The 57,254-nt window shown below is 72.4% G+C and carries 45 protein-coding genes and 1 pseudogene (2 of these 46 only partly in view); 17 read left to right on the forward strand and 29 right to left on the reverse strand.

Annotated elements, in window-relative coordinates:
* Nucleotides 1-629, forward strand: partial view of an MFS transporter gene (locus tag ACFVHI_RS01255; RefSeq protein ID WP_079136471.1) — the 3' end only. The gene continues 907 nt to the left of window position 1, outside the view; only the last 629 of its 1,536 coding nucleotides appear in the window; its start codon lies beyond the left edge, outside the window; it ends in the stop codon at nt 627-629.
* Nucleotides 630-783: 154 nt separating this feature from the next.
* Here ACFVHI_RS01255 and ACFVHI_RS01260 read toward each other — a convergent pair whose 3' ends face one another.
* Both ACFVHI_RS01260 and ACFVHI_RS01265 read right to left on the reverse strand, forming a co-directional pair.
* Nucleotides 784-8,403, reverse strand: a complete 7,620-nt coding sequence (locus ACFVHI_RS01260; protein WP_063351999.1) for a LamG-like jellyroll fold domain-containing protein — start codon at nt 8,401-8,403, stop codon at nt 784-786.
* A gap of 350 nt (nt 8,404-8,753) precedes the next feature.
* The gene (locus ACFVHI_RS01265) at nt 8,754-9,908 is read right to left on the reverse strand and encodes an ATP-binding protein (protein ID WP_380334484.1); all 1,155 of its coding nucleotides are present in this window, start codon (nt 9,906-9,908) and stop codon (nt 8,754-8,756) included.
* A gap of 312 nt (nt 9,909-10,220) precedes the next feature.
* Between ACFVHI_RS01265 and ACFVHI_RS01270 the strand changes: the two genes are divergently transcribed.
* The 3 genes from ACFVHI_RS01270 (at nt 10,221) to ACFVHI_RS01280 (ending at nt 12,628) form a co-directional block, all read left to right on the forward strand.
* Complete coding sequence (locus ACFVHI_RS01270) at nt 10,221-10,472, forward strand: hypothetical protein (RefSeq protein WP_380334486.1); 252 nt, start codon at nt 10,221-10,223, stop codon at nt 10,470-10,472.
* On the forward strand, nt 10,466-11,038 hold the full coding sequence (locus tag ACFVHI_RS01275; RefSeq protein WP_380334489.1) for an SMI1/KNR4 family protein: 573 nt from the start codon (nt 10,466-10,468) through the stop codon (nt 11,036-11,038). Before ACFVHI_RS01270 ends, ACFVHI_RS01275 begins: the two co-directional genes overlap by 7 nt.
* A gap of 192 nt (nt 11,039-11,230) precedes the next feature.
* Entirely contained in the window at nt 11,231-12,628 is a 1,398-nt protein-coding gene (locus ACFVHI_RS01280; RefSeq protein ID WP_380334492.1) for a restriction endonuclease, read from the forward strand.
* A 200-nt stretch (nt 12,629-12,828) separates the two neighbouring features.
* Here ACFVHI_RS01280 and ACFVHI_RS01285 read toward each other — a convergent pair whose 3' ends face one another.
* Nucleotides 12,829-13,038 carry a DUF6243 family protein gene (locus ACFVHI_RS01285; protein WP_063352004.1) on the reverse strand — a complete coding sequence of 70 codons (210 nt, stop codon included), beginning with the start codon at nt 13,036-13,038 and terminating at the stop codon, nt 12,829-12,831.
* Nucleotides 13,039-13,485: 447 nt separating this feature from the next.
* On the opposite strand from ACFVHI_RS01285, the gene ACFVHI_RS01290 reads away from it, so the two are divergent.
* Nucleotides 13,486-14,004 carry a tyrosine-type recombinase/integrase gene (locus tag ACFVHI_RS01290; RefSeq protein WP_063352005.1) on the forward strand — a complete coding sequence of 173 codons (519 nt, stop codon included), beginning with the start codon at nt 13,486-13,488 and terminating at the stop codon, nt 14,002-14,004.
* An 88-nt stretch (nt 14,005-14,092) separates the two neighbouring features.
* Nucleotides 14,093-14,419, forward strand: a pseudogene (locus tag ACFVHI_RS01295) (phospholipase domain-containing protein); the annotation flags it as partial.
* A gap of 219 nt (nt 14,420-14,638) precedes the next feature.
* On the opposite strand, the gene ACFVHI_RS01300 reads toward ACFVHI_RS01295, so the two are convergent.
* Genes ACFVHI_RS01300 through ACFVHI_RS01310 form a run of 3 tightly spaced genes read right to left on the reverse strand, consistent with a single transcriptional unit; the run spans nt 14,639 to nt 18,024 of the window.
* A complete protein-coding gene (locus ACFVHI_RS01300; protein ID WP_380334495.1) occupies nt 14,639-15,382 on the reverse strand; it encodes a pyridoxamine 5'-phosphate oxidase family protein in 744 nt (247 codons plus the stop codon).
* Nucleotides 15,379-16,791: a hypothetical protein gene (locus tag ACFVHI_RS01305; RefSeq protein WP_380334497.1), complete on the reverse strand. Its 1,413-nt coding sequence runs from the start codon at nt 16,789-16,791 to the stop codon at nt 15,379-15,381. The genes ACFVHI_RS01300 and ACFVHI_RS01305 overlap by 4 nt, the downstream gene beginning before the upstream one ends.
* Before the next feature lie 27 nt (nt 16,792-16,818).
* The gene (locus tag ACFVHI_RS01310; RefSeq protein WP_380334499.1) at nt 16,819-18,024 is read right to left on the reverse strand and encodes a phosphatidylserine decarboxylase; all 1,206 of its coding nucleotides are present in this window, start codon (nt 18,022-18,024) and stop codon (nt 16,819-16,821) included.
* Nucleotides 18,025-18,493: 469 nt separating this feature from the next.
* Between ACFVHI_RS01310 and ACFVHI_RS01315 the strand changes: the two genes are divergently transcribed.
* From ACFVHI_RS01315 to ACFVHI_RS01325, 3 genes are all read left to right on the forward strand, one after another.
* Nucleotides 18,494-18,988 carry a hypothetical protein gene (locus ACFVHI_RS01315; RefSeq protein WP_380334501.1) on the forward strand — a complete coding sequence of 165 codons (495 nt, stop codon included), beginning with the start codon at nt 18,494-18,496 and terminating at the stop codon, nt 18,986-18,988.
* Between the two features lie 262 nt (nt 18,989-19,250).
* A complete protein-coding gene (locus tag ACFVHI_RS01320) occupies nt 19,251-19,622 on the forward strand; it encodes a CU044_2847 family protein (RefSeq protein WP_063352011.1) in 372 nt (123 codons plus the stop codon).
* Between the two features lie 5 nt (nt 19,623-19,627).
* Entirely contained in the window at nt 19,628-23,941 is a 4,314-nt protein-coding gene (locus tag ACFVHI_RS01325; RefSeq protein ID WP_380334503.1) for a trypsin-like peptidase domain-containing protein, read from the forward strand.
* Nucleotides 23,942-24,076: 135 nt separating this feature from the next.
* Here ACFVHI_RS01325 and ACFVHI_RS01330 read toward each other — a convergent pair whose 3' ends face one another.
* The 12 genes from ACFVHI_RS01330 to ACFVHI_RS01385 all read right to left on the reverse strand — a co-directional run bounded on the left by ACFVHI_RS01330 (nt 24,077) and on the right by ACFVHI_RS01385 (nt 35,757).
* On the reverse strand, nt 24,077-25,183 hold the full coding sequence (locus tag ACFVHI_RS01330) for a hypothetical protein (RefSeq protein ID WP_380334505.1): 1,107 nt from the start codon (nt 25,181-25,183) through the stop codon (nt 24,077-24,079).
* 201 nt (nt 25,184-25,384) lie between these two features.
* A complete protein-coding gene (locus ACFVHI_RS01335) occupies nt 25,385-25,759 on the reverse strand; it encodes a hypothetical protein (RefSeq protein ID WP_380334507.1) in 375 nt (124 codons plus the stop codon).
* 221 nt (nt 25,760-25,980) lie between these two features.
* Nucleotides 25,981-26,547, reverse strand: coding sequence for a Uma2 family endonuclease (locus ACFVHI_RS01340; protein WP_380334509.1), 567 nt, complete (start codon nt 26,545-26,547; stop codon nt 25,981-25,983).
* Between the two features lie 141 nt (nt 26,548-26,688).
* A complete protein-coding gene (locus ACFVHI_RS01345; RefSeq protein WP_380334512.1) occupies nt 26,689-27,507 on the reverse strand; it encodes a maleylpyruvate isomerase family mycothiol-dependent enzyme in 819 nt (272 codons plus the stop codon).
* Between the two features lie 139 nt (nt 27,508-27,646).
* Complete coding sequence (locus ACFVHI_RS01350) at nt 27,647-28,000, reverse strand: antibiotic biosynthesis monooxygenase family protein (protein WP_380334514.1); 354 nt, start codon at nt 27,998-28,000, stop codon at nt 27,647-27,649.
* Nucleotides 28,001-28,081: 81 nt separating this feature from the next.
* A complete protein-coding gene (locus ACFVHI_RS01355) occupies nt 28,082-29,326 on the reverse strand; it encodes a beta-ketoacyl-[acyl-carrier-protein] synthase family protein (RefSeq protein WP_380334517.1) in 1,245 nt (414 codons plus the stop codon).
* Nucleotides 29,323-29,634 carry an acyl carrier protein gene (locus ACFVHI_RS01360; protein WP_380334520.1) on the reverse strand — a complete coding sequence of 104 codons (312 nt, stop codon included), beginning with the start codon at nt 29,632-29,634 and terminating at the stop codon, nt 29,323-29,325. Before ACFVHI_RS01360 ends, ACFVHI_RS01355 begins: the two co-directional genes overlap by 4 nt.
* Nucleotides 29,631-30,773, reverse strand: a complete 1,143-nt coding sequence (locus tag ACFVHI_RS01365; protein ID WP_380334523.1) for a beta-ketoacyl-ACP synthase 3 — start codon at nt 30,771-30,773, stop codon at nt 29,631-29,633. Before ACFVHI_RS01365 ends, ACFVHI_RS01360 begins: the two co-directional genes overlap by 4 nt.
* Nucleotides 30,770-31,609 (reverse strand): SDR family NAD(P)-dependent oxidoreductase, encoded by an 840-nt coding sequence (locus ACFVHI_RS01370; RefSeq protein ID WP_363367558.1) that lies wholly within the window; start codon nt 31,607-31,609, stop codon nt 30,770-30,772. Before ACFVHI_RS01370 ends, ACFVHI_RS01365 begins: the two co-directional genes overlap by 4 nt.
* Before the next feature lie 28 nt (nt 31,610-31,637).
* Nucleotides 31,638-32,735: a 3-oxoacyl-ACP synthase III family protein gene (locus tag ACFVHI_RS01375; protein ID WP_380334527.1), complete on the reverse strand. Its 1,098-nt coding sequence runs from the start codon at nt 32,733-32,735 to the stop codon at nt 31,638-31,640.
* 17 nt (nt 32,736-32,752) lie between these two features.
* Nucleotides 32,753-34,720 (reverse strand): hypothetical protein, encoded by a 1,968-nt coding sequence (locus ACFVHI_RS01380; RefSeq protein ID WP_380334530.1) that lies wholly within the window; start codon nt 34,718-34,720, stop codon nt 32,753-32,755.
* Nucleotides 34,717-35,757 carry an acyltransferase domain-containing protein gene (locus tag ACFVHI_RS01385; protein WP_380334532.1) on the reverse strand — a complete coding sequence of 347 codons (1,041 nt, stop codon included), beginning with the start codon at nt 35,755-35,757 and terminating at the stop codon, nt 34,717-34,719. Before ACFVHI_RS01385 ends, ACFVHI_RS01380 begins: the two co-directional genes overlap by 4 nt.
* A gap of 375 nt (nt 35,758-36,132) precedes the next feature.
* On the opposite strand from ACFVHI_RS01385, the gene ACFVHI_RS01390 reads away from it, so the two are divergent.
* Complete coding sequence (locus ACFVHI_RS01390) at nt 36,133-37,497, forward strand: tol-pal system YbgF family protein (RefSeq protein WP_380334535.1); 1,365 nt, start codon at nt 36,133-36,135, stop codon at nt 37,495-37,497.
* Nucleotides 37,498-37,535: 38 nt separating this feature from the next.
* Here ACFVHI_RS01390 and ACFVHI_RS01395 read toward each other — a convergent pair whose 3' ends face one another.
* Nucleotides 37,536-38,594, reverse strand: coding sequence for a hypothetical protein (locus tag ACFVHI_RS01395; protein WP_380334538.1), 1,059 nt, complete (start codon nt 38,592-38,594; stop codon nt 37,536-37,538).
* A 632-nt stretch (nt 38,595-39,226) separates the two neighbouring features.
* On the opposite strand from ACFVHI_RS01395, the gene ACFVHI_RS01400 reads away from it, so the two are divergent.
* Complete coding sequence (locus ACFVHI_RS01400; RefSeq protein ID WP_380334541.1) at nt 39,227-40,537, forward strand: MFS transporter; 1,311 nt, start codon at nt 39,227-39,229, stop codon at nt 40,535-40,537.
* Between the two features lie 51 nt (nt 40,538-40,588).
* Nucleotides 40,589-41,326, forward strand: coding sequence for a hypothetical protein (locus ACFVHI_RS01405; RefSeq protein ID WP_380334544.1), 738 nt, complete (start codon nt 40,589-40,591; stop codon nt 41,324-41,326).
* Between the two features lie 171 nt (nt 41,327-41,497).
* Here ACFVHI_RS01405 and ACFVHI_RS01410 read toward each other — a convergent pair whose 3' ends face one another.
* Nucleotides 41,498-42,415, reverse strand: a complete 918-nt coding sequence (locus ACFVHI_RS01410) for a hypothetical protein (RefSeq protein ID WP_380334547.1) — start codon at nt 42,413-42,415, stop codon at nt 41,498-41,500.
* 223 nt (nt 42,416-42,638) lie between these two features.
* Between ACFVHI_RS01410 and ACFVHI_RS01415 the strand changes: the two genes are divergently transcribed.
* Nucleotides 42,639-43,199, forward strand: a complete 561-nt coding sequence (locus tag ACFVHI_RS01415) for a hypothetical protein (protein ID WP_380334550.1) — start codon at nt 42,639-42,641, stop codon at nt 43,197-43,199.
* 230 nt (nt 43,200-43,429) lie between these two features.
* Entirely contained in the window at nt 43,430-44,497 is a 1,068-nt protein-coding gene (locus ACFVHI_RS01420; RefSeq protein WP_380334553.1) for a hypothetical protein, read from the forward strand.
* Nucleotides 44,498-44,563: 66 nt separating this feature from the next.
* Here ACFVHI_RS01420 and ACFVHI_RS01425 read toward each other — a convergent pair whose 3' ends face one another.
* From ACFVHI_RS01425 to ACFVHI_RS01455, 7 genes are read right to left on the reverse strand one after another with little or no spacing between them, the layout of a single operon-like run.
* A complete protein-coding gene (locus tag ACFVHI_RS01425; protein WP_380334555.1) occupies nt 44,564-46,768 on the reverse strand; it encodes an MMPL family transporter in 2,205 nt (734 codons plus the stop codon).
* 13 nt (nt 46,769-46,781) lie between these two features.
* On the reverse strand, nt 46,782-48,005 hold the full coding sequence (locus ACFVHI_RS01430) for a beta-ketoacyl-[acyl-carrier-protein] synthase family protein (RefSeq protein WP_380334558.1): 1,224 nt from the start codon (nt 48,003-48,005) through the stop codon (nt 46,782-46,784).
* On the reverse strand, nt 48,002-48,274 hold the full coding sequence (locus ACFVHI_RS01435) for an acyl carrier protein (RefSeq protein ID WP_079136475.1): 273 nt from the start codon (nt 48,272-48,274) through the stop codon (nt 48,002-48,004). The genes ACFVHI_RS01430 and ACFVHI_RS01435 overlap by 4 nt, the downstream gene beginning before the upstream one ends.
* A 33-nt stretch (nt 48,275-48,307) precedes the next feature.
* Nucleotides 48,308-49,303, reverse strand: coding sequence for an NAD-dependent epimerase/dehydratase family protein (locus ACFVHI_RS01440; protein WP_380334561.1), 996 nt, complete (start codon nt 49,301-49,303; stop codon nt 48,308-48,310).
* A complete protein-coding gene (locus ACFVHI_RS01445) occupies nt 49,300-50,973 on the reverse strand; it encodes an AMP-binding protein (protein ID WP_380334564.1) in 1,674 nt (557 codons plus the stop codon). Before ACFVHI_RS01445 ends, ACFVHI_RS01440 begins: the two co-directional genes overlap by 4 nt.
* Nucleotides 50,970-51,965, reverse strand: coding sequence for a 3-oxoacyl-ACP synthase III family protein (locus ACFVHI_RS01450; protein ID WP_380334567.1), 996 nt, complete (start codon nt 51,963-51,965; stop codon nt 50,970-50,972). The genes ACFVHI_RS01445 and ACFVHI_RS01450 overlap by 4 nt, the downstream gene beginning before the upstream one ends.
* A gap of 23 nt (nt 51,966-51,988) precedes the next feature.
* A complete protein-coding gene (locus ACFVHI_RS01455; RefSeq protein ID WP_380334569.1) occupies nt 51,989-52,885 on the reverse strand; it encodes an alpha/beta fold hydrolase in 897 nt (298 codons plus the stop codon).
* Nucleotides 52,886-53,191: 306 nt separating this feature from the next.
* Between ACFVHI_RS01455 and ACFVHI_RS01460 the strand changes: the two genes are divergently transcribed.
* The gene (locus tag ACFVHI_RS01460) at nt 53,192-53,866 is read left to right on the forward strand and encodes a hypothetical protein (RefSeq protein ID WP_380334572.1); all 675 of its coding nucleotides are present in this window, start codon (nt 53,192-53,194) and stop codon (nt 53,864-53,866) included.
* A 37-nt stretch (nt 53,867-53,903) separates the two neighbouring features.
* Nucleotides 53,904-54,593: a hypothetical protein gene (locus ACFVHI_RS01465; protein WP_380334574.1), complete on the forward strand. Its 690-nt coding sequence runs from the start codon at nt 53,904-53,906 to the stop codon at nt 54,591-54,593.
* Between the two features lie 108 nt (nt 54,594-54,701).
* Here the strand turns inward: ACFVHI_RS01465 and ACFVHI_RS01470 are convergent, their stop codons facing one another.
* Entirely contained in the window at nt 54,702-55,754 is a 1,053-nt protein-coding gene (locus ACFVHI_RS01470; protein WP_380334577.1) for a DUF4190 domain-containing protein, read from the reverse strand.
* Nucleotides 55,755-56,014: 260 nt separating this feature from the next.
* Between ACFVHI_RS01470 and ACFVHI_RS01475 the strand changes: the two genes are divergently transcribed.
* Nucleotides 56,015-56,746, forward strand: coding sequence for an SDR family NAD(P)-dependent oxidoreductase (locus tag ACFVHI_RS01475; RefSeq protein ID WP_380334580.1), 732 nt, complete (start codon nt 56,015-56,017; stop codon nt 56,744-56,746).
* Between the two features lie 261 nt (nt 56,747-57,007).
* On the opposite strand, the gene ACFVHI_RS01480 is transcribed toward ACFVHI_RS01475, so the two are convergent.
* Nucleotides 57,008-57,254, reverse strand: partial view of an FAD-dependent oxidoreductase gene (locus ACFVHI_RS01480; RefSeq protein WP_380334583.1) — the 3' end only. 890 nt of this gene lie beyond the right edge of the window; 247 of the gene's 1,137 nt are visible here — the last part of the coding sequence; its start codon lies off the right edge, out of view — the gene reads right to left on this strand; it ends in the stop codon at nt 57,008-57,010.

Genomic DNA, 57,254 nt, shown 5'->3' on the forward strand with positions numbered 1-57,254 from the left:
CAGAGGCCGCCGCGCTGTACCTGATCCCGATGCCGTTGGCCGCGACGGTGGCGGGGCCGGTGGGCGGACTGCTCCTCTCCCGCCTGGGACAACCGCGCGCGGGCGTGCCCGCCGGCCTGCTGCTCGCGGCGACCGGATACGTCCTGGCCGCCTCCGGCACGGTGGTCCCGCTCGGACTGGCCCTGATCGGGTTCGGCCACGGCCTGGTCCAGATGGTCGCCTCGAACCTGATCATGACCACCGCGCCGTCCTCCCAGGCGGGCGCGGCGGCGGGCATCGAGTCCGTCGCCTACGAGGCCGGCGCCGGCCTGGGCATCGCCGTCTTCGGCACGGTCACCACGGTGGCCTACCGGCTACTCCTCCCCCCGGGCACGTCATCGTCCCCGCTGGACGCGGGCGCCTCCCCGGAAACCGCCCAGGCCTTCACCGACGCCTTCCACTCCACCACCTGGCTGGCCGCCGCCCTCACCCTGGCCACGATCCTCCTGGCCACCCCGACGAGGACGTCGACGCGGTCCGCAACACCCTGCGCATCCGGCGCATCCGCAGACGCCTCGACGTCCCCGGCCCCGCCGGATCCGGGGACGAGCAGCACACCGAGCAGGAGACAGCCGAACGAACGCACCTGACAGGCGTCGTCGACCAGACCGACCGGCCGCCTCACCCATGAGGCTGAACAACCATCAAGTCCCAGCCCCGGGGACGGGCCAGGCCCCGGGGACGGGCGCGTCCCCGGGGCGGCGATCAGCGGGCAGGTCTTGTGCAGGTCCCAGGGCCCGGGGCTCAGGCCTCCACGCCGTAGTACTGGGCGAGGAAGCCGATCACGTCGTCGGCGTGCGGGAGCAGCTCCGGCAGTTCCCGGGCCAGCGTGGTGCGGGTGGCCTCGGCCAGTTCGGGCAGGCCGGTGGCCGCGCCCTTCACGTACGGGTCGAGGCGGCGGACGAGTTCGTAGTTGCTCTCCACGTCCAGTTGCCGCATCGCCTTCTCCAGCGGGGGCGCGTCGGCCGGCGGGATGTCGGGCAGGACCCGGCTGACGAAGGTGACCCGGTGCAGGACCCGCCAGCACGGCGGCTTGCGGTCCGACTGGCGGGCCTGGCGCAGCGCCGCCGCGTTGGGGTCGTGCCCGTTCTCCAGCCAGAGGGGGTCGACGACCTTGTGGAAGAAGCTGTCGAAGTGCTCGCTGTCCTCCCCGAGGTAGAAGCTGAGGAAGCGGTAGGCGTCGACCTTGCCGGGCACCTTGACGGGCTGTCCGTCGCGGTCGAAGACCGGGTTGCGGTCGCCGTCGTAGCTCTGGAGGTTACTGCTGGGCGCGACCTCGACCTCCAGGCCGAAGGAGCGGGTGGCCTCCTTGCCGCGGGCCCGGGTGGTGATCATCCCGCCGCCGACGGAGGCGTCGAGCTGGGCGCCGATGCCGATGCCGGCGATCTGGAAGGAGGTGCCGATCGAGGTGCCCACCGAGCCGGAGAGCGAGTACGAGCCGGCCGTGGTCTCGCTGACCACGTCGGTGGTCTCGGTGGTCTCGGCGAAGAAGCCCCCGGCGGCCGTCCACACGTAGGTGTTGACCAGGTCGCGGCGGGAGAAGCCCTGCCCGGTCGCGCTGTCGGTGGCGTCCCGGCCGCGGGCCGGCGAGGCGTCCGCGCCGATCGCGCCGCCGAGCACCCGGCCGGCCCGCTGGGCGAGCGGGTCGGGGGCGTGGGTCTCGGTGGAGACGCTGTCGTAGTAGCTGTGCAGGCGCTGCTGGTCGCGCTGGATGCGGCGCTTGAGCGCGTACGCCTCGCGGGGCTTGAAGTAGCTGTACTCGCCCCGGTCGCGGGCTCCCTGGTAGTCGGGGTCGGCGACCTTGCCGCGGGCGTCGAATCCGACGGTGCCGTCCAGGGTGCCCTGCTTGGTGTAGCGCGGGTTGATCGGGAAGGGGACGACGTTCCAGTCCTTGGGGATGTCCGGGTTGGGCTGGATGCGGTAGGCGACCAGCGCGCCGCTGTGCGCCAGGCGCAGCGCGAAGACGTCGGCGGTCTGCGACTGGACGACGGCGAAGCCGGTGTTGGCCGGGACGTACCGCCGCCCGGCGGTGGGGTTGAGCACCCGGCCCGGGTCCTCCCAGTGGCCGGTGAGCGAGACCTTGGTGGTCCGGGCGGTGTTCTCGCCCTGGGAGACGGAGGTGTCCTCGGCCCAGCTGTTGGAGAACTCCAGGTTGCCCCGCACGCTCGCCGAGACCCCGCCCTTGGCGATGGACTTGGCGATGCCGAAGCCGAGCGGGGCGGTGATCATCCAGACGTCGACGTCCACCTCGTTGGAGAGCGCGAAGCCGAAGGCGGCGTCCACGCTGCGCTCCTTGGCGGAGGACAGCGAGCGGACGACCTGTTCGGCCTCGGTGAGTTTGACCGTGGAGGCGCCCTCGAAGGTGTCGCTGCCCGGGTCGGTCAGGCCGGCGGTGAGGTTCTCCGAGGGGATCGGCGGGGCGCCCTCGACGTAGCCGATCAGCTGCGGGTCGAACTGGATCTGGCTGACCCACTCGCTGACCAGCTCGCCGACCTTGTAGCCGGTGATCAGGTGCCAGCGGCCGTCCTGGAGGTAGCTGTAGGCGCGCTTGAGGACGCCGAACGCCTCGCCGCGCGAGCCGTACTGCATGTCGGCGTACTCGGCGACCGCCGGGGCGGCCGAGATGCTCTGGTGGAACGGGGTGCGCAGGCCGGCCAGGGCCGATCGGACCTGGGCGGCGTCGTTGGAGACCGGTGCGCTGGACAGCACCGTGCGCGGGCGGCTGGCTTCCGGGCCGAACTCCAGGTGGTTGCCGCGCAGGCCCTCGTCGCGGACCTGGGCGGTGCGGGCCTCGGTGGAGTCCCGATCGAACGGCCAGTAGGCGACCAGCTCCTCCTTCTCGCCCTTGAGCCGGGTGAACAGGTTGTCCAGCAGCTGCTCGTGGGTGCGGGCGGTGCGCCAGATCCGCACTTCCTCCAGCACGCCCTCGAACGCCTGGATGGGCTTGCCGCGCTTGAGTACCGCGCCCAGGGTGAGCTGCGCGTCGCCGTTCTCGGCGAAGGCGGCGGTGTCGGGCAGGCCCGGGGTGTCGGGCAGGCCCGCGGTGTCGGGCAGGCCCGCGGTGTCGGGCAGGTCCGGGGTGCCGGCCGGGTCGCAGGCCACGGCGACGCCGTTGCGGTACAGCCGGAAGACGCTGCCGCGCGGGTCGGGGTTGCGGACCCAGCGGGCGCCGCGCAGCCGTGCCGGGTGCGAGCCGGTGGCGTCGGCCGTGGTGCTGCCCGTGTTCTCCTCGAAGCGCCACTGCGCGACCAGGCCGCGGTCGCGGGCGGTGACGGCGGTGCCGAGCCGGGCGGCGTCCCGGGCGGCGCCCCAGATCCGGACTTCGGCGAGCACCCCGGTCAGCTGCTGGACGGTGGCGCCCTCGCGCGCCCGGCCGAGCTCCAGCGGCGCGTCGTTGCCGCGCGGCCCGGGGCCCTCGTAGCGGCCGGCGCCGATCTCGCGGCCGTCCAGGTGGAAGCGGATGTCCTGCCACTCGCGCACGGCGAGCGACTCGACCAGCTCGACGCTCTGGGTGACGGGCTTGCCGTCGGCGCCGGTGGCGGTGATCTGCCGGGTGCCCTTCTGCTCCTGCATCGAGCGGCCGCCCTTGCGGACCACGGCGATGCGGTGGAACTGCCCGGCCCGCACGCCCTCGGTGGAGGTGAAGCGCACGGCCCGGCCGTCGGGCTCCTCGAAGGCGAACTCCAGCCGCCCGTCCGGGAGGACGGCCAGGCGGTAGGGCACGCTGCCGCCGATGCCGTCGGCGGTGCGGCCCTTGGAGAGCAGGCCCTGGGTCTCGCCGAGGCGGTCGACGCGGGCGAACACCTCCAGGGTCAGGTCGTCGGCGATGTCCAGCGCGTCGTCGTCCGGCACCTCCAGATGGGCGTCACCGGTCAACTCGACCGCCCAGGACTGCTGGTAGGCCAGGGCGAGGTGGCTCCACTCGCGCAGCGGGAAGGTCTCCCGGCTGACCACCCGGCGGTCGCCGACGGCCGCGACGGCCCGGCAGCCGGCGTCGGCGATCGGCGCGCGGGCCGGGACGGGCGTCGGCATGCCGCGCAGTTCGGCGTGCCGGTTGTTCCCGGAGCGGTCGGTCAGGACGGCCGGGGTGCCGGGAGCGGGCGCCGTGTATGTCCAGTAGCCGAGCAGCCCCGCCTCGTTGCCGCTCAGCCGCCGGCCCTGGTCGGCCCGCAGCTCGTCGCCGCCACGCGCCTTGGACCAGAGCCGGACCTCGTCCAGCCGGACGGCGGCGAACTCGCCGGGCCAGCACAGCACGGTGCCCAGCGAGAGCCGGCCCTGCCCGCGGTAGGGGGCGTTGGCGGTGCGCCGGGCGATCTCCTGGCCGTCCAGGTAGATCACCTGCTGGCGGGTCTCCCGCTGGAGGACGCAGGCCCAGTGGTGCCACTTGGTGTCGGAGAACCGCTGGGTGGTGTCCAGGTCGTCGCCGTAGAAGGCGAACGTGAAGAAGCCGTTCTTGCGGAAGCCGATGTGCAGGCTCTCGTTGGCACGCCCCTCGGCACCGCTGTGCCCGAGCACCATGTGCGGCTGACTGTCGATCTTGGTTCGCTGGGCCCAGAACTCCACCGTGAAGTCGCCGTCGCCGAAGCCGAAGGCGCCGGGCACCACGGCGGCGTCGTCCGTGCCGTCGAAGACCAGCCCGGAGGCTGCCTGGGTGCCAAGCAGGCCGAGACCGTACGGGGTGTCCCCGGCGTTGGCGTGCAGCAGCCGCACCGGCCCCTCGACCCGCTCCGGGTTGACCCAGGCCTCCAGGGTGAGGTCACCCGGGGTCGCCGCCCGGGGCAGCTGCCCGGCGGGCAGGGCCAGGAAGCGGCCCTTGCCGTCGAAGGCGTAGGCCCGGCCCGGCATGTCGGCCCGCCAGCGCCCGCCGTGGCCGCGCACCAGGCCGTCCGCGCTGCCCAGCGGCAGTTCGGCCAGGCCCCCGGGATCGACGGTGATCAGCCGGGAGCCCTCCGCGAGAGCGCTGCCGGGCTGCGAGGACTCGGACCAGCGGTGGTCGTAGCGCACCCGCTGCACGCTCATCCCGGGCTTCAGCAGGGTCTGGTCCGCGCCCGCGCCCAGGCGCAGGGACTTCGATCCGGCGGGGTGGCTGCCCTCGAAGCGGAAGCCGTGGCCGCCGACGGTCACGAAGCCGGGGCCGGACAGCGGGGCGAGGGTGCCTTCGGTGAACTGCACGACGTCGCCGTCGATCCGCAGCACGGTGGCGATCGTCACGGGCTGCTCGGCCGCGCCGTTCACCACGGCGGCGAAGTCCTCGGCCCGGCGGGGCAGGTGCGACCACTTCTCGGTCTGGCCGTCGTGCCGGACGGTGAGGGTGACCTGCGTCGGGCCGTCCCCGGCCTCGACGGTGATCGCCGTCCCGGTGAGGTCGGTGTTGGCGTCCCGGGCCGTGAAGGAGACCGTCCGCCCGCCGGCGGCCAACTGCCGGGAGGAGCGCAGCACCTGGCTGTCGTAGTACGCGGCGAAGAACTGGCCGTTGGAGCCCCGGAAGTAGAGCACGACGTTGCCGGTGGCACTGTCCAGCAGGAACGGGCGGTCAGCGGCGCGGGCGAAGCCCAGCAGCGCGCCGGAGCCGCTCAGCCCGGTGCGGTCGACGGCGAGCTGCGGCACCGGCAGGGCGATGTCGTCGGAGCCGCGCACGCCGCCGGTGAGTCGGCCCAGTTCCTCCTGCTTGGCGGCGAGGCCGGCCTGCTGGGCGGTCAGGTCGCGGCGCAGCTGGGTGAGCCGGTCCTGCTTGATGGCGAGGAGCTCCAGGCGCTGGGTGAGTTCGGAGATCTGCTGGTTCAGCCGGTCGGTGGCGGGACTCGACTTCAGCGAGTTGTCGATCCGCTCCAGGACCAGGACGCCCTCGCCGGAGGCGTTCACCGTCGAGTAGTCGTACTGGACGATGCGGTCGCCCTTGCTGTCCCGGGCCGCGACCAGCTTGCCGCTGTGCCGGGCCACCAGGCCGTTGCCGTTCCAGCTGTCGAGCGCGAAGTGGGTGGCGGCGTTGTCGGCCTCCCGGCGGTACTGGATCAGGGGGACGTCGTTGCCGGTCTCACGGCCGTCGACGTTCATGTCGAGTCCGGAGTTGGCGTTCTTGACGAAGTAGCAGGTGATGCCGTTGAGCGTGGTGCCGGTCGGCTCGAAGGTCCAGATCGTGGACGCGGCTTGCTTGTCGGCCGTGCGCACCACCGGGGTGACGCTGTCCTTGCGGTCGCCCTGCACGGCGAGGTACTGGTCCTTGCCGTCCTTCTGCAGCTTGAACCGCAGCCGGTAGCGCCAGAACGTGACGTCGTTCTCCAATGCGGCGCGCGCCTCGGCGCGTTGGCGCTCGACGTCCGGGGTCTCGGCGGTCTCCAGCTGGAGGCGGGTGATCTCGGCCTCGGTGGCGGCGATGTCCCGGGACAGCCGGGCCACCTGGGCGTCCACCTCCCCGGCCGCGTCCACGTTCCCGCTGGACTCCGGCGCGGCCAGCACCGGCAGGGCCAGTTCCTCCGGGACCTGCGCCAGCCGGCCGTCCCGGCCCACGCCGAGGTCCAGAGTGGCGACGTAGGCCTCGTCGGTGGCCTGGCCGGTCACCGGGTCGGGCCCGCCGGTGGTGCAGGCCAGCAGCACCCTGGCCTGGCGCTTGACCGGCTTGGACGTCTGGTCGTAGCCGGCGGGCGCGGCCTCCTGCTGGTGGTGCAGCAGCGCCGACAGGCCGGAGACCACCCGGCGCCCGGCGAAGGCGAAGCTGCTGCGGCTCACCCCGGAGTCCTCGCCGACGGGGGCCTCGGAGGTGACCCAGGCGGGGCCGCCGCTCAACGCGGCGTGCCGGCCGTGGTCGGTCTGGTCGTGCAGCGTGGTGCCGGAGCCCTCGTCGAAGCGGTAGTAGACGGCCAGCCCGGGCTCGTTGCCGATCAGACGGCGGCCGCGGTCGGCGGCGATCTCCGCACCGCTGCGAGGGCGGAGCCAGATCCGCACCTCATCCAGCTCGCCACGCCCGAACGAGCGGGCACCGCGCCCCAGGGTGAGTCCGCCGAGGCCGGCGTACGGCATGTCCGTGGTGCGGCGGCCGACTTCGACGCCGTCGCGGTAGACGATCTGCTCGCGGGTGTCCCGGGCGAAGACGCAGGCCCAGTGGTGCCAGTCGGTGTCCGTGGTGCGCTGCGGGATGTCCAGGTCGTCGTGGAAGAAGGCGAAGGTGAAGGTGTCGTCCGGGCGGAAGCCGATGTGCAGGGTGCGCAGCCGGACGCCCTTGGAGGCGCCGTGGCCGATCAGGAAGTCCTCGCGGCCGCCGGTGGCGGTGCGCCGGGCCCAGAACTCCACCGTGAAGTCGGAGTCGGCCAGGTCGAGGGCGCTGCTCGGCAGCTCGGCCACGTCGTCGACGCCGTCGAAGCGCAGGGCCGTCCCCGCCCGGCCGCCCCCGCCCGCCGCGGGGACCAGCGGACGGCCGGTGAACGGGCAGGTGCCGGGCGCGCTCTCGTAGACGGCGTCCCGGTGGCGCGGGTCGGGGCTGGTCCAGGCCTGGGTGCCCTGGGTGCTGAACAGGCCGTCCCGGCCGCGCTCGACGCTGAAGCCGTCGATCCGGCCCGTGGCGTCGTTGTGCGCGAAGAGCTGCCAGCGCTCCCGGCCGTGCACGGCGGTGGGCACCAGCAGGGCGGTGAACCGGCCCTCGGAGAGGTTGCGGACGAAGGACAGCTCCTGGGTCGGCTCGACGAACGGCCGGCCCTCCATGTCCTGCGTGCCGAGGCTGTCCTTGGCGGAGTCCGGGCGGCCCTTGTGCCGGCTGCGCCGGTAACGGACCTCCAGCACCGGCTTCAACTCGCCGCCGGCCAGCACGAACCGGTCGCACAGCAGGGTGGCGTCGACCGCCGCGACCTTGCCCTCGCCGCCCTTGGCCAGGTAGTCGGTGCGGGCCGGGTCGCCCGAGGAGCCGGTGCCGTCGGCGAGCCGGAACACCGCGTCCGGGTGGTCGGCGCGCACCGACTGGCGCAGCACGTACACGTGGGTGCCGTCGGACAGGACCTGGAAGGGGGCGGCGGCGCCGAGCCGGGCGGTGCTGGACAGGAACCGGTCCAGCTCCTGGTCCTCCAGCCGCTCCGCCGCGTCCGCCTCGACCCGGCCCCCGCGCTTGACGACGGGCATCCGCACCGCGCCCGCCACCGCGTAGCCGACCCTCGCCACCTCCATCGGGAAACGCAACGCCAGCGGGTCCTCCGACCAGTACGCCGCGTCCGCCTCGCCCTTCGCCTCGTCGTGCTGCGACAGGTCCAGGACGCTGTAGACGATCCGCCGTTGGTCGTCCATCGCGAACGCGACCGTACTGCCTTGGTGCCGCACGGTCGTGGTGTGCACGTAGGCGCGGTCGCTGTAGACCTTCGCCAGGTGCTGCGTCTCCGTCAAGCTGCCACCTCATGCCGGGTGGCCGAAGGGCTACCGACGGCCACGCGATCAACACAGAACGTGCCCACGCTTTCACCGGACGTGACTGATCATCAAGATACTTTCGGGCCACGGAACATGGCCGATCACGCCATCCGCCCCGGACACGCACGACGCGCACGCCGTCGTGTTCACCGCCCTGGCCGCGCTGTCCGGGATGGATCGCGAGCACATCCGCGACCGCACCCTCGAAGGTGTTTGAGATCGGCCGCGCCCTGTGGCTGGCGGGGTCGCCGGGATCGTCTGCGCCCACCGAAAAGCCCAGGCCGGGGACCAATCCCGACCTGGGCTTCGGTGTCTTCGGTGTGCTGTCAGCGGCGGGTGGTCATCGAGATCCGGGCGAGGACGGCGGTCGCCTGCGCCGGGTTGACGCGGAGCCAGGCGGCCAGGTGCTCTCGAACGGCCTCGGCGACGCAGGCGCGGACGGGCTCGCTGCCCAGTCGTTCGCGGGTGGCCCCCTCGAACTCGGGGCGATCGAGCTTCACCGACACGACCGCCGTCAGGCCCGCGCCGAGCTGGGCGGAGGTGAGGTCGGGGTCGGACGGGGTGAGCAACTGCTGCTCGCGGGCGTGGGCGTTGAGCGCGGCCGCCAGGCCGTCGCGGAAGCCGAGCTCGTGCGTGCCGCCGTAGGTGGTCGGCCGGCTGTTGGCGTAGCTTGCGACCCGCTCCTCGCGCGAGTCGCACCAACGGAAAGCCACCTCGACACTTCCCTCCATTTCGGAGTACTCGCGCTCGAAGCCGATCACGTCCGGGTGGAGGGGGGCGGCGCCCTGCTCAGCAATGCGGTCCCTCGGTCCGCCCGGGAACCGGAAGCGGACGGCCCGGGGCGCCGCGGGGTCGCGGTCATCGGTCAGAGTGACGTCCAAGTCCCGGTTCAGGAAGGCCAGTTCCCTGAAGCGCTCGGCCAGCGCGTCGAACGAGAACTCCAGCGTCTCGAAGATCTCGGCATCGGGCCGGAAGGTGATCGCGGTCCCGCTGCCGTCGGCCGGTCCAGCGTGGGCGGGCGTCGCGACAGCCACACCTCGCTCGTACTCCAGCACCCAGCGGGCGCCGTCGCGCCGCACCTCGGCCGTCAGACGGTCCGACAGCGCGTTGACGACGGCCAGTCCCACGCCGAAGTAGCCGCCGAGCAGCGAGCGCCGGTTGGCAGGCTGCGCCCCCCAGCAGAGCACGGTCAACCGGGTCTCCAGCGCAGGGCCGTCGCTGTGGCCTGCGTGCTCGACCGGGACGCCCATGCCGTCGTCGGCGACGCGGACGCCACCATCGGCGGTGAGGGTGATCTCCACACGGCTGGCGGTACCGCCGAGGATCTCGTCCAGCGCCCACTCGGCGGCCTCGAACACCAGGTGGTGCAGGCCGCGCTCACCGACCGATCCGATGTACATCCCAGGCCGCTTCCGAACGGCCTCCAGGCCCTCAAGAACCACGATCTTGCTGCCGTCGTACGCCTTTGATTCCTCGCTCATGATGTCCCCTCCGAAGGTGCCCGACAAAGCTCCCCCAGCCTAGGAGATTTCCAAGAAAACACCAGGTCAGAGCCAGTTTGGCGAGGCCACGGACGGGCCCCTGAGGGGCAACCGCGAGCGCCCGGCCGGGACGGGTTCGCACTGCCGCCGCGATCCGGTCACGGCCCCCTGAGGGGCGTCTGAGGCACCGTTCCGGGCGGCTGCGGGGCCACGAGTTTCAAGAATTTTCACGTCGCCCCGGGCGTACAGCGTCTGCCGCTGTCGGACGGGACGCCGAGATGGTGTCAGCGGCCTGTCGTACAGTCGCCACCTGTGACAACGACCCTGATGACGTACGCGGGCACCACGGTGCCCGACGCGCCGCCCACCCGCACCGGCGGCGCGCCGCTGGCCCCGGCCGGGACCACCTGGCCGCAGTGCGCCACCTACGACGGACCGATGCTCGTCGTCCAGCTCAAGGAAGGACGGGACCACGCCACAGCGATGAACTTCGGCGGCCGCGGCGAGGCCTACGCCTTCGCGTGCGAGCCCTGCGCACACGCCGTGTTCCTGCGGCAATGCTGACAGCAGCAACCCTCCACCCCCGCTCGGAGAGCCGAACCGTGCTGGAGCAGCTACGCGCGATGCTCGGGGAACCCTCGTGCTGGGGCCGGGCCAGGCCCGCGATCTGGGACGCCAGCGAGCGGTACCTCGGTTTCCGGCTGCCGGCCGACTTCAAGGCGTTCCTCGACCTGTACGGCCCCGGCTCGGTGGACGGCTACCTGACGATCGACCGGCCGATGGACACCACACCGGCCGAACTGGAGCGCCACTGGGGACCCCCGCCCGAGCGTCCGGCCTGGTACGGCGAGATCGCCGAGGACTGCTGGGAGGTGGACGAGTCCGACGTCCAATCGGGCGTTCTGCTGCTGTGGGGAAGCGACGAGCACGGCAGCCGGTACTTCTTCCGCGCGGTCGAGGACGAGCCCGCCGAGTGGCGGATCATCATCAGCAGCGACGAGGTCGAGTGGTTCGAGACCGCCGGAACGTTCACCGAGTTCCTGGTGCGCTGCTTCCACCGGATCGACCGCCCCGACTTCATGGACTCCAGCTGGCCGAGGCCCGGCGCACGCTACGAAGCCCGCGGGTGAGCCCGCGCTCAACGGCCTGGGCTCCCGACTGACAGCGGCGCGTTGTGCACCAGGCCGCTTGACCCGGTTCTCCTGCCCCGGCCCGAGGCTACGGATTCCCAGCCGTCTCCACCGGGTAGTGCTGCTCGGGTAACGCAGAGGCTGTAGAGGGCCGCCGTGCCGGTGTGCGCGGCAATGGACCAGGGGTGGATTGTGGCACGCCGCAAGACGGTGGCGGAGATCCTCGCGGAGGCGTACCGCCTGAAGCAGCAGGCGAAAGCCGCGGAGGCCCGGCGAGGGACGCAGCAGCAGGCACCCGCCAAGCCCTCCGCGCCGGCTCCACCTCGCCCCCGGAAGCGGACGGTCGACCCTGCGGTCGAACACGCCCGGCTCCTGGCCGCCGGGGAGAAGCACCTCAAGCGCGAGGAAGCCACCCGTGCGAGGGAAGCCGCTCGGGTGGAGGCCGAGTTGGCCAAGCGCCAGGCCGCACGCCGTCGAGCGGAGGAGGCGAAGAAACGCGAGGAGGCCCAGGCCGAGAAGGAAGCCCAACGACAGGCCCGGCAAGCGGAGACGGCCCGCCTCAAAGCCCAGGCCGACGAGGGAACACTCCAATGCCGCTTGCGCCGCGAGGAGTTGGAAGCGGTCCTGCTTCAGCGTCCCGAGGGTCTCGACCTGTGGCATCCGCACGTGGAACAGGCCTTCGCCCACGACGGCCCGCAAGGCGTCGCCAGCGTCGTGGAAGACCTCTTGAGGCACGCTCCGGTCCCCGAGGGCTGCCGAACGGCGGCCCACGCGGTCTACGTCCCCGAGGCGCAGCAACTCCTGGTCGAGGTCGAGCTCCCGAGCCACGAGATCGTTCCCACGGTGGCCTCCTACCGCTACGTGGCGCAGCGGGCCGAGGTCGTCCCCCAGCCGCTCAAGCAGGCCGAGGTCCACGAGGCCTACGCCCGGCTCGTGGCCCGCCTGGCCCTCCGCGCGCTTGACGAGGCGCTCTCCGCCACGCCGGCCGCGTTCGTGGACAGCGTCATCCTCAACGGCCGCGTCAACGCGACGGATCCGGCAACCGGCCAGGCCGTCCGGGCGTGCGTCGTCAGCGTCGTCGCCCAGCGCGAGGACTTTGCCGAACTGGTCCTGGACGAGCCGAGACTGGACCCGCAGCAATGCCTCCACCGGCTCGGCGCCACCGTCTCCAAGCATCCCCACGACCTGGAACCGGTCACACCCATCATCGAGGCGGACCTGTCGCGCTACCGCATCATCACCGACACCGCCGTGGTCGCCACGCTGGACAGTCGGCCGGACCTGCTCCAGATGAACCCCTACGACTTCGAGCGGCTGGTGCGCGAACTCTTCGAAGCCATGGGCTACGAGACCTGGCGCACCCAGGGATCCCGCAACGACGGCGTGGACGCGGTCGCCATCCTGAACGACCCCACGGGCTCCAGCGTCTTCGCCATCCAGGCCATCGGCCTGTCCGCCGGAGTCGTTCTGGCCAGCGGGTTTCGCGGTTGTCCCACCGAGGTGTCCACCAGTGTTGTCCTGCGGCCGCGTCCACTTCCTCTGCCGCCGCCGGCTGCGGTGTTGCCCGGGCTGGGCACGGGGACGTGCTGAGCTGCTGGTGCAGCTCGGGGTGGTGGCACTGACGGGGCTGCCGATCCTGCGGCTGCCCCGGGTGGTCAGCTGAGCTGAGACGCGGGTGGTCGGCCGAGAGCTGAGCGGGACCGGCCGCGCCCGGTACGGCAGCAAGGCTCGGACCGCGCGTCGCGGTCCGAGCCCTGCCCCGTGCGGTGCCGCGCTGCGGCGGCGGTGCGTCAGCCCTGTACGGTGTCGCCGCCCGCCTGCCCGGCGCCCTCAGCCGTTCCTGCCTTCTCGCGCATCTTGCGCACCAGCTCCGCCTTCTGGTCGGCTGCACCCTGGCGGTCGAGGTTGCGGTGCGGACCGTTGTTCTGCCGTTCGGCGCGGGACTGCCTCTTGCGCTGGCCGCCGCCCATGCCCACGGGGTTGTTGATGTTCTTGCTCACGGTCGTGGGTTCTCCCGGTGGTGAAGTGAAGTGAAGTGAAGTGATCTACGGATTCATCGGTGGGGGACGGGCGGCGACGTCGAAGGACGTCAGCAGGGGCCCATCACGCGCTCACTCGTAAATCGGGGTCTGGAAGAACATGGCAAAGACGTTACCTGGTTCCGTCGGCCCTGCACACCAACCTTTTCGCCGCCCCCGCGTCGGCCGGGCCTTCGGCGAGCGCCCGGGGCCGGCCGGTTCCTTCGGAATCCCCACACCGCCAGCACACCCGCCAGCACCCGCCGGTCGTCGCCGCCCGCCGTGTCACAGATGGGCGTTGCTGGGCCACGGGGGCGTTGCCAGTGGTCGCGAGCACACTGATGGCATGAGAGGTCATCTCACTTGCGTCCCGCCGTTGCGGGACAACCCTTGGCTCGGGCAGCGGCGATTCACCTGCCGATTTCCCTCATGGGCCGCAAGCTGTTCGTCCGCTGGACCCTGTCCGCCGTGGACAATGGAGACCTCCACTTCAACCAGCCCAAGACCGAGGCCAGCCGCGCCTGGATCAGCCTCTCCCCCAGAGTCATGACCGCCCTCCACCGCCAGGCCGCGATCCAGATGGCCGCCCATCCAGCGGGCCGGCTGGAGGGCCTGGTCTTCGCCAACTCGGATGGATCGCCCCTGCGGCCCCAGTGGGTCCTCGACCAGCTCCGCAAACGCACCGCCGAACTCGGCTTGCCCCGGATCGGCCTGCACGACCTGCGCCACACCGCGGCCAGCATCATGATCGCCGAGGGCATCCCCATCGCCGTCATCTCCAAGACCCTGCGCCACGCCACCCTGGCGACCACGATCAACCTCTACGGCCACCTCCTCAAGGACTCCGCCGACCAGGCCGTGCTCGCGTTGGCCCAAGCTCTCGACCGGGCCGCCGTCGGGCGGAGTCCGGCCCCCGGGCCTGGCGAAGTCTTCCAGCGGGCGGCGTAGCCACGCGTCGAACGACTTCGGCACTACGGCTTGGAACCGAGCGCGGGGCGTCTCTGGCCGGAGCGCCGGTCAGAGACGCCCAAGCCTCGTGTCAGCGGCAGGGAGCTCGTCTTCCTCAAGGTCCGGGCCCAACGGCTTCCGCCGTGAGTTCTCCGGACCGCGCCACGGGCCGGGTGCCGCCCTCGTCGTCACCACGGCCATCGCCGAGTCCACGCACACCCTCGGCATCATCCTGACCAACCACGCAGACACCCCCGTGACCGCCGACATCGACGACCGACTCGACCCCACCCGCGGGGAAACCCACACCGTGGACGCGGGCAGGACACTCACTCTCCAGCACGACACCGACGCCGCCCACGGCTGGTACGACCTCACCCTCACCGTCGACGGCGTGCCCTCCTACAGTCGCCGCCTCGCCGGGCATCTGGAGGACGGCAAGGAGAGCATCGCCATGGGCCCGCCGCGAAACCTCTGGTCCCGGTGCACCGAGCTGGACCGACCTTCGGGGATCGGTCCCCTCCCGGACAGCCGGAGAGGGGACCGATCGGCCGTGCCGACGGGGTCAGTGCACCGTGTCCGCCTGGTCGGGGATCACCGCCCCCCGGTCGTCCCGGACCGGGGCCGCCGACCTCTAGGTGGTCCTGCCGATGAGCCGCTGGACGGAGCCCGGCGGGGCGGCCTCCTTGTCCTTGACATGGGAGTCGGGGATCGCCGGCCCGTAGACCTGGCGCATTGGGAGCACACCGCCCCAGGCATTGCCGTGGTCCCAGTCCCAGTCCTCCTGGGTCTCGTGCTCCGGCTCGGCGGCGTGGTGCCGCTTGAGGCGCACCACCGTCGTGTTCTCCGTCAGGCTGATGGAGAGGACCCCGACGGTGGGGGTGTGCTGCTTGTCCGAGTCCAGTTCGCTGACCTTGCCGCCCTTGCCGTCCTTGATCGGACGCAGCTCGGGCCACCGGCCCGGGATGACCTGATCGCTGAGTGCCTCGAACGCCTTCGCCCGGTCCGCCGGATCGACCGTCCGTGCGATGCCGTCCACCACCACGGAGCGGTAGTTGAGGGAGGTACTGATCGCCGCCCGTCCGACGAGCAGGCCGTCGAGCACGGTGACGGCCAGGCAGACGTGGACCCCGGCGTCGTTCCACAGCTGCCGAAGTGAGGGCGACAGCCCGGTCTGCGGCGGCCAGTAGACGGAGCCGTGCAGGTAGAGGAGCCGCTCGTCCCCCTCCTCGTGGTAGGCGTAGACCATGGGCACGCACCTCGGCCCGCCCGTTTCGGGGTCGACGTGGGCGAGGGTGCAGACGTAGCCCTGCTTGAGGACGGCTGTGGCCGCCGCCAGGTCGGCCGTCTCCTTCGTCCGCTTGAGGTGACCGCTCATCCGCTCTTCTTCTCGGCGTCCTCCTGGGCCTTGGCCAGGATGGCCTGGGCTGCGCTCTCGGGGTCCTGGCCGTGGAAGGGGCGGTCGAACAGCCAGTTGTAGAGCATCTCCCGGCAGATCCGCGGCTGGTAGGCCGGCACTTCGTGCCCGGAGTCGGGCACCGCGACCTGGGTGACGTTGTTCAGGGTGCGGACGAAGCCCTTCGGGTGGCCCTGCGCCTGCTTCCAGATCAGCCGCGGGGCCTTCTGCCAGCCGTCCTTCATGATCTCGTCGAGGATCTCCTCGGTGCTCTGGTACCCGCAGGCGGTGTCGAAGTCCCCGGTGTAGAGCAGGACCTTGTACTTCTCCTTCGCGTGGATGAGTTCGGTGTACAGCGGCGAGGCGTCCGCCATGTTGTCGGCCTTCAGTGCGACGGCCACCGGACCGGAGTTGTCCTCGGACTTCCACTCGTGGTCGACGTGCAGGGCCTCCTTGACGGCGGCGCTGTTGAGGTAGGAGCCCAGTGCACCCGCGGACAGGTCCTCCCAGCGCCGTACGTCGTAGACGTCGAAGTCGCCTCCGTAGGCCAGGACCGCATCGACCAGGCCGTTTCCGAGATCGGTGGCCTCCTTCATCCTGCCGCTGCTGATGGCCTCTTGGAAGTGCTTGTACGAGGATTCCAGGATGTCTTTCTGGCCCTTGCCGAGGAATCCGGACGCGTAGGCGTAGTCGATCATGACGCGGATCGAGAGTTCCGGGGTGATCCAGCCGTTGCCTACGGAGATCCCCTTCAGATTGACGTGCGTTCCGGTCTTCGCGAGGTTCTTCTGCTGGATCTTCTGGGCGATGTACGGCACGTACTTGCCCGCGTAGCTCTCACCGCAGACGTAGAGGGGGCACTGCTGGTACTCCGGGTACGTTTCGAGGAACTGAACCAGCGCCTGGTGGAACATCTCACTGAGTTCGCCCTCGTCCTGGACGTACGTTCCCGACTTCTTGCAGTAGCTGTATCCCGCGCCGACCGGCTGGTCCCAGTAGATGACGTGGGCTTCCTGGTTCCAGGAGTCGGGACTGATCGAAATGGTCCCGACAGCGTCGTCAGCGATGCGCAGCGTCCCGTTCTCCAGGAACAGCCCCAGGAGCGACGAGGCGCCGGGACCGCCGTTGAGCCAGATCAGCAGAGGGGCCTTCTCGATCAGGTCCTTCTGCTTGTCGGCGTCGACGTGGGGGTCGCAGGTCTGGCTCTCGAAGAACCAGTAGAACAAGCGGCTACTTTCGGTGCCGGGGCCGTCGACGTCCGCGTACCCGGCGTAGGAACGGACCGTCTTCGGGACTCCTTCGTCGTCCTTCTTCTCGGGGTCGGGATAGAAGTGGATCGTCTGGGTGTCGAAGGCGTTCGCCGGGATCGAGTAAACGGGCTGACGAAGCATGGTTCACTTTCCGTTTCGGGGGGGAGGTCAGGACGTCGGCGTGACGCGCCCGGGCAGCGGGCGGACGTAGCGCTCGAAGTGGCGCTCGGTGTGCGCGACCTCTTGGAGGACCCCGATCCGCTGGCCCATGAGGAGCTGGAGCGCGGGGAACCGCTTCTCCTCGAACAGCAGGATGTTCAGTGAACCGCCGTACTGGAAGTAGCCGATCTCGTCGCCCTTCTTCACGTCGACCGGGTCCGACTCCGCCGTGATGTTGCGGAACGGATCGAGGAACCTCACGGAGCCGATCGAGTTGAGGCCGACGGGCACCAGGGCGACATAGCCTTCGCCGTCCGGTTCCCCGAGGTGGTCCACGTAGGGCGTCTTGATGATGGCGTATCCGCGGCGGAAGTCCTCGAACAGGCTGTAGTCGTACCCGTAGCCGACGTTCCCCTTGTTGAGCAGGTCGGGGAAGTCCCGAATCCCGTAGTAGACGCCGCCAACGTCGTCGCGGGCTTCGACCACCTCGCCGCCGACCGGGGCGTGGTAGCGGTGGTAGGTGTCAGGCATGAGGATGCACGACACGGCCGTGCCGCCGATGAACTTCTCGGCGTACTCGGAGCCGTCGAGCAGCCTGCTGACACTCATGGTCACGGCCGCCTTGATCGGGAGCGGCGTGTCGGGCGCCAGATTGTCGACGATCATGTTGATGACGCAGTCGGTCGGGGCGGTCACGACGCTGGGGTCGTCGGGGTGGTCGATCGGCCGCTTGCCGGGCTTCAGTTCCCTGATGAAGAACTTGTTGAGGGTCGACCAGTCCCCCTTCTTGAAGTCCTCCATCCGCTTCTCGCCGAGTTCGTCGATCCACTGCTGAACCAGTTTCTCGGAATCCTCGGAGTCCATCTGCCGGCCCTGCAGCTGCGTGAAGTCTGCCAGCACATCGCGCCCTGATTCGCTGGTCACGAATGCGAGTCCCGCGGCGTTCTCGTAGCTGATCCAGCTGAATTTGCGGATGTATTTCAGTCCGTCGAAGATGGGCTGCTTCCAACCCCAGTCGTACCATTCGACGAAGAATTCTGCCAGGGTCTTTCCGGTCGCCCCTCGCCAGTCCTTGTAGACGTCCGAGTCCGGGTACACCGTGGGCGGTGTCAAACCCCTGATCGCCGCATCGAACTTGCGCCTGAAATCGCTTTTCTCGTCGTCGTAGAGCGCCTCGACCTTCTTCTTGAACTCCTTGATGTTCTGCGACTCCATGTCCTGCGTCCTTCCGTTCGACGGGACCCCCTGGGCGCTGCCCTCTCACCAGTACGTCCCGCTCCCTGAAGAACCGCACCTGCGGCTACTCCGTTCGTCTAAAAACCACCTCCGCCCGGCGGTACACCCCGCATCGCTCCCGGCTGCGGAGGGTCCTGAAGTGGCAGACCCGCAGGGGCACTTCGGCGCGAGAGGCCGATACCGGCGGTGGACGCGCCGGGCGGTCTCGGGCACCTGCGACCGCCCCGGTGGCGACCACCCGGCGTGATCCGAAAGGCGTGCCCCAGGTGCACACGAAGTCGGCCGGGCCGACTTCCTGTGCACCTTCCTCAGCATCCCCGATCAAAGATCGCCCGCAGCCACAAGCACCGGCTCGCGGCGGCGTTGCTCACCCACACCCTGGCCAGCGGTCGGCTGGCGAAGGGCCGCCCGGTACCGGTACGCCCGGTACACCGCCAAGAAGCTCCGGGTGTGCGTGCCCGACCCGGAGCACTCCGCGTACTTCGACGGCTGGTACTGGCAGAACCCCACGGTGACCGACCAGGGCTCGCACATCGAGGGCATCGGCCGGCCCAGGGTCGAAGCCTCGTTCGTACCCACCACGGTCAACCGCATGATCCGCGTCGCCGACGCGGCGTCGGTCGCCACCATGCGCTACCTCTCCGACCGGACGGAGTGGGGCATCCACGCCGGGCCCTCGACCGGAACCGGTGTGTTCAGCGCGATCCGGATCCTGCTCGGCATGAACGACGGCCGCCAACTCGGAAGCGTCGCCACCGTGATGTGCGACCCGGGCGACCGCTACACGAACGAGTACTACAACGACGCCTGGCTGGCGGATCAGAAGATCGCCTACAAGCCCTGGTACGCCACCATCAAGGACTTCTTCGAGAACGGCGTCTGGGCCCCGCCCACGTCCGTTCCCCCCACGCCTCGCCCCACGACGGCCATGTGGAACATGTAGCACCTACGCGCCAACAAGCGGGCCCGGAACGGCGATGGAGCCGTTCCGGGCCCGTTCACGGATTCCCGTCGGGATCGGGACCGGCTCAGCCGCCGTCGCCCTTCACCAGCGGGACCACCGCGCGGACCGCCGGCGGCGGGAGGCCCGAGCTGACCGGCAGTCATGATTCCGGGACGCGGAGGCCGGCAGGCCTTTACGGTGAGCAGGCGGCACCTCACAAGTGGTGCTCTGTTCGGGGGCTTTGACCAGATCCGGGGGGATCATGGCGTACTTCGTGGAACTGCCCATCGGCTCGGTGAGCGAGGGTGAGGACGTGGTCCGGGTGGAGATCGAGCAGGTCGGGGAAGGGCTGGTGCAGGTCGCCCGGCCCGGACAGGTGGTGGCTCGGGCGACCCGCTCGCTCGGGGACATGCTGGCCGGGGTGCGTCCGGTCGCGCAGGACTTCATCGAGGGGTTCCGGGGCCTGGCGCACGCCCCGGACGAGATCAGCATCGAGTTCGGCCTGTCCTTGTCGGCCGAGGCCGACGTGGTGATCTCCAGTACCGCCGCAGAGGCCAACTTCAAGGTCTCGCTCACCTGGAACCGGCAGGCCACCGAGGCATCGGCGCCTCCGGCGGCTTCGGACCCGGCCTAGTGTCCATGTCCCGCGCCGACGCCGTCGACGGGGCCGGGCCCGATGCACTGGCCTCCGCCGTCGTCCGCATCCATGACCGTCGAGGCGTCCCGGTCGGCCTCGGCTTCCTGGCGACCGCCGATCGGATACTGACGTGTGCGCACGTGGTGTCCGCCGCGCTCGGCCTCCCTCCAGGAGCCGAGCCGGACACCGACGCCCGCGTCGACGTCGACCTCCCGCTGCTCACCGACCCGCTGCTCACCGACCCGCTCGCCGCAACCGACGGCACAGGCGGTACAGGCGGCACAGGCGGTACGCGCGTTCCCACGACTGTCGAACGGTGGGCGCCCGCCCACCCGCACGGCGCCGGGGACGTGGCCGTGCTGCACCTGTCCGCTCCACTTCCGGGCGCCCGGCCGATCCGCATCGTGGAGTCCTCCGACGTCTGGGGACACACCGTGCGGGCGTACGGCCTGCCGAGCGGCCGCCCGGGCGGTGTCTGGCACTCCGGTGTCCTGAGGGCCCGGCAGGCCAACGGGTGGATCCAGGCCGACCTGGCCGCCAACGGCTACCGGGTCTCCCCCGGGTTCAGCGGCGGCCCGGTGTGGGACGAGCAGCTCGACGGTGTCGTCGGCATGATGGCGGTCGCGGAGACCGGCGACCCTCCGTCCGGTTACCTGATCCCCGCCGAGGGCCTCGCCTCCGTATGGCCGGAGCTTCGCGAACTGGCGCTGCCGCCGTCACCGTTTCGCAGTCTGCGCCCGCTTCAGGAATCCGACGCCCCGGTCTTCCACGGCCGTCGGGCGGAGACGGCGGAGGTCACCGCCCTGGTCGCCCGGGAACGGTGGACCACCCTCGTCGGCCCCTCCGGTTCGGGCAAGTCCTCCCTCGCGATGGCCGGCGTCATACCCCGCCTGCACGCCCAGGGCATGACCACCGTGGTGATCCGGCCCAACGCCGGCACCACCCCGCTGTCCGCGCTCGCCGCCGCGCTGTCTCCGCTGCTGGAACCGGATCTGACCGAACTCGGACGCCTCGAACGCCTTCCGGCGCTGGTTGGCCTGCTGCGCGCCCAGGGGCTCGGAGATCTCGCGGCTCTCCTGCTGGCCCGCCTCGGCACCGATCAACTGATCGTCGTGGTCGACCAGTTCGAGGAGATGCTCACCGGAGCCGACCCGGCGGCTGTCGATGAGTTGGCGGCCGTGCTGTTCGGCCCGTCGCTCCCTGGGACCGTGCACGTGCTCACCACGCTCCGGGCCGACTACCTGGAGGCCGCGCTGGCCCATCCGAGTCTTGGCCGGGCCTGCAGCCGGCAGGTTTACGCTCTGGGGCCGATGACCGGTGACCAGCTCCGGGAGGTCGTCACCGCACCGGTGGCGGCGATTCCGTCGGTTCGCTACGAGGCCCACCTGGTGGACCGCATCCTGACCGATGCGGGCGGTGAGGCGGGTGCCCTGCCGCTCCTCGGCTTCACCCTCGACCTGCTGTGGAAGCGTCAGGCGGCCGGGGTTCTCAGCCACCGTGCGTACGAGGAGATCGGTCACGTCAGCGGAGCCCTCGGGGAGTACGCCGAGCAGGCCTGGGACAGACATGTCTCCGCCGGGGAGGAGCCGGCCGCCCGCCGGCTCTTCACCCGCCTCGTCCGCGTCCCCCTCGGCGCACCCGGTGCCACCCGCCGGACCGTTCCCCGCCAGGAGCTCGCCGAGGACGAATGGCACATCGCCCAACGTCTGGCCGGCACCCGGCTCCTGGTCATCGATCACAGTGCCGAGGGCGTCGAGACCGTTGAGCTGGCCCACGAGGCCCTGATCACCGCGTGGTCCCGGCTGCGCGACTGGGTCGGCGAGGACCGCGCATTCCTGGAGTGGCGGGAATCCGTCCGGCACGACCGCCGGCGCTGGGACCACGCCGGCCAACCCGCCGACCTGCTCCCCACCGGGCCCACCCTCGACACCGCCCGCACCTGGCAGCGCGAGCGCGGTGCCGAGCTGTCCGAAGCCGAACGCAGCTACCTCGAACTCGCGAGGAGGCACCACCGGGCCCGCGGCCGCCGGCGCCGCACCTTCCGGACCGCCCTCGTCGCGGTGATCACCGTCTCCCTCGCCCTGGGCGTCCTGTTCGCCACGGCCCGCCACGATGCCGCGGAGCGCCAGGCCGACTCCGACTCCCGCGCCCTCGTCCAGGCCTCCCAGGACGACATGGCCTACGACCCGGTACGGGCCGTGATGATGGCCCTCGCCGCGTACCGGACGAAGCCCACGCCGGAGGCCCGGAACCAGCTGATGCGGCAGTACCTCCTCCGGGCCGGCGCGGACTCCCTGTTCTCGGGCCTGTCCGGAACCGGCGGGACGTTCAGCACCAGCCGAGACGGTGACGTCGTCCTCTCCCGCGACGCCATGGCCCACGTCGTCCTGTTCGTCCGCGGCCGGGACGGCACCGTCCACAGCCGGCCGGTCCCGGCCCAGTACGCCTTCTACCTGATGGTCTCCCCGGACGGACGCCGAGCCGGATTCGTGGCCGACGACGGGACGGGAGGCTGGTTCGACGTCGACAAGGAGAGCACCGCGCCCATCGGCCAGGTGCACCAACTGCCCCGGGTGGACGGGGTGCTGCAGATCTCCTCGGCTCCTGCCGACGCGACCGCGATGTCACCCGACGGGCGCTACATCGCGGTTCCGACCCGTGACAGCCTGGTCTGGTGGGATCTGGACGCGGGGACGATCGCCGGCCGCGTTCCCGCACCTCAGAACATGGGAAGCGGGCTGTGGTTCGGCTCCGACGGGCATTCCCTGCTCGTGAAAACCAGCAACGGCAGTACCGGACTGGCCTCCGTGGACATGGCCGGCGGCGCCGCGCGGAACGTGGTGATGCCTGCTGATCACCAAGGGATCCTGCCCTCCGGGGACCGGACCACCGTCGCCGTCGTCCAGACCCACGAATCCGGACAGGGCAGTGGCACGAAGAGCACCGTACGACTGATCCGGGTGTCCGACGGATCCGTGGTGGGGAAACCGTACGAAACCACGGAGACGATCGCCCCGGCGACCGAACTGATCGCGGCGAACGCCGACGGCCACCGGATCGTGATCAACGAAGCCGCCAAACTGACGCTCCTGGACCTCGACCGGGGAAAAGCCGTCGCGTTGGTGGACGAACCGGGCCGCCTGTACGAGCACGCATCCGTTCTCCTCTCCACCGGCGGGAAGGAGTATCTCGCCGGTCAGGGACGGAGCTCCATCTCCTACACCGAGATCCCCGCGGGCGAGGAGGACGCGGCCGCGGCCGACACCGTCCACCTCAGTCGGGACGGCAGAAAGATCACCACCCGCCTGACCGGCGGCACCGACCTCGAACTCCGCGAGCCCGGGCTCGACCTCGGAAGGCTCCTGACCAGAACAGCCCTGCCACAGCCCGCCTGGAAGGGCAAAGGCGACCGCCTCCTGTCCAACCAGGACGACACGCTCATCGCGCTCCGGGACGGCCCGAACACCGTCTCCGTCCGTGATGCCTCCACCCTACGAGCGGTCGCCCGCATCACCGCGGCACCACCACCCCAGGGCGACTCGGCAGCCGAGGACTTCAGCTACTTCTTCGACGGGGCCGACCGCCTGGTGACGGTCTCCGGCACCCGGATCCAGCAGTGGGAGGCCAGAACCGGCCTCCGGTCGGCGCAGTTCGACGCGGCCGCGTTCCATCCCCGGGCCGACAAGCCCGGCACGCCGCAGATGTACGTCGGCCCGTACTGGCAGGAGGGAAAGGTGACCGTGGTCGTGCACGACGACCCCGTGATCCGTGTCGTCGACATCGGCACCGGCCACACCGTCACGTCGCTGAACCCGGGCATCACCGACCTGATCGCGGCCCGGTTCGACGAGAGCGGCCGCTACCTGGCCGTTCTCCGCCGCAACAGCGTCATCGAACTGTGGCGGCTCGACCCCCTGCAGAGGGAGATCGGCCCTCTCCCCACCACCAGCACACCGGGCCAGAACTCGGCCATCACCCGATTCGTCGACGCCCAGGGCCGTTTCATGATCGCGGCCAACAACTCCATCCGGATCTACCAGGTCGGCGGCCAACCTTCCGTGGACTCCTACGACTTCCGCAACGTGACCGACAACAGTCTGCAGGAGCCGCTCACGTTCCTGGACGCCACCAACGACGGAAAGACCTTCCTCATCCGCACCGAGAACGACTACGTCCACCGGATCGTCCTCGACCCCGACGCTTGGCAGCGGAGCCTGTGCCGCATCATCGGCTACCGCTCCTTCACCGCCGACGAACGACGCACCCTGCCGGTCCGGGTACCCGACCGCCCCCTCTGCCTTCCCCCCAAGCCCTGAAGCTGCGGACGGCCCCGGAATCGACGCCGACTGCGCGGTGAACGCGCAGATCCGGGCTTCCACCCGCAACGGCTGGACGTGATCTCGCGCTTGTCGCCCTCCCGACCACCCGCGCCCTCCCGACCGCCCGCGCCCTCACTCCGGCTGCGGGCGGTGGTTGTGGAACAGGACGGTCCCCTCCACCAGCCCCTTCTCCACCACCGCCGGCGTGGCGCGCAGCCACTGGAGTGCCTCCGCACTGGTCGGGGTGTCGGCGACCAGCTTGTAGAAGGACAGGTAGCCCGCCACGCGTTCCAGGAGCACGCTGTTGGGGATCGGGATCGCCGCCCCGAAGGCGTCGAGGGGATCCCGGCCGGCGGCCCGGTAGCTGTCCATCGTGTGGAACTCGCCGGCGAGTCGGCTGCGCTCGGGCGTGAGCCGGTCCGGGGGGATCGTCTTCAGGATCGCGGAGAGTTTCCCCTGGCTCTTGCTGTAGCTGTCACCCATGGCGAGTTTGAGCGCCGCGGCCGCCTCTTCGCCGAACGCGCGCAACTCGGTGGAGATCTTCCGCTGCGCCATCGTCTGCGGCTTCTCCTGGGACTTGAAACGACCGGTGACCGAGTCGAGCGCGTGCTGCATCTCATGGGTCACGGTCGCGGCGAATTCCCGCAGTTCGAGCGGTGAGGCCTGGTCCTTGGGCGGGGTGATCCGCAGCGCGCCGCCCTCTCCTTCGTTGCTGAGCGCGAACAACGCGCGCGCACCCCTGATGTCCGTCTGCTCGTCGATCTCGATGGTGATCGCGGACTCCTCCAAGGCCTTGAACAACTCCCGGTAGGGGACGCTGAATCCGTCACCTTCCTGCTCGCCGGACGCCTGTTGGAGCAGTTCCGCGAAACGGTCCGGCGAGAGGTGCTGCCGTGACCAATCGGCCTTGGCGTAGGTGATGGCGCGCTGGACGACCGGCTCACCGGGACGGGCGGCCGGCGCGTCCCCCGTCCTCCTCTGGACGGGGGACCGCTGTACCGGTGCGCCCGCCCCGACGACGGCCTGCGGGTGACCGCACCCCGCACCGTGCTGGTGCCTGGACCGCTCGATCACCCGCGAGACCGCGGCGTTGCCGATGCCGCGCTGCAAGGCGAGGACCGTCTGCGCAGACCCGCCCCCGAGGCTCAGCCCCAGCCAGTCGGCCGCCGGAACGGCCTTGCGCGGCAGGTCGCGGCGCCGCTGCGGCTCCGACGGCTTGCCGGGGTCTTTCGCGTGCATGGGGAACCCCTCCGGAGGCGCGACAGGTGTTCCCTCCGGCATATCCGGCCGGACTGTCGCCGCGCAGCACAACGGACGATCGGGCACCGATCTGTGCTCCAAAGGGCACGCAACGGCCGGGGTACGCACCCGTGCTGTGCCCGGTGCGTCCCCGGCCCCGCCGGCGTGGTCAAGGAGGAGAACACGCCGGTGTCGAACGGATCAGCTGTTGCCGCCGCTGCTACCGCCGCCGTTGTTGCCGGTACCACCACCGTTGTTACCGCCGCCGTTGTTGCCGCCCCCGTTGTTGTTGCCGCCCCCGTTGTTGTTGCCGCCCCCGTTGTTGCCACCGCCGCCGGTGGTGGGAGGCGGCGAGAGCAGGTTGAGCAGGTCGCCCAGAAGGTTGGGCTTGTAGATGTACGTGTTGCCGCAGTTGTTCGAGAAGCCCGCGTCCTGGCCGACCACGCATGCGATGCCGACGTCTCCGCCACGCCTGTCCGTGCCGCCATGGCCGCCGGAGCCGGCGACGGCCCAGCTCGCGTCCGCAAGAACGAGAGCACTGGCAGCAGCTGCAACGACAGCGAATTTCTTGATCATCTCTCCACCTCTTGGTTGGTGACTTCGCTTCATGCTGCGGAATCCACGCATGCCACCACCGCACGGCAGGGCGGTTAAATCGTAAAACTCGATAATATTTCACCCAATTCACCCAGGGTTGACGGGCCGTCACCGCAGGGCAATCGGCTCACCGAACCCCCAGTCAGGCCACGGAGCCGACCCGCCGCCCGGCCGACTCCCCGGCTTCTCGGCTCCCCGACTCAGAGACCCGCCGTGTCGAGTTCGAGGCTCAGCGGAGGCGGTAGCTGCAGGGGGGTACCGAAGGGGTGCGGTCCTTCCACCCGGGTGTAGCCGAGCCGGCCCGGCTGGGAGAGCAGCGTGCAGGTGCGTTCCTGCCGGTCGACCAGGAGGTACACGGGCGCACCGAACTGCGAGTAGCGCCGGCGCTTGGCGGTCCTGTCGGTTTCACCGTTCGACGGTGATGTCACTTCGACGACGAGCACGGTCTGGTCCGGGAGGAGCGCTCCCTCCGTCTTCGCCAGCTCGGCGGGCACGACGGCCAGGTCCGGCACGTAGAAGTTCTCCGTGCCGGGCAGGTCGAGGTTCCCGGAGCCGGCACGGAGGTCGAGCTCGCGCATGCGAGGGCCGATCTGCTCACGGATCAGGTCGACAGCGCTCTCGTGGGCCCAGGACGGTGACACCGGGGTGATGACTCCCTCGACGATCTCGACACGGTCACCCGCAATATGCCGAATTGCATACTTCAGGGCCTGCTCCGGATTCGGCACCTGGCTGTAGTCACCTGGGCCGGCGTGCGCTGTACTCACGTGCTGCTCTCCTGTCCGGGATCTCAACCCGCAGAACGGACCAGTGACAGTCTGACGTGTCCGCCCCTGGGCGCCACCACATGACGTCACGATGCGTCGGTGTGACACGGGCGGCGGCCGACGCCCGGTCGGCAGGCGGGTTCAGGGGGCCGCGAACAGCCGGGGGAAGCCCGGGGCCAGCCACGGCCGGCGTCCCCACGCGAGCACCTTGCCCCGGGCGAGGGCGCCGGTGGCGGTGTAGCGGCCCAGCGCGATGAGGAAGAACGCCACCGGGCCGGTGAGGATCGTGCAGTCCGGGCGGCGCGGCGGCTCCTGGCTCACCACGGCGGCACCGTCCGTGAAGGTCACCGCGAACCCGCCCAGGCCGCGCACCCGCAGCCGGTAGCAGGCGCTGTGGCCGGCCGCGGCGCGCGCGTCCAGCACCCGTGGCATCGCCATCTGTAGGAAGGGCATCGTCAGCCCGACGCGGTGCCGGTCGAGCGGGTGCGGCCGCCCGAGCGCGATGGCGATGTCGTAGAGGTGGCCCAGCATGTGGGTCAGCAGGTAGGCGCCGAGGGTGTCCAGGTCCATCGGGCCAAGCGGGGTCAGCACCGGCTCGGTGCCGCCGCGCGCGCCGGCCGCTGCCGTGAACTCCCTTGCCTGCCGGGCGATCTCCCCGGCGAGCACGGTCAGGTCCCGCTCCGGCCGCCTGGCCAGCGAGGCCTCGTTCGCGGCGGCCAGCGAACCCGGAGTGCCGTCCCCGTACGGCCGTTCCTCGCCGGCGGCCAGTGCGGCCATCAGCTCGTTGGCCATCGCCAGGTGGGCGGCGGCCTCGCCGACCGTCCACTCGGCGCCGGGTATCGGGGTGTCGCCGCGGCCGCCGGCGAGCAGGGCGACGGCCTCGTCGCCGACGGCGGTGACGGCTTCGAAAAGCGCGGTGCGCGCGGCACCGGAGACGTGCTCGGGGAGCGGGAGGGTCATGCTGGTGAAGACTGGCCGACCCCCGCACCGCTGTCCAGACCCGCGACACGGTTCGGTCCGGCCCCTGACCATCGCGGCCCGCCTGGACGACGAGAGCCGGTCAGCCCGCTATCGGGCCCCGCGGACCCTGGAAACCGCCCTACGCTCGGCTGAAGCCGTGGCTGCGCTCCACCTTCGCCACGTGCAGCGTGTAGTTCTGGTACCACTCGGCTTGCCCGCGCTTCTGCGCCGCGCGGTGCTCGACGTTGCTCCGCCACTCCGTGAGGGCGTCGGCGTCGCGGAAGTACCCGACGGTGATGCCCAGGCCGCCAGGGGTCTGGGCGTGGTCCATCCCCAGGTACCCGGGGACGTCCTTCACCAGGTCTTCCATGCGTGCGCTGGTCTCGCTGTAACCGCTCTGGTCCTGGGTTCGCACTGTCGTGAAGACGGCCAGGTAGTAGGGGGGTTCATAGGCCTCGACGGGCACGACAGGTGCTTCGGGGTGATCGCTCATGGCGCCACCGTAAGGCGGGACGCGCCGAATGATCCAGTTCTTTCCTGAACGGCTGATGCGCCTTGCGTCCTCGTCCCGCTGTCAGCTCCCGGAGGTGGCGGCGGGGGCGAAGGCGAGGGCGGTGTTGTGGCCGCCGAATCCGGCCGAGGTGCTCAGTGCGAGGTGGAGGCGCTGGCGGCGGGGGCCGTCGTGGACCAGGTCGATCGCGCCGGTGTCCCGGTCCGGGAGGGCGAACCCCGCGGTGGCGGGGACGAGTTGGTGCTGCACGGTGAGCACCGTCAGGGCGGCTTCGATGGCACCGGCGGCGCCCATCGTGTGGCCGAGCGCGCCCTTGACGGAGGTGACGGACGGGGGGCGCCGGGCGAAGAGCCGGTCGATCAGGCGGGCTTCCGCGGAGTCGTTGAGCGGGGTGCTCGTACCGTGGGCGTTGACGTGGTCGACGTCGTCGGGGCCGGCGCCGGCCTCGGCGAGGGCCAGCCGGGCGGCCGCTTCGAGTCCACGGGCTTCCGGGTGCGGTGCGACGGGGTGGTAGGCGTCGGCGGCGGTTCCGGTGCCGACCAGCAGGGCCCTGGGCGTGGCCTGCCGCGACGTCGCGTCCGGCCGGCGTTCCAGGACGAGGAAGCCCGCTCCCTCGCCGATGACGAAGCCGTCGCGGTCCGCGTCGAACGGGCGGGAGGCGCGGGCGGGGTCGGTGTTGCGGGAGAGCGCCTTCATCCGGGCGAATCCGGCGACGCAGACCGGAGTGATCATGGCGTCGGTGCCGCCGGCCAGGGCGATGTCGCAGGCTCCGGTGTGGAGCAGCAGGGCCGCGGTGTGGATGGCGGCGGCCCCGGAGGCGCAGGCCGTGGCGGTGTGCAGCACCGGGCCCGTCGTGCCGAGCTCGATGGCGAGTTGAGCTGCTGCCATGTTCGGTAGGAAGGCGGGGAGCGCCAGTGCGGACACGGCGGAGGGGCCCAGGGTGCGGAGTCGTTCCGCCGCGTGTTCGTAGCTGCCGACTCCTCCGGCGGCGGAGCCGAGGACCAGGGCGACCCGGGCGCCGTCCCAGCGCGCGGGTTCGAGGCCCGCGTCGGCGACGGCCTCCCGCGCGGCGGCGATGGCGAAGCGGGTGGCGCGGTCCAGCCTCCAGGGCTGGCGGCCGCCGACCAGCGCGGCGGAGTCGCCGGGGACCCGGCAGGAGAGGACGACGGGGAGCCCGGCGAGCGCCGGATCGGGTGCGGCGGTGCTGCGGGCGTCGAGGACGCCTCGCCAGGTCGGCTCCGCCCCGTGACCGGCCGGGGTGACCAGGCCGATCCCGGTGACGGCGAGCGGTGGGCGGGCCGCACTCATGCGGCTGGGCCGGGCGGCTGCTCGGGGTCGACGGACGGGTCGGGCCGGACGGAGGCGACGGGCCGGACGGGCTGCGCGAGCAGGGCGTGGATGCGGTCGACGAGCTGGCCCACCGTCACGTCGGCGGCGGAGTCGAGGTCGTCGTCCAGGGCGACGCCCCAGTGTTCCTGGAGGGTGACGACGAGTTCGATCCGGGCGAGGGAGTCGAGGTCGAGCTCGTCGAGGGCGGCGTCGTCGCCGATCGTGTCGGAGGGGGTGTCGAACTTCTCGGTGAGCAGGGTGACCAGGTGCTCGCGGACGGGGTTCACGGTGGGCTGACCTCCTCGTGGTCGTGGTCGGGGTCGGGGGCGGGGTCGTGGTCGCGGTCATGGTCGTGGCGCCGGGGCCGGGGTTCCGGGACGGCCGTCCGTACGGGTGCGTCCGGCCACAGCAGGGTGGCGGAGGCCCAGGTGAGACCGCCGCCGAAGGCGGTGAGCAGGGTCGGGGCGCCCGGGCGGCAGGCCCCTCGGGCGGCGGCGTCGGCGAGGGCGAGCGGTACGGAGGCGCCCGCCGTGTTGCCGACGTCGCGGATGTTGCCGAAGCGGTGCCGCGGCGGGATGCCGAGGCGGTCGGCGACGGCGTCCAGGATCCGCTGGTTGGCCTGGTGCCCGATGAAGGCCTGGACCTCGCGGGCCTGCCAGCCGGTCGCGGCCAGGGCGGCCCCGGCGGAGGCGGCCATGCGGCGTACGGCGTGGGCGTAGACCTGGCGCCCGCGCATCCGGAAGTAGCGGTCGCCGCGCCCGGGGGCTTCGGTGGCGGGGAGTCGAGAGCCGCCTGCGGCCACGGTGATCAGGTCGCTCTCGCCGCCGTCGCTGCCCCAGTCGGTCTCCAGCAGGGCCCCGGGTTCGGTGGTGTCCCCGGGGCGGAGTACCACCGCGGCGGCGGCGTCGCCGAAGAGCGGTGCGGTGTCGCGGTCGAAGGGGTCGACGATGGCCGAGTACTTCTCGGCCGCGACCACCAGGGGGGTGCGGCAGGCGCCGCTGCGGAGCAGGGCGGAGGCCGTGGCCAGGCCGTAGAGGAAGCCCGAGCAGACGGCTGCGAGGTCGAACGCGGGGACCGGTCCGAGGCCGAGGCGGTGGGCGACCTCCGGTGCGGTGGCCGGGCAGGGGCGGTCCGGCGTGGTGGTGGCCAGCAGGAGCAGGTCCGGGCGCAGGCCCGGGGAGCCGGTGGAGTCGATCGCGGCGCGCGCGGCGGCCGTGGCCAGGTCCCCGGTGCTGACGCCGGGTCCGGCCAGCCGCCGGCGGTGGATGCCCGTCCGGCCGGTGATCCACTCGTCGGTGGTGTCCAGGCCGCCCCGGGCGATGACCTGGGTGTTGGTCACCTCCCGGGGCGGGAGGCTGGAGCCGAGACCGGCGATCACCGCCGTGGCACGGCGGCCGGGGAAGGGGGCGGAGGGTGGCGAGGTCATGCCGCAGCGAACGGGGAGGGCGGCTTGGGGGTGCCCGCAAGACCGCCGTCGGGGACCGAGAGGCCGCCGTCCAGGGCGATCGCCTGCCCGGTGAGGAAGGCGGAGGCGGGCGAGGCCAGGAACAGCGCCGCCGCGGCGACCTCCTCCAGTTCGGCCCAGCGCCCCATGGGCACGTGGGCCAGCAGCCAGTCGGTGAGCGCGGCATTGGTGTGGACGGCGGCCGTCATGTCGGTGCGCACCCAGCCGGGGCACAGCGCGTTGACCCGGATCCCGCTGCGGGCCCAGCCGGCCGCGAGGCTGCGGGCGAGGGAGACCTGGGCGGCCTTGGTCGCGGCGTAGACCTCCATCATGGGCGTGCCGACCAGACCCGCGACCGAGGACATCAGCACCAGGCTGGCACCGTCCGACTGCGCCAGGTACGGGTGGGCGTGCCGGCAGATCGCGGCGGTGGCGTTGAGGTTCACCGCGACCACCTCGTCCCAGACGTGCTGCGGGAGGTGCTGCAGCGGTGCGAGGAGGGTGCTGCCGTCGGGGTTGGTGGGCAGGATGCCGGCGTTGTGGACGACGATGTCGAGACCGCCCAGGGCCTGGGCGGCCTGGTCGACGATGGCGGCCTGCCCGGTGTCGGCGAGGTCGCCGGGGACCAGGACGGGGGTGCCCCCGTAGCGGGCCACCTGGTCGGCGGTGTGCTTCAGCGCGGGCCCGGTGCGGGCGGAGAGGGCGAGCCGGGCCCCGGCCTGGGCGAGCGCGACGGCGACGGCCTGGCCGATGCCGCGCGAGGAGCCGGTCACCAGTGCGCGGCGGCCGTCGAGGCGGAAGCGGTTGAGGATGGTCATGAGGGGTTCCTCCGGTTCCGGCGGGGCGTCAGTCGGTGGTGTTCCGGGCGGTGCCGTCCTGGACGGCGGTGTCCCGGGCGGGGGAGTTCAGGACGGGGGTGTCCTGGGCGCTGCTGGACCGAACAGGCGCGCGCAGGGAGCGGGCGCCCGTCCAGGTGAGCAGGGCGCTGCCCCAGGTCAGGCCGGCGCCGAAGACGCAGACGAGCACGCGGGCCCGGTCGGCCAGCAGGCCGCGGGCGGCGGCGTCGGCCAGCGCGAAGGGGGCGGAGGCCGCGCCGATGTTGCCCGTCAGGTCCCCGGTGATGTGCAGGCGTTCGGCCGGGATGCCGATCCGGTCCGCGACGGCGCGCAGGAGCACCGGGTTGGGCTGGTGGGTGATGAAGGCGTCGATGTCCTTGAGGTCGAGGCCGTGGTCGGTGAGGGCCTGGTCGACGAGGCGGGGGAAGATCTCGGTGATGAAGTCGCGCACGACCCGGCCGTCCATGTGGATGTGGTGCAGCCCGGCGGCCAGGCTCTCGGGGCCGGCGGGTATCCGGCTGCCGCCGGCGGGGATCAGCACGTGGTGCGCGCCGCGGCCGTCCGAGCCGAGGCGGAAGCTGTGGAAGCCGGCGTCGTCGTCGACGGGGCCCAGGACGGCTGCGGCGGCGCCGTCGGCGAAGAGGACGGCGGTGGCTCGGTGGGCGGGGTCGACGAACTTCGAGTAGGCCTCGACGCCGACGACCGCCGCGTACCGGGCGCCGGGGGTCGTGGCCAGCCAGGCGTGCGCGACCTTGGCCGCGAACAGCCAGCCGGAGCACGCCGCGCTGACGTCGAGTGCGACGGCGTTGGCGGCGCCGGCGAGGGCCTGGACGCGGCAGGCGGTGGCCGGCCCGAGTTCGTCGGGCGTGGAGGTCGCCGCGACGACGAGGTCGAGCCGGTCCGGCGGGATGCCGGCGGCCTCGCAGGCGGCCAGTACGGCGGCCGCTGCCAGGTCCGAGGCGGCCTCGTCGGGTGCGGCCCGATGCCGTTCGAGCACGCCGGTGCGCTCGGTGATCCAGGTGGCCGAGACACCGGCGGGAGGGCCGACCTCGTGGTTGCCGCGGACCTCGGCAGGCAGGTACGTGCCCATGCCCAGGACGCCGGTCATGGGGGGCTTCCTTCGGTTCACGACGTGCTCCCGGTGCGATCGGAGGAGCCGGTGGAGGAGCCGGTGGAGGAATTGGCGGGGGCGCCGGCGGAGGCACCGTGGGCGGCCAGGAGCGCGGCGGCGTAGTCGGGCTCGTCGAGGGCCGTGCGGGCGAGGCCGGCCCCGGGGTCGAGGGCGGCCACGATGTCCGGCAGGGCCTGACGCAGTCGGTCGCACAGGGCGTCCATGGCGGCGGGCAGGGCGCGGACGGCCGAGGGGGTGAGCACGCCGGTCGCCAGCAGGGGACCGGCCAGGCACCGGGCCTGGCGCAGGCCGTCGAGCGCGGCAAGGTCGGCCGCCCGGGGAACGGGCCACCCGTGCCCGTGCGCGGTACTCCCCTCCACCGCGGCCTCGGCCGCGAGCCGGCGGGCCTGGACGTCCCCCAGCTCCAGGGCGTCCTCCAGCAGCGGGTTCCACAGGTTCAGGTCGCGGTGGAGCGAACGGTGGGGCGAGCGGCGCAGCGCCTCGGTACGGGCCGACGCCGCGGCGGCGAGGTCGTCGGCGAGCCGGTCCTGCAGCGCGGTGACGACCTCGGGCCACCACGCCGCGTCGGTCGGATCGGACGGGAACCGGCCCTGGTCTGACGGAAACCGGCCCGGCCCGGACGGCCGCCGATCAGGGCGTGCCCGCTCCTCGGCGAGGGCGCGGCCGGCGTCGAGCAGGATGAGGGTGTTGTCTCCGCCGGCGCTGTCGAAGGCGCGGGCGAAGCCGAGGTAGCCCGGCAGCCGGTTGTGGTCGAAGAGGCCCGACACCCCGCAGCGGTGCTGGAGGGAGTCGACGAGGTCCGCCACGGCCCGGGTGCTGTGCGCCTTGTGGAGGGCGAGCGAGCGGTCGACCGCGGCCCAGGGGGAGAAGGTCATCGCCGTGCCCGGCCCGTCGGAGGGCCTTGCGGCGCGCAGCCCCGCCCACGTGGACAGGGCCGCCCGGGCGGTGCAGCGCAGGGAGAAGGCGGCGGCCAGCGCTCCGACGACGGCGTGCTGCTGGGTGCGGTAGTCCAGGACCGGGCTCCCGGGCGCCAGCCGGCCGTGCGAGCGGCGGCCCGCGCTGAACCGCCACGCCATCGCCGCGCTGCGGCCCGCCAGGCCCGCCATCGCGGACGGCAGGGTGGCCCACAGCCCCTGGCCGCAGCTCAGGGTCCGCTGGAGGCGGGCGTCGGCGCTGGGCTGCGGGTCGTGCAGCACGCCCGTGGCGTCGATCCCGGCCCCGTCCGCCAGCCAGCGGTCGTACGGGATTCGGGCGCCGTGGAACCGGACGAGGCCGTAGGGCAGCGGGAGCGCGCCCACCGGGAGCGGGCCGGAGACGGACACTCCCGGTGCCGGGCGGCCGTCGGCCCCGGTGATGTCGACGAGGAAGGAGAACACTCCCCCGTCCTGGGCGCCCGTCAGCAGCCGTGCGCAGACCACCGCCTGCTGGGGCAGGCCGAGCGCCGCGACGGAGGAGAACTTCGCGGCCCGGTGGTCCGGGGTGTGCAGCGTGAACGCGCGGCGGGCCGGGTCGAACCGGGCCTCGGTGCGGATCCCGAGGTGGCTGCCGGCGTCGCCGATCTCGGTGACCAGGAAGGAGCCCTTGGTGCGTGCGTGCGCGAGGGCGCCGTCCGGGTCCGCGGCCTTGCCCCCCAGGAGGACCAGCGAGCCGACGCACAGGGTGTAGTGGGAGAGGAAGGTCTGATAGAGCGATGGATCCGCCAGTGCCGTCGCCTCGCTGAGCGCGGCCAGCAGGTCCGCGTCGGCGACCACCTCGGCCGCCGGCGGCAGCGAGGCCGCCAGGCGGGCCAGCCGCCGGTGCGCGCTGACGTCCGTGCGCAGGGCTGCCGCCCCGTGTTCGGCCCGGTGGTCCGCGAGGAGCTGGCCGAACTCCGCGGCCCGCCGGGGAGGGAGCAGCGCCGAGAGGCGGGTCAGGACGTCGATCGCGTCGGTCTCCTCGCCGGGCCTCCGTTCGGTGTTCATGCGTCCCCCCGTGCGGCCGTCGTGGTCGGGTGGTGGTGGTGCGACGTGCCCTCCCCCGGCGTGGCGGGAGGCGGGCAGGAGCGCGGGGGCTCCAGCGACGCCTGGGGCGGAAGCGGCGCCTGGGGGCCGGTCGGCCACGGGCCGTCGGCGACCGGCGCGAGCGCGTCCTGCCGCGGGTCGATCCTGCGCACGCTGTTCGTCAGCGTGCTGCCGGTGCCCGCCTCGACGACCAGCGAGGCGTCCGCCAGGGCCGCGCCGAACACCGCGGGCAGGTCGAAGGGCCTGACCAGGCAGGCGGACAGCCCGCTCGGCAGGTCGCTGTCCGCGCGGTAGAGCCGGCCGGCCACCGCCGAGTACACCGGTCGGCGCGGCGGGGACAGGCGCAGCCGTCGGGCGAAGTGCGCGAACGCGCCGGCCTCGTGGACGAGAGCCGGGTGGTGGCTCATGAACGGGAGCCGCAGCCGCTGCGCCCCCACGCCGTGCGCCGTCGCCGACCGTTCGACGACGGCGAGCCCGTCGAGCGGGCCGGAGACCACCGTCTCCCCGCCGTGGTTGACACAGGCCACCACCACGCCCGTGCCCGGCCCGGCCGCCGCGAGCAGCCGGCGGGCTGTGGCCGGGCCCGCGCCCAGCAGTGTCATGCCGCCGCCGTGGCCGGTCAGCAACTGCCCGAGCCGGCAGGCCAGCCGGGCCCCGTCGGCGACCGAGCAGCATCCGGCCGCGGTCAGCGCGGGGATCTCGCCGAAGCTGACCGCCACGAGGCGGTGCGCCCGGCAGCCGTCGGCTTCGAGTGCGCGGTGCACCGCCAGGGACACACCGAACAGCGCGAGTTGTACGGTCCCGGGCGGCTCGGCGGCCAGCGCGCCGGCGCTGAGCGGGGAGCCGCCTGTCAGTCGGGAGCCGTCACCCGAACAGGAGCCGCCTGTCAGACGGGGGCCGATCGGCGCCACCCCGAACTCGGCGGCGACCACGTCGGCCTCCTCGAAGACCTCGGCGACCGCGCGTGCCAGCGACCCGACGCGGGGAAGCGTCCGCAACAGCGGAGTCAGACTGAAATCCCCCTGCCCGGGGAACATGTGAACGAACTTTCCGGTGGCCGTGGGACTCTGCGGACGCTGCGGGCCGGACATCACGGATTCCGCCTCCACCCTGGGGCACGTTCGAAGGAAACGCCCCGACATCACCGATGGTGGAGTCTGCGGCCGCCCTCGCGGACGCTTTTCGACGGCCGGCCCGTCAAGCTTTTCCGGGCGTCAACTTTCAAGGAATTACAACGAGTTGGGAATCCCATTCGGGTATCCCGGCGGCACCGCGAGCGGATAGCATGGCGGGATGTGCGCAGCGCGACCGCGTACCGCGGAGGCCGGACCGGGCCGCCGTGAGCGCGGCGTCGACGACCCGCCGGGAGAGACATGGCCGTCCGCCGTGTGCCGAACGCCCGCCTTCGCGAACTCCTCAAAGAAGCCCGATGGACCGGAGAGCAACTGGCCCGGGCCGTCAATCAGATCGGCGCCGAATCCGGATGGGCCCGGGCCTACGGGCGCGCCTCGGTGCACCAGTGGCTCACCGGAGCTGTTCCCCGCAAGCCCGCCCCCCACCTCGTCTGCGCGGCGCTGGGTCGTCGGCTCCGACGGCCCGTCACCCTGGCCGACGCCGGATTCGGTGACCCGCCGCCGGACACCCCGACGCCGGATTCCCCGGCGGTGCTCGCGCGGCTCGCGGCGGCGGCCGCCGCACCCGATCGCCACGGGAACCTCCTCTCCTACCAGCCGCCGCCCGCCCCGTCCGGCAGCCCGACCGGCCTGACCGAAGGCCCGACCGAAGCCGCGATCGGAGGCCCGACCGAAGCCCTGACCGGCCCGCCGGTACCCGCGGGCGCAAAGGCGCCCCCGCCCCAGCCGGACGCGCTCGCCCTGCTGCTGCCCGTCTTCTCCGCGATCGACCGCGTCCACGGCGGAGGCCAGGCCCGCACCGCACTCGCCGCGTTCCTCGCGACCACGGCGGCGCCCATGCTCGCCGCACCCGCCCCGCCCGTCCGGCACTTCGGCATCCTCGGAGCCACCGCCCGACTGTGCTACCTGTGCGCCTTCATGCACATCGACGACGACCTCAACGGCCTCGCCGGCCAGTACTACCGCCTCGCCCTCGACCTGGCCCGGCACGCCGGCGACACGGCCGCCCAGGCGATGACCCTGCGCGCCATGGCCACCCAGGCCTACGAACTCGGCCACCGGCGCCAGAGCCTGCGCCTGGCGCAAGCCGCCGCCGACTGCCGCATCAGCTCCTCGGCGCCGCGGCTGCGCGCCTCCGTCCTGGGGCAACTCGCCCTGTCCGAGGCCGCCGTCGGCGATCGGACGGCCGCGCTGCGCCACATCGGCGACGCCCGCGACCTCCTCACGAACGCCACGGGCCCGCCGCCGCCGGTCGGCGACTACCACCGCGCCTCGTGGGACCACCAGCGGGCCCTCGTCGGAGTCGAACTCGGCGACCTTGCCGGGGCGATCAAGCTCCTGGAGGTGTCCGCCGCCCGCAGGCCCCGGGGCGAGTCCCGCTCCCGTGCCGTCGTCCTCAGCAGGCTGGCCGAGCGCCAGCTGGCGGCCGGGCACATCGAAGCCGCCTGCGCCACCTGGCACGAGTTCCTCGACGTCTACCCGCTGCTGGCTTCCCGCCGAGCCCACCTGGCCAGGGCGCGGATGCCCGGGCTTCTGCTCCCCCACCGCCGACGGCCGGCCGCGGACCACCTCATCCAACGGGCCACCGCCCTGGGGCGTGCCTGACGATTCGCGCCCGCCGTACCGTCCGGGCCTTCTCTCCGTCAGGGCCGGCGTGGAGTCCGCGCGAGGACGTCGGTCGCGACCTCCGTGACCGTCCGGTGGTAGGCCACGCTCACCGGCCCCAGGCCGCCGATCGCCCCGACCACGGCGTCCGTCGCGTCTCCGGCGCCCTCGGCGGCCCGCAGCGGGGCGATCACGCCGATGGTCGCCGCCGCCGCGATCTCCTCGGGCCGCAGGGCGTTCAGACCGTTGAACGCCACGAACGTGCCGGAGCGGATCGACGCCGCCACGGCACTGCCGGCGGAGACCAGCACCAGGTCGCTGGACTCCGCCACCGCACGGACGGCGCGCCGCCGGTCGGAGGAGCGGTAGCACCACTGATCGGGGTGCTGGCCTCGAAGCAGCGGAAACCGTGCGCGCAGCACCCCGAGGATCTCCGCGACCTCCTCGACCGGCGAGCACGGGTGCTGGACGAAGGACAGCCGCTCGGGATCGACGGACCGCAGGGCCTGCGCCCCGGCCGCGTCGGCCACCCGGACCCGCCCCGCCTGCTGCGCGGCGGGACCAGCCGGGGCGAAACCGCCGCCGCCGAGCACGAGGACGGTGTCCCCGCGAGCCTCGTACTGCCGGACGGCGGCCCACGTCGCGGCCGCCCGCGGACACTCGGCCTGCCCCGCGCCCCCTGCGGACGGGGCGAGCCGGTTCAGGGGCTGGGACGGGACGACCGGGGTCGGTCCGCACGCGGGCTCCGACGCGCAGACGATCAGCCGTCTGGTCCGCACCGTGGCCGACCAGACCCGGACGGCCTCCGCCGCCACCGCCTCCTGGCGGGCCGGAGCGATCACGGCGATCCCCACCACGGCCCCGTCCAGGTCGATGTAGGTCGTGGCGAACAGCCGCCCGCCCCGGCCCGCCGGCAGGATTCCGCCGGCACCGATCCGGGAGGCGAACCCGCGCTCGTGGAGCCACCCGGCCACGAGCGGGGCCGCCGGGCAGGTCACCGGTCCGCGCGTCGGATGGACGTAGCCGGACAAGACGGTGATCGGACCGTCAGGGCCCGATGCCACGTCGGACTGCTCCGTCAACCGGGACCGGTTCATGCCGGCTCCTCCCAAGGGTGGCTGGCCACGTCGTTCGGCTCCGGCGAAGATCGCGGATGCCGTTGGTGATCTTCCGAGTGTGCCCGGTGAAGCCGCGTCGGCGAGCTGCGGACAGCGCCGTGGACAGAGATGTCGCCGACGGGTGTCCGGCAGGCGCAGCCGCCAGCGCTTCGGCGGGGGCGGCGGGGGCCGGAGCGGTCGACGGGCCGGATGTGAAAGTCGGATTCTCCCTGAATCCGACCCGCGGGTTCGCCGTATACGAATGGAAGTCGCATTGTCCTGGCGGCCGGACAGTCGAAATCCACTCCACGCCACCATGGTTCACCAGCGACAGGATTAACCTGAACGCCGCATTCGGACAAGAGGTCGAGTCGACCACACAAACCGCGAATCCCCTTGCGGTGGCGCTGAGTTGAACCAACCTCCGGCCGACCGCGCCGGACACCCGGACGGACCTCCCGAGTTCGGGGCACAGCTGCGGTGCGCACGCGAATAGTCCAGCCCGCGACGGCCTGCGTGGCGCGATGCCACCGGCGCTGGAATATTGCTAGAAGTGACGGCAGTCACACGCAATGGAGTTCGATGTGCGCTTCGCGACGCGCGATGTCCGCCGCTCGGTCATCGTCAGCCTCATGGGTACCACGCTCGTCTGGTACGACTTCTTCCTCTACGTCAACGCTTCGGTGCTGGTCTTCAAGCACCAGTTCTTCCCCTACCTCTCGCCCTTCGCGGCGACGCTCACCGGCATCGGCCTCTACGGGGCCGCGCTGGTGGCACGGCCGGTCGGCGGGGCGCTCTTCGGGCATCTCGGCGACCGCCACGGCAGGCGCCCCGCCCTGGTGGGCGCGCTGCTGCTGACCGGGGCCTCCACCGGCCTGGTCGGGCTGCTGCCCGGCTACGGCCAGATCGGCTTCGCCTCCCCCCTCCTGCTGGTCACGCTGCGCCTGCTCCAGGGGCTCGGCCTGGGCGGTGCGTGGGGGGCCGCCACCGTCGTCGCGCACGAGTGCGCCGAACCGGGGCGCCGGGGGCTGGTGTCGAGCTGGGCCCAGATCGGCGCACCGGCGGGCAACCTGCTGGCGTTCGGGGCCATGACAGCGGTCTCCGGTGCGCTGACCCCCGCCCAGTTCATGACCTGGGGCTGGCGACTGCCCTTCCTGCTCTCCGCCGTACTGGTGGTGGTGGGGCTGTGGGCCCGGGCCCGGATCGAGGAGACCCCCGCCTTCCGGGCGCTCGCCCTCACCGGGGCCCGCGCCAGGCGGCCGGTCGTCGAACTGATCGCCCGGCACCGCAGGCAGCTGCTCATCACCACGGCGATCACCGCCGGAGCCGACGTCGTGCTCTTCGGCTTCTCGTTCAACTACGTCCTCACCCTGCTGCGCGTCGCCGGCCTGTCGCTCAACGCCCTGATCGCGCTCTCGCTCCTCGCCCCGCTCGCGTTGATCGCCCTGATCCCGTTCTTCGGCGCGCTGTCCGACCGCTACGGGAGACGACGGGTCTGCCTGGCCGGGACGATCACCATGGCGGTCTGGGCCGCCGCGTTCGCGCCCCTGCTGCGCTTCGGCTCTCCTCCGGTCCTGGTGCTCGCCTACCTGCTGTCGCTGGTGGGCTTCGCCGCGATGTACGCCCCCCAGGCGGCCCTGGTCTCCGAGCTCTTCCCGAGCCGCGTGCGCCTCAGCGGAACCGCCGTCGGCTACCAGCTGGGCGGACTCCTCGGCGGCACCCTCGCCACCTACCTGACCGCCGAGGCCACCGACTGGTTCAAGTCCCCGGCCGTGACCCCGCTCTACGTCCTCGCCGTCCTGGTGGTCAGCGGTACGGCGCTCCTCACCCTCGCGCGCGACGGCGAGGACGACGGCTCCCCCGCAGCGGCCGGGCCCTCGGGCTCCGGGTTCCCCACCCCGTCGAGCCGTCCCACAGCCCCGGCCCCCGGACTCCCCGGGTGAGCCGGCCCGCAGCACCACCGGGTTCCCCCACCCCAAGAAAGGCACGACCCCATGAAGCACCCCATCGGTATCGCGGCCGCCGCCCTCGCGGCCGGCACCCTGGTCGGCGGACTGCTCGTGTACGACACCTCTGCCGCCGGAGTGCCCCAGGTCATCACTTGTGAGGACAACTTCACGATGACCTTCAGCTCCGGCCTCACCCTCGTCCCCCAGGACAACATCACGGCCACCCTCGGCAACCCCAAACTGCTCAACTGCACCGGTGACGCCCCCATCACCCAGGCCGACTACGTGGGGACCGGCCTCGGCAACGGCGTGACCTGCGCGGCCGGCAGCTACCAGAACGCGCCCGGCACCCTGCAGCGCGTCACCTGGGAGACCGCGAACGGCCAGCCCACCACGGAGGACCCGGGCACCACCGACTTCACCTGGGACATGCAGCCGATCCAGGACCTGCTCAAGTCGAGCAACCCCCTCAGCGGCGGCATCACCGCGGGCCGCTACAAGGGCGCCACCTGGACGGTGGTCCTCGACCCGGTCAAGTCCAACATCGACCTCACGGCCTGCAGCACCCCGACCGGCCTGAAGTCGATGACGCTGGACGGGACGGTCACCATCACGCTGCCCACCGGCACGCCGTCCCCCACACCGACACCGACCTCCACCTCCAGCCCGACCGCCACCGCCACCCCCACGCCCACCGCCACACCTACGGGCACCCCCACGCCCACGGCCACCCCCACGGCCAGGCCCATGCCCGTCCCCTTCGTCCCCGCGCAGGACGCCTGATCCCGAACGGGCGCCCCACCGCCACGCTGCCGCAAGCCCCGCCCCTCGCTGCGGAGCGGGCGGTGCCCGGCAGGCTCGGGCCGGGCAGGACGAGCCTCCCGGACACGGCGGCCTGACGAAGCACTGGGCCCCGACGCCGATCAACCCGGCGCCGGGGCCCAGCCCGCTGGTCTAGTAGACGAGCGTGATGCAGCCTCCGCCGCCCGCGGTGCCCGCGGTGCCGTCCTCGCCGGGGGTCTGGGGGTCGTCGAAGTTGCCGACGTAGTCCTGGCCGTCGCCGCCGTCCCCGCCGTCCCCGCCGTCGCCGGTGCCCACAGGGCAGGCGGCCGGCACATGGGCCCCCGCTGCACCGCCTTCGCCGCCCACGCCGCCCGTGCTGCCGGGGACGGTCTGACCGACGGTGGCCGGTGTCACGTCGATGCCTTCCCCACCACCCGCGCCGAGGTCACCGTCGGATCCGCCTGTGCCGCTGGGCCCTCCGCCCTCGCAGGCGGAGGCGGGGACGATGCCTCCGCCGTGGCCTCCCTCACCCCCGGCGCCGCCGAGCACGCTGCCCCCGCCCCCGCCCCCGGGACGTGACCCGCCGTCCACGGCTGCCAGGACGACTGCGCCGCCGGCGAGGGTGGACCGGCCGCCGGCGCCCCCGTCGGCGCCGTCGACGCCCGGGTCGGCCTCCTCACCGCTGGCGCCTCCCGCTCCACCGGATCCGCCGCTGCCGACCGTGAGGGTCAGCACGTCGCCGGGGGTGACGGCCAGGGTGCAGGTGACCCGGGCGCCTCCTCCGCCGCCGCCTCCCGCCCCGCCCCCGCCGCCGCTCTTGAAGAGGCCGGTGCCACCTCCGCCGCCCCCGCCACCTCCCCCGGCACCTGCCGCGACGAGGGTGACGGTGATGCCGGTGACACCGTCCGGGACGGTGAACGTGGCGTCGGTGGTGAAGGTCCGGGTGGTCGCGTCCCGGGCGGGCGCGGTTGCGCCGACGGGCAGCACCAGCGCCCCCGCGAGGCATCCGGAACCGAGGGCGGCGCGCACCCTCCGGGGGCGGGCAGGCCTCACACGGGCTCCGGCTGTCACCCAATCGTCGTAGCTCATGCTCAAACAGTGCTGTGGCCACGATCCTCCCGCGACGCCGGAGTGGGGATCGGGTGACCCGACCCGTCCGCGGCGGGGCGCCCGCACCGACCACCTGGCCGCCCCGTCCCGCTGTCCGGGTGAGACACGGAGTGCGACGGTGCCGCACAAATGCCGGTTGATCGAGTACCGACGATCCTTGGCGCCAAGGCACTACACCGACGAACAGGAAGAGGGGCACACGATGAGGCGTCTGATGGTGGCGGCGGCCGCGGGCGGGTTGCTGGCCGTAGCGATCCCGGGGGCGGCCGGGTCCGCGCACGCCACGGAGGTACTGAAAGACCTGACCTGCTCAGGGCCGGTGACGCTGACGTTCAAGAACCCGGTGACCGACGCGGCGGCATCGAACTCTTACACGGTCGAAGGCACTCTCGACGACTGTTACAGCGCCGCCGGAACCAACTCGAACGTCGACCACGGCACGATCTCCTCGGTCGGCACCGGGACGTTCTCCTGCCTGTCCTACCACCCCTTCTCCGGAACGGCGACCTTCACCTGGTACGACGTCAACAACAGGGACCTCGGCCGCACCACCGTCTCCTTCCAGGGCGGGGAGAAGGGCAACTCGGGTGGCAGCGAGGTGACCAACGACGAGACCGGCATCACGGACGTGACCAGCACCCTCCTGCCCCTCAACAGCTACCAGGGAAGCTTCGACCTGTCCGGCATCACCGGCTCCTGCGACACCGGAGTGACGGCCCTGACCGGGAAGCACGAGGTGGACTTCAGCCTCGCCTCGCTCTGAGCGCACAGCACGCGCTCTCGAGCCCCCGGGCACCGTCCGCCGCCCGGGGGCTCGCCATTCCTGTGGCCACTGTTCGGAAGGCGTACACCCTTGCCGCGTTGACTCCGGCACGGTGAACGGAACAGATTCCGTCAAGCGCGTTGACCAAAAAGCTACATGACGATATGTCAGTGTACGAGCCGTTGGGCCAGGAGCCCGCTTCACCGCTACGTGCCGATGGAGGCGCAGACATGGTCGATGGAATCCGCGAAGAGGACGAGTCCGGCGGGCCGGGGGCAGCACCGGTGGCACGCCGAAGCCTCCTCCGGGCCGCAGGACTGGGTGCCGCCGTGGTGGGCCTGGGCGCAGCCGTGCCCGTGACAGCCGCAGCCGAGGACCGGTCCGCGACCCCCGCAGGCAGCACCCGTCGGCCGGACGTGCTGAACAGCGTGAACCTGTACTGCTCGGCGGACGCGGGCACCTACATGGGCGGCGGGACGGCCACCGTGCAGGTCACGGTCGGCAACTTCAGCAGCACCGCGGCCACCGGACCGGTGTCGCTGAAGGTCATCACCCCGTTCTACGCCAACGTCGCGGCGCTGCCGTCCGTCAGCGGCGGCACCTCCCGCTGGCTGTACCAGAACAGCGCGCCCGACGTGCCCTCCGTCATCCAGGTCTCGTTCAACGGCTTCCCGGCGAACACGGCCGTGACCGTGCCGGTCACCTTCACCCTGCTGTCCGGCGCCCCCAACATCCCCCCGATCGGCCGGGCGATCTTCACCACCGACGCGAGCAACACCACCGACATGGACAGCGATCTGACCCGCAACGTGTGGGAGTTCGGCTTCGTCCGCTCCAGCCTGGCCGCCCCGCCCCCCGGCAACGCCAACCTCTACTTCACCTCCCCCCAGCTCCCCCTGATCGCCGGAGGTCCGTCGGCCGAGATCCCGTTCCACTTCTACAACGGCGCCGGCACCCTGTTCGACGGCACCCAGAGCCCCGCGAACTTCACCTTCTCCACCCCCTTCTACACCCAGGTCCCCACCGCGGGCCGCCCGCCCGGCCTCACCGCGCTGTACGAGAACAACGACCCCGCCATCCCCTCCGTCTACCGGCTCTCCGTCCCGCCGGGGCTCGGCGCCCTCGGGCCGCAGACCCCGGCCACCATCGGCATCCCCTACCTGATGCAGAGCGGCGGCCCGAGGGAGTACACCGTCTCCTCCGCCATGATCACCCCCACCGGCAGCGACACCCAGGGCGACCTCACCATCGCCCACCACCACTTCGGCATGGTCTCCGTCATCGACACCGCCGTGTAGCCCGGTCGGACCACCGGCACTGCTCCTGGTGTCCTGCGCCGGATCTCCGGCGCAGGACACCGGCGCTCAGAGCCCACCGCCACCGCCGGCCGGACGGACGTCGAGGAGCTGCGCCGCCGGCCGCCGCAAGCGCGGTGTCCACCAGTTGAGTTCGCCGAGCAGGCGCATGGTGGCGGGGACCAGCAGCATGCGCACCACGGTGGCGTCGACGGCCACGGCCACCAGGACACCGAGGGCGATCTCCTTCACGGTGACGACGGGGCTGGTCGCGAAGGCCGCGGCGACCAGCACGATCAGGGCCGCCGCGGCCGAGATCAGCCCGCCGGTGCGCCCGAGGCCGGTCACCACGGCGCTCGCGTTGTCCATGCCGCCGCGGTGGAGCTCGCGGATCTGTGCGATCAGGAAGAGTTCGTAGTCGACGGAGAGCGCGAAGACGAACATCAGCATGATGGCGGCCTCCAACGCGCCGACGTACCCGGTGGGTTGAAGGCCCAGCAGCCGGGCGCCGTGGCCGTCCTGGACGGTCCAGGTGACGGCCGCGAAGGCGATGCCAAGGGACATCGTCGTGGTGATGACCGCCTTGAGCGGGACCAGCAGCGACCGGAAGGCCAGGAAGAGCAGGCCGAGCGTGACCACCAGCAGGTACCCGACCAGCGCCGGGAGCCTGGCCTTCAGCGTGTCCAGGACGTCGGCGTTGGCCGCGGCCGGTCCGCCGACCAGGACGCTGCCGCCGTCGGGCGGGTCGAGCGCCCGCACGGCGCGCACCAGTTGCTCGGCGGCGGGAGCGTCCGGAGCCGCGTCGGTGCTGACGGTCAGTATGGCGCTGTGCGCGGTGCTGACGCGCAGCCGGACGTCCTGGGCGTTCGGCAGTCCGGCGAGCCGCTGCTGCCAGCGGGCCAGTGCGGCCTTGCCCGGCTGGCCGCCGATGTCGTCCCGCAGGTGGGCGACGACCTGGAGTTGGTCGAGCGCGGCCGCCGGGAAGTCCTCGTGCAGCTGCTCCTGTGCTCTGCGGCTGGCCGCCCCGGCGGGCAGGGTCCGCTGGTCGCTCGCCGCGAGGTGCAGGCCGACGACCGGGACGCTCAGCACGGCGATCACCGTGACGGCGGCGGTGAGCCAGGCCCACGGGTGCGTGACGGCGCTCCGGCCCAGCCGGTACCAGAACCCCGTCTCCTCGCCCTCCGCCCAGGCACGTCCGAGACCGGCCCGTCCGAAGCCCGGCAGCCGGACGCACCCGGCCTCGACGCCCGGGCCGAGCACGGCCAGTACGGCGGGCAGCATGGTGAGGCTGACGGCGCCGGCCAGCGCGACGGTGACGGCGGCGCCGATGCCGAGGGAGCGGGTGATGGGGAACGGGAGCAGGGTCAGGCCCAGGACGGCGAGCGAGATTGCCGTCGCGGAGTAGAGCACGGTGTGCCCGGCGGTGGCCATGGTGGCGGCCACGGCCCGGTGCGGGTCGCCCCGGTGGCGCAGCTCGCGCCGGAAGCGGACGACGACGAACAGGGCGTAGTCGACGGACAGCCCGAGAGCGATCATGACGACGACGTTGCGGGTGACGTAGCTGACCGGCACCAGTGGGGCGAGCACGCGCAGCACCGCGAAGGACAGCGTGAGGCTCGCGCCGGCCACGGCCAGCGGCAGCAGGGCCGCGGCGAGGCTGCCGAAGAAGAGCAGCAGCAGCAGGAACAGCAGGGGGAAGACGTAGAGTTCGGCCCGGGTGAGGTCGTCGTCGACGGTGCGGTCCAGGTCGGCCTGGAGCGGGACCTGCCCGGCGTAGGCGACGGTGAGTCCGTCGGCGTGCAGCAGCCGGCGCAGCCGCTCGTAGGAGGCGGTCTTGGCCTGGTCGCCGGTGCCGGCCAGTCCGACGACCACGCAGGCCGCGTGCCCGTCGGTGGAGAGGAGTTCCCGCTTGCCGGTGTTCCAGTAGTGCTGGGCACCCGTCAGCACGGATCTGGGCACCTCGGCGAGCGCGGTGCGCACGGCTTCGCCGAACTCCAGGTCGTCCACGGTGAGGGTCTCGCTGCGGAAGACCACGATCGTGCTGGTCCCGCCCGCGTTGTAGTGGTGTTCGATGGCTTCGAGCGCCCGGCTGGACTCGGCCCCTTGGTTGGTGAAGCCGCCGTGGGACAGCCGCGCGGGCAGCCCGGCCCCGACGACCGCGGCGACGGCCAGCAGCAGGGCGGTGGTCCACAGCACCGCCCAGCGGTGGCGGGCGACGAGTGCGCCGAGCCGGGCCCCGGTGCCGTCGGGCGGCGCCGGGGTGGCTCGGACCACGCCCGTCCGGGGGTCAGTCCCGGCGCAGGGCGAGGACGACATTGTGGCCTCCGAAGCCGAAGGAGTGGCTGAGCGCCGCGTCGATGCGCTGCCGGCGCGCCGTCCCGGTGACGCAGTCGATGTCGAACTCGGCGATGTCGGGGGTGAGGTTGGCGATCGGCGGCACCAGCCCGCGTTCGATGGTCAGCACGGTGAGCGCCGCCTCGATCGCGCCGGCCGCGCCGAGGCTGTGGCCGAGCACGCCCTTGGGGGCGGTGACGCTGGGCTGGTGCGGCAGGGCGCGAGCGATCAGGCCGGCTTCGGCGGCGTCGTTGAGTGGGGTGGAGGTGCCGTGGGCGTTGACGTGGCCGATGTCGCCGGCGCCCAGGCCCGCGCTGCGCAGCGCCGTGCGCAGCGCCTGTTCCGCACCGGCGGCGCCCTGGGGCGGCGCGGTCGGGTGGTGGGCGTCGTTGCTGGCGCCGTGTCCGGCGAGCACGGCGCGCGCCCGGGCGCCGCGCGCCCTCGCGTCCGCGGCGCGCTCCAGGACGAGCACGGCGGCGCCCTCGGCCAGGACGAAGCCGTCCCGGTCGGCGGCGAACGGCCGGGAGGCGCCCGGTACGTCGTGCCCGCGTGCCGACAGGGTGCCCATCCGGTGGAACCCGGTCGCCACCAGCGGGCTGAGGGCGGCTTCGGCGCCACCGGCCAGGACGATGTCGCAGGACCCCGCGACCAGCAGGTCGTGGGCGATGGCCAGCGCCGTGGCACCGGAGGCGCAGGCGGTGGCGCAGGCGAGCGTGGGGCCGCGCGCGCCGAACTCCTGGGCCACCTCGCCGACGGCCATGTTGCCGATGACCATCGGGATCACCGTCGGCGAGACGTGGGCCGGCCCGCGCTGGTGGAGTCGGCGCAGTTGGTCCTCCCAGTGCGGCGCGCCGCCGAAGCCCACCCCGAGCACGACGGCGACCCGGGCGCCGTCCCACCCGCCGGTGTCCAGTCCCGCGTTCTGGACGGCCTCCCGGGCCGCGAGCAGCGCGAGCTTGCTGAACCGTCCGATCCGCCAGGCCTTCTTGCGCCCGACCGCCGTGTCCAGGTCCATGGCGGGGATGCGGCAGGAGAACGTCACCGGGGCGGCGTCGAGGTCCGGGTCCGGTGACGCGGTGGGTGTGCCGGCGCAGACCCGCTGCCAGGTCTCCTCGGTGCCGAACCCGGCCGGGGTGACGAGCCCCAGGCCGGTGACGGCGATCTCGGGGCGGTTCACGCGACGGGTTCGGTCGCGTCGCCGAGTCGGGCCTGGACGATCCGGGCGACGTCGATGAGCGTGCTCTGCCGGTCGGCGTCCTCCTGGCTGATCAGGATGCCGAACTCGTCCTGGAGCACGAAGGCGAACTCGGCCAGCGCGAGCGAGTCGACGTCCATCTCCTCGAACGTGGCGTCGGGGCTGATGGCGTCGGCGGATACGCCGAACCGCTCGACGAGCAGGGTCTGGGCGGTGTCGCAGACGTCGTCCACGGAGAGCGTCGTGTCCATAGTCGTTCCTTTCCGGAGTGTGAGGGGGAGGGCTCAGCCGCCGGTGGTGCGGTGGTGGCGGGTCAGCTCGGCCATGGCGTGGTCGAACGTGGTGGGCGGCTCGAAGCCGAGGTCGCGCCGGGCCGCCGTGAGGTCGAACCAGTGCGGCCGGGTGAGCTGGTGGAGCAGGAACCGGCTGAGGCCGTGGTCGGTGTGGCGGCGGAGCACCGTCGTGGTGGCGTCGGCCAGGACGGCGGCGGCCAGGGCGACGGGGTAGGGCACCGGGCGCCAGCTCGCGCGGCGTCCGGCTGCGGCGAGGAGCCTGGCCACCACCTCGCGCAGGGGTCGCGGTTCGCCCTGGGCGATGAAGTAGGCCTGCCCGGCCGCCGGGTGGCCCGGTCGCAGCCGGTCCAGCGCGAGCAGGTGGGCGTGGGCCGCGGTGGAGAGGTGGCAGGTGTCGACGAGGTTGGTGCCGCGGCCCGGCATCAGCAGTCGCCCGGTTTCGGTCGCCCGCAGCAGGGCGGGCAGGAAGTGCGGGTCGCCGGGCCCCCAGATCAGGTGGGGCCGCAGCACCGTGGTGGCCAGGTCCGGGCCGTTGGCGGCGAGGACGGCCGCCTCGGCCTCGGCCTTGGTACGGGGGTAGGCGGCCGAGTGGTGCCGGGGCCCGGGCAGGGACTCGTCCGCCCCCGTGACGCCCTCGGGGGTGAAGGCCACGCTCGCGGTGGAGGTATAGACCAGTTGGCGGATGCCGAGGGCGCGGCAGGCGGTCAGGACGTGCCGGGTGCCGTCGACGTTGACCGCGCGGTACGGCTGCTCGGGGCCCCGGACGCCGGCCAGGGCCGCGTTGTGGATCACCGCCTCGCACCCGGCGAGGGCCCGCCGGACGGTACGCGGGTCGGCGATGTCGCCCAGGTGCTGGCGGACCCCGAGCCGCTCCAACTCCGGGCTCCGGCGGCGGTTCAGCGAGACCACCTCGTCGCCGCGCCCGGCGAGGCGGCGGCACAGCTCCAGGCCGAGGAAGCCGCTGCCCCCGGTGACCAGGACCCTCATCGCCCGCCTCCCGGCACGCCGCCCGGGCGTCGTCGGCTCAGCCGGCGGCGGGCCCAGCGGGCGAGGCGGTCGCGGTCGACGCGCGAGTTGTGCCTCGGGTCGGTGGGCAGCCGGCGGTGGAGCAGGACGGCGGCGATCCGGTGGCCGCCCGGCACCGCCGACAGGGCGTGCCGAAGCCCCTGGAGGACGGCCGTCGCCGAGTTGGCCGCCGATGGCGCCAACTCCACGCAGAGCACCGGTCGTTGACGGCCGGCCGGCCCGAGTCCGATCAGCGCGGTGCGGCCGATGCCGGGCACCGCGTCGGCGATCCGCTCGACCACGGCGGTGTCGAGTGCGAACCCGGTTCCGTGCACCCGGTGCGCGGAGCGCCCGAGGAACCACAGCCGGCCGCTCTCGTCGAGCCAGCCGAGATCGCCGGTGCGGTGCAGCACGTCCTCGCCGGTGCCGACCTTGGCGGCCGCGTTCGCTCCCGGGCGAGCGTGGTAGGCCCGACTGACCTGCGGGCCGCCGACCGTGATCTCTCCGTAACTCCCTTGTGGAACCGGCCTGTTGTATGACACGGGGCCGACCGGCACCAGGATGTGGGCCGCGATGCCGGGCACCGGGCGGCCCAGGCAGACCCCGCGGTGGGCGTGCCGCGGTTCCGCGTGCGCGGCGGCCAGTTCGGTGCTGTCGATCACGCTGACCGGCAGGCACTCGGTGGCGCCGTACGCGCTGAGCAACGTCGCCTCCTCCGGCAGCGCCCGGCGCAGCGCACGCACCAGCCGTTCGGACGGCGGGGCGCCGAAGGAACAGGCCAGCCGCACCGGGGCGAGCGACAGTCGGCCGTGCTCGCACTCCCCGGCCAGGGCCCGCAGCACCGCCGGGGAGGCGCACACCACCGAGGCGAAGTGTTCGGTGACGGCGCGCGCCAGGTCGGCGCCCCGGGTGCGGGCCGGTCTGAGGTGGTTCACGGCCGGGACGACGGTGGTGGCGCCCGTGGCGGGCCCGAACAGGGCGAAGGGCAGGAACCCGGCGAGCAGTACCTCGCCCGGGCCCAGCCCCAGCAGCCCGGCGAGGGAGCGGACCTGGGCGGCCAGCTGCCGGTGCTCGTACTCCACGCCCTTGGGCACTCCGGTGGAGCCGGAGGTGAAGGCGATCAGCGCGAGCGAGGCCGCGGGCGGCGGGCTCGGCCACGGCGGCTCCGGCTGGTCGGGCTCCGGCCTGGGCGCGCGCGGTCGACGGCCCGTGAGCAGCGAGACGGTGACGTGTGGGCGGGCCCAGCCGAGCAGCAGCCGGGCCAGCTGGGCGAGCGGGTCGCCGATGAACACCTCGGGCCGCGTCTCGTCCAGACAGGCCCGCAGCGCCGGACGGGGCAGCGCCGGGTCGATCAGCACCGGCACCGCACCGAGGGCGAGCAGCCCGTACACGGTGGTCACCAGGTCGTACGGGTCGCGGGCCATCACCACGGCCTTCTGCCCGGCGCCGACGCCCGCCTCGCGCAGTTCACGGATGCGCGCCCGGCAGGCGGCCTCCAGCGTCGCGAAGTCGACGGTGTGCCAACGGCCGCGCGGAGCGGGCCAGACGAGCGCGGTGCGGTCCGGCTGCAGGCCGGCCCAGCCGGCCAGGTGGGCGGCGAGCGTCTCCGGCCAGGCGTCCCGCTCCTCGGTCGCCCCGGGGACCGCGCTCACCACCGCAGGGCCATGACGCCGAGGCTGGTACCGCTGGCCAGGCCGAGGATCCCCACCAGATCGCCGTCGTGCAGCCGGCCCTGCTCCTGCGCGAGTGCCAGCTGCAGCGGGATGGTGGCGGTGGCGACGTTGCCGTAGTCGGGAAAGGTGGAGATCACCGCCTCGGCGGGGATGCCCGCAGCGGAGCAGAGGTCGCGGGCCATGGCCACCGAGGGCTGGTGGACGCAGAACAGCGCGCAGTCGGCCACGGAATCGATCAGTTCGCCCGCGGCCTTGAAGGCCTGTTCCCGCAGCTCCGCGAAGGAGGCCGTCAACGCGGCGTCGTCGACCTCCAGCTCGTGCATCCGGCCGGTGGCGTACGGGCTGCGCAGTACCGCACTCGGCCACGCGGCCGGGTTGGCGAAGAAGCGGCTGCCGAGGATGCCTGGCCGTTCGCTCGCCTCCACCAGCACGGCCGCCCCCATGTCGCCCAGTGTGAGACTGGCCAGTGCCGATGCGAGCCGGCCGCGGTCCGGAATGCGCCAGCGGGTGATCCGGCTGGGTGTCTCCCCGGTGACCACCAGCACCCGCCGGTAGGAGCCGAGCCTGATCAGCGCGTCCACGCTCTCCAACGCGCTGAGCACGCCGTTGCAGGCGTTCATCAGGTCGAAGACCGGTGCCGTGACACCGAGTTTGGCGGCCACCACGTTCGCGGTCGCCGGCTCGTCGAGGTCTTTGTTGATCCCCGTGTAGACGAGCAGGTCGATCGCCTCCGGCGGGAGGCCGGCGTCGCGCAGGACGGCGGCACCCGCCCGGGCCGCCAGGTCCGAGGGCAGCTCCCCCGGCGCGGCCACGCACCGCTCGCGCAGCCCGAACATGTGCTCCAGCAGCCCCGCCGGCAGCGCGGCCCCGGGGCTCTGCCGGCGCAGCTCCTCCTCGATCTCGCGGGAACTCTGACGGGCCTCGGGGACATGGACCCGTACGAGACTGATCCTGCTGTGGGGCGAGGGCATGGGTACCTCTCCGTGATGGTTCGTCATCGCGTGGACAGGAAGCGCCGGAGCGGCCCGGTCAGGGAATCGCCGGCGTCCTCCAGGACGAAGTGGCCCGCGTCGGCGAAGGCGTGCACCTCGGCGTGCGGGAGCCTGCGCCGCCACTCCCCCAGGACGAGCGGGGTGAACACCGGGTCGCGCAGGCCCCAGCCGATGAACACCGGCAGCCCGGCGAGGTCGGCGCTGTCGCCACCGGGATCGACCAGGGACCAGGCGGGGTCCGCGCCGCTGCGCGGGATCTGCCGCAGGAAGTCCCGCACCGCGCGGCGCTGCCACGCGCTGCGGTACGGCCGCAGGTAGGCGGAGCGGACTTCGGCGGGCAGCGGCCGGACCACCCCGGCCCGCAGCGCCGCCCGGGGGAAGACGTTCAGCAGGTGCGCCGCCTCGCCGAGCGGCCGGACGTCGCGCAGCAGGGCCAGCGAGCGCGGCAGCCGGTACCCCTCGGGCCAGCGGAAACCCACGCTGTTCAGCACGACCAGCTTCGCGACCAACCCGGGGTGCCGCCTCGCCCAGGCCAGGCCGATCGGCCCTCCCCAGTCGTGTACCGCCAGGGTCCAGCCCGCCGACGGCGCCCGACGCTGCTCGATCAGGTGGGCCGCCAGCGCGTCGAGGTGCTCCAGCCGCTCCGCGAGCGGAATCGGACCGGCACCGGTCCTGCGCTGGGAGAGCCCCATGCCCAACTGGTCCGGCACGATGCAGCGGAAATCCCCGGTCAGCGCGGTGATCAGACGCCGCCACAGATATCCCCACGTCGGGTTTCCGTGCAGCATGAGCACGACGTCGCCGGATCCGTGGTCGACGTAGTGCAATCCGGATTCCTCCTCGCGCCACCAGTGCTCCCTGCCCGGAAAGCCGGGCAGGAGGGGTCGACCGGGCAGCATGGGGTTCTCCCCTTGTCCGTCGGGCGGCCCGACGGGCCAGCGCTGAAAAGGTCTGCCGCAGAACGTAACCCGAGGCCGGGGGAAGACCCGGCAAGCACGCGCCGGTATCCCCCGACTGCCCGATAGTAAAGATTGTTCACGATCTTCAGTAGCAAAAAGACAACCCGGGAGGAGTTCGATCGTGCACTGCGACAGTCGGATCAATATCGCACCGTAAAGGCGAATCCAGCCCCGCTCGGATCGCACGGAGCCCCACTGGTGGTGATTCTGACAGCAGTAGTTCGCACCTAAACAAAGGAGGACATTATGGGCGATCAGCCCACTGCCCAGGGCGCACCGTCCGGACCGCGCACCAGGCGCCCCTCGGTCCGGCGCTGGCGGCTCGCCACCGTCCCGCTCGCCCTGGTCGCCACGGCCGCCGGTGCCGGCCTGCTCTTCCAGCAGGCCGCCCCCACCCCGGCCGCCGCCAGCGAGTCCGCCGGCCACCGCGACACGCTCCTGACCAAGCTCACCTGCTCCGGGCAGGCCGTCGGCAGCAGCAGCGCGCCGATCACGAACACCCCCGCAACCGTGTCCCTCTCCTGGGTCGGCACGTTCGACGAGTGCTTCGCCGAGAACGGCGGGCCCACGGACGTCCTGTCGGCGACGTTGACCTTCGCCGGCACCGGCACGCTCTCGTGTTCCTCCCCCAGTACGTTCAGCGGCACCGAGACCATCACCTGGTACAGCAAACTGAACCAGACCGGCAGCGTCGTCGGAACCTCCACCGTGACCACCAACGGCGCACAGGACGTCGAAGGCGACCCCGCGCGCGGGGACATCCTCAACTCGAGCGACGGCACGGTGTCCCTCGGCAGCAAGGTCCTACCGCTCGCCGGCGTCCTCGCCACCTTCGAGCCCACCAGCGACATCAGCCACTGCTCCAACGGCCTGAGCAGCCTCACCGCGAAGCACGACGCCCAGTTCTCCAGCCTCCTCTGACCCCCTCAGCCGCCCGACTTCACAGAACAGGAACACCATGCCTTCGCACTCCTGGGACTCCGACCCCGTGCCGACGCGGGAAGCAGCGTCGTCCAGGCCCCACCGGTGGCGCCTGGCCGCCGTCCCGCTCGCCCTGGCCGCGGTGGCCGCCACCTCGGCCGTGCTCCTCCAGCATCCCGCCCCCGCCTCGGCCGCCGACACGCCGGTCGTGACCGACGGGGCCAACGGGGTCGCCGAAACCCGGGCCAACCCCCTGCTCCGGCTCATGTGCTCCGCGGAGGGTACGGTCAACAGCACCCAGCCGATCACGGACACCCCCGCTGCGGTCGACCTGTCCATGAACAACGGCGCCATCGACAGGTGCCTGACGAAGAACGGCGGCCCCGCCCTGTCCGCCGGATCGGTCTCCGTCACCGGGTCGGCGACCCTCTCCTGCAAGCAGGTCGGCCAGCTCACCGGCACCATCGTCGTCGACTGGGTCGACGCGAACGGCAACCCGGCCGGCACCTCCACCATCAACACCTCGGGCATGCAACGCGTCGAGGGCGACCCCTCGAAGAACCAGATCGCCAACAGCCTGAATGGCACGGTGACCCTCGGCAGCACCGTCCTGCCCGGCGCCACCGTCACCGGCACCCTCTACCCGGGGGCCGACATCACGGACTGCGACAGCGGGACCATCAGCAGCCTCCCGGGAAGTCGAATGATCATGCGCTTCAACCTCTGAGGCTCCCTCGACACCCAGCCGGGGCGCGGCACCTGCCGCGTCCCGGCCTCGGACGATCCGGGCCAGAGGCCTCGCCCCACCCTGGTCTCCGGTGGGAGCGGCCCCGCGTCAGCTCGGAGAACCGGACCAGATGACGTCCTTGCGCAGCCGCCCGAGACCGTAGTCGAACTGGGCGGAGAACCGGTCGGCCGCGCTGCCCGGCAGGGCGTACGCCGTCAGACCGGTGGCCTCCTCGCCCGGGGCCAGCGAGCCCTTGAGGATCTTCATCCGTCCGCTTCCGTCGATCAGCGTGAAGACGAGGTTGCCCTTGGCGTCCCTGATGGTGGGCAGCCCCGAACCGGTGAGCGAGACCTCCTCCGACCCGGTGTTGACGACGGTGATCCGCACCTGGATGATCTTGGCGTTCTTGGGCGTCCCCGACACGCTGTCGCTCGGAACGTACGGCGTCGGCGCGGCCATCGTGACCTTCAGCCCGTCCCCGTACGTGTAGGACTGACCGAACGACAGGCGCCGGGCCCGCTCGTCCGCGGCCGCCGTCTCCTGCTCGGCCTCGACCCTCTTCCGCTCGGCCTCGATCCGCTCCCGCTCCTTCGCCACCCGCTCGTTGGCGGCCCGGGTCGCGGCATCGGCACGGGCGCGAGCGGCGTTCTCATCCGCCCGCCGCTCCTCGTTGGCCGCCTGCACCCGCGTCACGACGAACACCCCGGCGCCGGCCGAGACCAGCAGGCCGGTGATGCCCAGGATCACGCCCGCGAGCGCCATCGCCCGGTTGGTCGCCAGGCCCTTGCGGACGTAGCCCAGCCCGATGGCGCCGAAGACCACGGCGAGCAGGGCCGGCAGCCAGGACAGCCAGAAGAAGATGACGGCCAGGCTGAGGACGCCACCGACGATCCCGAGCACCATGGCCGCGGTGCCCAGGCCGTTGCGGGGCTGCGGCGCCGGCATCGGGTACGCGTACGGCGGCCAGTACGGGACGTTCGGAGCCGCGACAGGGGGCGCGGCAGGGGCGGGGGTAGGGGCAGCGGTAGGGGCAGGCGCCGTGGCCTCGCCCTGACCCGGAGCCTCGCCGCCACCCTGACCCGGGCTCGGTGCCGCCCATGCGTTGGTGTCGGCCGGCTCCTCGGCGGACTGCGGGCTGTCGGGCGGGGCAGGAACGGTCATGCAAAATCCTTCAAGCACTTGAAATGATGAGCGGCTTTTCAGCCTCGACGCCAAAGGATCTCCTGATCCCCCGACGCCAGCGACCCGATTTCCGCGAAGCGGTCACCACCCCAGGCCGGACCCGCACGTCGACACCCCGGGACGGGACACCGACGGGGTCGGCGGGTGATCAACATACAGGTGCCCGGTGACAGCTCCGGCGTCGCGGTCCAAGCTCAGGCGAGCAACTGTTCAAGCCACCTGAAAGGGGAACACCCGCCATGGCCATCAGGACCGCACTCGTCACCGGGACCAGCCGCCCGGCCGGACTCGGCTTCGCCGTCGCCCGCGAGCTCGCCGAACAGGGCTACCACGTCATCCTCACCGCCCGCGACCACTCCACGGCAGAACCGTTGGCCGCCCGACTGCGCCGGGACGGGCACGCGGCCACCGCCCTGCACCTGGACCTGTCCGACCCCGTCAGCATGCGCGAAGCCGCCGACCACCTCACCCAGGCCTTCGGCCACCTCGACGTCCTGGTCAACAACGCCAGCGCCATGCCCGACTTCCAGGTCCTGTCCGCGATGGAAGCCGACATGGATGCGGTGCGCACCGCACTGGAAGTCACCGTGATCGGCCCGTGGGCCCTGACCCAGGCGATGCTGCCTCTGCTGACCGCCGCGCCCGCAGCCAGGATCGTGAACGTCTCAAGCCTGTCCGCCCAGCAGATCGCGACCGGCCTCGACCTCGGCGCGTCGCTGCGCGCCCCGGCCTACTCGATGGCCAAGTACATGCTCAACGCCCTGACCACGGTGCTCGCCCGGGACCTGGCGCACACCCCGATCCTCGTCAACGCCGTCGACCCCGGCAACACCGCCACCCACCCCGAACGCGGCGACGACGCAACCGACCGCCCGGCCGCCGAAAGCGCCCGCGACATCGTCCGAGCCGCCACCCTCGGCGCCGACGGGCCCACCGGACAGCTGTTCAGCGACGGACGACCCGTTGCCTGACACCACGTTCAAACCGCGCCCACGGTGGACTCTCCGCGCCGGGCGACAACGTGCACCCAATCCCCGGCCTCAGTCGCTTCAGTCCCTGTCGCCGCCCTGACCTGCGTAAATACGCAGCGACCAAAGCGACCAAAGGGGCCGGACAGCCCGGACAGCCCGTGGAAGCCGACAGTCGCTCGACCCGCCCTGGACGACTCCAGCCGCGAGTACCCGAACATCAGGTCCCTGAGCGAAGACAGTCAGAGCCCGAGTGGAGTCGGTTCAGGGGGCCGTCGAGGGAACGAGGTGGTCGAGCCCCTGGGCGCTGCCCGTCGCGGCCTCGATCGAGCGCGGCAGCATGATGCTCTCGTAGGCGCGGACGGCGTCGTCGACGCCGGGTTCGGCGGCGAGGGCGTGGGCGAGGTCGGAACCGTCGAGCATGGCGAGATTGGCGCCCAGTCCGACCGGGGGCATCAGGTGCGCGGCGTCGCCGAGCAGCGTGACGCCGGGAACGTGCTGCCAGGTGTGC

It is taken from the genome of Kitasatospora sp. NPDC127121 (genome assembly GCF_042677305.1).
In the GTDB taxonomy this organism is placed as follows: Bacteria; Actinomycetota; Actinomycetes; order Streptomycetales; family Streptomycetaceae; genus Kitasatospora.

What these genes read in the sequence shown, in the direction of transcription:
- ACFVHI_RS01355 (WP_380334517.1), bottom strand. Translation starts at nt 29,326, where the DNA reads ATGAGTGCGGCCCGCCCACCGCTCGCCGTCACCGGGATCGGCCTGGTC.
- ACFVHI_RS01395 (WP_380334538.1), bottom strand. Translation starts at nt 38,594, where the DNA reads ATGAACCGGTCCCGGTTGACGGAGCAGTCCGACGTGGCATCGGGCCCT.
- ACFVHI_RS01330 (WP_380334505.1), bottom strand. Translation starts at nt 25,183, where the DNA reads ATGCACGCGAAAGACCCCGGCAAGCCGTCGGAGCCGCAGCGGCGCCGC.
- ACFVHI_RS01450 (WP_380334567.1), bottom strand. Translation starts at nt 51,965, where the DNA reads ATGCCCTCGCCCCACAGCAGGATCAGTCTCGTACGGGTCCATGTCCCC.
- ACFVHI_RS01435 (WP_079136475.1), bottom strand. Translation starts at nt 48,274, where the DNA reads ATGGACACGACGCTCTCCGTGGACGACGTCTGCGACACCGCCCAGACC.
- ACFVHI_RS01405 (WP_380334544.1), top strand. Translation starts at nt 40,589, where the DNA reads ATGAAGCACCCCATCGGTATCGCGGCCGCCGCCCTCGCGGCCGGCACC.
- ACFVHI_RS01410 (WP_380334547.1), bottom strand. Translation starts at nt 42,415, where the DNA reads ATGAGCTACGACGATTGGGTGACAGCCGGAGCCCGTGTGAGGCCTGCC.
- ACFVHI_RS01300 (WP_380334495.1), bottom strand. Translation starts at nt 15,382, where the DNA reads ATGAGCGGTCACCTCAAGCGGACGAAGGAGACGGCCGACCTGGCGGCG.
- ACFVHI_RS01275 (WP_380334489.1), top strand. Translation starts at nt 10,466, where the DNA reads ATGCTGACAGCAGCAACCCTCCACCCCCGCTCGGAGAGCCGAACCGTG.
- ACFVHI_RS01440 (WP_380334561.1), bottom strand. Translation starts at nt 49,303, where the DNA reads ATGAGGGTCCTGGTCACCGGGGGCAGCGGCTTCCTCGGCCTGGAGCTG.
- ACFVHI_RS01335 (WP_380334507.1), bottom strand. Translation starts at nt 25,759, where the DNA reads ATGATCAAGAAATTCGCTGTCGTTGCAGCTGCTGCCAGTGCTCTCGTT.
- ACFVHI_RS01305 (WP_380334497.1), bottom strand. Translation starts at nt 16,791, where the DNA reads ATGCTTCGTCAGCCCGTTTACTCGATCCCGGCGAACGCCTTCGACACC.
- ACFVHI_RS01350 (WP_380334514.1), bottom strand. Translation starts at nt 28,000, where the DNA reads ATGAGCGATCACCCCGAAGCACCTGTCGTGCCCGTCGAGGCCTATGAA.
- ACFVHI_RS01325 (WP_380334503.1), top strand. Translation starts at nt 19,628, where the DNA reads ATGTCCCGCGCCGACGCCGTCGACGGGGCCGGGCCCGATGCACTGGCC.
- ACFVHI_RS01380 (WP_380334530.1), bottom strand. Translation starts at nt 34,720, where the DNA reads ATGAACACCGAACGGAGGCCCGGCGAGGAGACCGACGCGATCGACGTC.
- ACFVHI_RS01375 (WP_380334527.1), bottom strand. Translation starts at nt 32,735, where the DNA reads ATGACCGGCGTCCTGGGCATGGGCACGTACCTGCCTGCCGAGGTCCGC.
- ACFVHI_RS01310 (WP_380334499.1), bottom strand. Translation starts at nt 18,024, where the DNA reads ATGGAGTCGCAGAACATCAAGGAGTTCAAGAAGAAGGTCGAGGCGCTC.
- ACFVHI_RS01475 (WP_380334580.1), top strand. Translation starts at nt 56,015, where the DNA reads ATGGCCATCAGGACCGCACTCGTCACCGGGACCAGCCGCCCGGCCGGA.
- ACFVHI_RS01415 (WP_380334550.1), top strand. Translation starts at nt 42,639, where the DNA reads ATGAGGCGTCTGATGGTGGCGGCGGCCGCGGGCGGGTTGCTGGCCGTA.
- ACFVHI_RS01400 (WP_380334541.1), top strand. Translation starts at nt 39,227, where the DNA reads ATGGGTACCACGCTCGTCTGGTACGACTTCTTCCTCTACGTCAACGCT.
- ACFVHI_RS01320 (WP_063352011.1), top strand. Translation starts at nt 19,251, where the DNA reads ATGGCGTACTTCGTGGAACTGCCCATCGGCTCGGTGAGCGAGGGTGAG.
- ACFVHI_RS01420 (WP_380334553.1), top strand. Translation starts at nt 43,430, where the DNA reads ATGGTCGATGGAATCCGCGAAGAGGACGAGTCCGGCGGGCCGGGGGCA.
- ACFVHI_RS01470 (WP_380334577.1), bottom strand. Translation starts at nt 55,754, where the DNA reads ATGACCGTTCCTGCCCCGCCCGACAGCCCGCAGTCCGCCGAGGAGCCG.
- ACFVHI_RS01390 (WP_380334535.1), top strand. Translation starts at nt 36,133, where the DNA reads ATGGCCGTCCGCCGTGTGCCGAACGCCCGCCTTCGCGAACTCCTCAAA.
- ACFVHI_RS01370 (WP_363367558.1), bottom strand. Translation starts at nt 31,609, where the DNA reads ATGACCATCCTCAACCGCTTCCGCCTCGACGGCCGCCGCGCACTGGTG.
- ACFVHI_RS01290 (WP_063352005.1), top strand. Translation starts at nt 13,486, where the DNA reads ATGGGCCGCAAGCTGTTCGTCCGCTGGACCCTGTCCGCCGTGGACAAT.
- ACFVHI_RS01460 (WP_380334572.1), top strand. Translation starts at nt 53,192, where the DNA reads ATGGGCGATCAGCCCACTGCCCAGGGCGCACCGTCCGGACCGCGCACC.
- ACFVHI_RS01365 (WP_380334523.1), bottom strand. Translation starts at nt 30,773, where the DNA reads ATGACCTCGCCACCCTCCGCCCCCTTCCCCGGCCGCCGTGCCACGGCG.
- ACFVHI_RS01465 (WP_380334574.1), top strand. Translation starts at nt 53,904, where the DNA reads ATGCCTTCGCACTCCTGGGACTCCGACCCCGTGCCGACGCGGGAAGCA.
- ACFVHI_RS01265 (WP_380334484.1), bottom strand. Translation starts at nt 9,908, where the DNA reads ATGAGCGAGGAATCAAAGGCGTACGACGGCAGCAAGATCGTGGTTCTT.
- ACFVHI_RS01455 (WP_380334569.1), bottom strand. Translation starts at nt 52,885, where the DNA reads ATGCTGCCCGGTCGACCCCTCCTGCCCGGCTTTCCGGGCAGGGAGCAC.
- ACFVHI_RS01345 (WP_380334512.1), bottom strand. Translation starts at nt 27,507, where the DNA reads ATGACCCTCCCGCTCCCCGAGCACGTCTCCGGTGCCGCGCGCACCGCG.